The 57,671-nt window shown below is 57.8% G+C and carries 47 protein-coding genes (1 of these 47 running past the window's edge); 16 read left to right on the plus strand and 31 right to left on the minus strand.

The window, feature by feature from the left end:
• Positions 1-213: 213 nt before the first annotated feature.
• Positions 214-684 carry an alpha/beta fold hydrolase gene (locus tag AB1S50_RS00690; protein WP_367148439.1) on the plus strand — a complete coding sequence of 157 codons (471 nt, stop codon included), beginning with the start codon at positions 214-216 and terminating at the stop codon, positions 682-684.
• Between the two features lie 44 nt (positions 685-728).
• On the opposite strand, the gene AB1S50_RS00695 is transcribed toward AB1S50_RS00690, so the two are convergent.
• From AB1S50_RS00695 to AB1S50_RS00720, 6 genes are read right to left on the minus strand one after another with little or no spacing between them, the layout of a single operon-like run.
• Positions 729-1,487, minus strand: a complete 759-nt coding sequence (locus AB1S50_RS00695; RefSeq protein ID WP_367148440.1) for a heme ABC transporter ATP-binding protein — start codon at positions 1,485-1,487, stop codon at positions 729-731.
• 1 nt (position 1,488) lies between these two features.
• On the minus strand, positions 1,489-2,514 hold the full coding sequence (locus AB1S50_RS00700; RefSeq protein WP_455363726.1) for a FecCD family ABC transporter permease: 1,026 nt from the start codon (positions 2,512-2,514) through the stop codon (positions 1,489-1,491).
• Positions 2,514-3,365 carry a heme/hemin ABC transporter substrate-binding protein gene (locus AB1S50_RS00705; RefSeq protein ID WP_367148442.1) on the minus strand — a complete coding sequence of 284 codons (852 nt, stop codon included), beginning with the start codon at positions 3,363-3,365 and terminating at the stop codon, positions 2,514-2,516. The genes AB1S50_RS00700 and AB1S50_RS00705 overlap by 1 nt, the downstream gene beginning before the upstream one ends.
• Positions 3,358-3,789: an ExbD/TolR family protein gene (locus tag AB1S50_RS00710; RefSeq protein ID WP_367148443.1), complete on the minus strand. Its 432-nt coding sequence runs from the start codon at positions 3,787-3,789 to the stop codon at positions 3,358-3,360. The genes AB1S50_RS00705 and AB1S50_RS00710 overlap by 8 nt, the downstream gene beginning before the upstream one ends.
• The gene (locus tag AB1S50_RS00715) at positions 3,786-4,331 is read right to left on the minus strand and encodes a MotA/TolQ/ExbB proton channel family protein (RefSeq protein ID WP_367148444.1); all 546 of its coding nucleotides are present in this window, start codon (positions 4,329-4,331) and stop codon (positions 3,786-3,788) included. Before AB1S50_RS00715 ends, AB1S50_RS00710 begins: the two co-directional genes overlap by 4 nt.
• Positions 4,332-4,352: 21 nt before the next feature.
• Positions 4,353-5,123, minus strand: a complete 771-nt coding sequence (locus AB1S50_RS00720; protein ID WP_367148445.1) for an energy transducer TonB — start codon at positions 5,121-5,123, stop codon at positions 4,353-4,355.
• Positions 5,124-5,353: 230 nt separating this feature from the next.
• On the opposite strand from AB1S50_RS00720, the gene AB1S50_RS00725 reads away from it, so the two are divergent.
• The 4 genes from AB1S50_RS00725 to AB1S50_RS00740 all read left to right on the plus strand — a co-directional run bounded on the left by AB1S50_RS00725 (position 5,354) and on the right by AB1S50_RS00740 (position 10,391).
• Positions 5,354-7,342: a TonB-dependent hemoglobin/transferrin/lactoferrin family receptor gene (locus AB1S50_RS00725; protein WP_367148446.1), complete on the plus strand. Its 1,989-nt coding sequence runs from the start codon at positions 5,354-5,356 to the stop codon at positions 7,340-7,342.
• 11 nt (positions 7,343-7,353) lie between these two features.
• Entirely contained in the window at positions 7,354-7,779 is a 426-nt protein-coding gene (hutX, locus tag AB1S50_RS00730) for a heme utilization cystosolic carrier protein HutX (protein ID WP_367148447.1), read from the plus strand.
• The gene (locus tag AB1S50_RS00735) at positions 7,760-8,284 is read left to right on the plus strand and encodes a HugZ family pyridoxamine 5'-phosphate oxidase (protein ID WP_367148448.1); all 525 of its coding nucleotides are present in this window, start codon (positions 7,760-7,762) and stop codon (positions 8,282-8,284) included. The genes hutX and AB1S50_RS00735 overlap by 20 nt, the downstream gene beginning before the upstream one ends.
• A gap of 829 nt (positions 8,285-9,113) precedes the next feature.
• Positions 9,114-10,391, plus strand: coding sequence for an OprO/OprP family phosphate-selective porin (locus AB1S50_RS00740; protein WP_367148449.1), 1,278 nt, complete (start codon positions 9,114-9,116; stop codon positions 10,389-10,391).
• Positions 10,392-10,450: 59 nt separating this feature from the next.
• Here the strand turns inward: AB1S50_RS00740 and AB1S50_RS00745 are convergent, their stop codons facing one another.
• Positions 10,451-14,002: an indolepyruvate ferredoxin oxidoreductase family protein gene (locus tag AB1S50_RS00745; RefSeq protein WP_367148450.1), complete on the minus strand. Its 3,552-nt coding sequence runs from the start codon at positions 14,000-14,002 to the stop codon at positions 10,451-10,453.
• A gap of 213 nt (positions 14,003-14,215) precedes the next feature.
• Between AB1S50_RS00745 and AB1S50_RS00750 the strand changes: the two genes are divergently transcribed.
• Positions 14,216-14,686 (plus strand): Lrp/AsnC family transcriptional regulator, encoded by a 471-nt coding sequence (locus AB1S50_RS00750; RefSeq protein ID WP_367148451.1) that lies wholly within the window; start codon positions 14,216-14,218, stop codon positions 14,684-14,686.
• Positions 14,687-14,807: 121 nt separating this feature from the next.
• Here AB1S50_RS00750 and AB1S50_RS00755 read toward each other — a convergent pair whose 3' ends face one another.
• Positions 14,808-15,320 (minus strand): shikimate kinase, encoded by a 513-nt coding sequence (locus AB1S50_RS00755; RefSeq protein WP_367148452.1) that lies wholly within the window; start codon positions 15,318-15,320, stop codon positions 14,808-14,810.
• A 52-nt stretch (positions 15,321-15,372) separates the two neighbouring features.
• Positions 15,373-16,095, minus strand: coding sequence for an acyltransferase (locus tag AB1S50_RS00760; protein ID WP_367148453.1), 723 nt, complete (start codon positions 16,093-16,095; stop codon positions 15,373-15,375).
• 129 nt (positions 16,096-16,224) lie between these two features.
• Here AB1S50_RS00760 and AB1S50_RS00765 point away from each other — a divergent pair, with 129 nt between their 5' ends.
• The gene (locus AB1S50_RS00765) at positions 16,225-16,842 is read left to right on the plus strand and encodes a class I SAM-dependent methyltransferase (RefSeq protein ID WP_367148570.1); all 618 of its coding nucleotides are present in this window, start codon (positions 16,225-16,227) and stop codon (positions 16,840-16,842) included.
• A 54-nt stretch (positions 16,843-16,896) separates the two neighbouring features.
• On the opposite strand, the gene AB1S50_RS00770 is transcribed toward AB1S50_RS00765, so the two are convergent.
• From AB1S50_RS00770 to AB1S50_RS00810, 9 genes are all read right to left on the minus strand, one after another.
• Positions 16,897-17,907: a prenyltransferase gene (locus AB1S50_RS00770; protein ID WP_455363727.1), complete on the minus strand. Its 1,011-nt coding sequence runs from the start codon at positions 17,905-17,907 to the stop codon at positions 16,897-16,899.
• A 59-nt stretch (positions 17,908-17,966) separates the two neighbouring features.
• Complete coding sequence (locus tag AB1S50_RS00775) at positions 17,967-18,716, minus strand: class I SAM-dependent methyltransferase (protein WP_367148455.1); 750 nt, start codon at positions 18,714-18,716, stop codon at positions 17,967-17,969.
• The gene (locus tag AB1S50_RS00780) at positions 18,716-20,062 is read right to left on the minus strand and encodes a glycosyltransferase family 4 protein (protein ID WP_367148456.1); all 1,347 of its coding nucleotides are present in this window, start codon (positions 20,060-20,062) and stop codon (positions 18,716-18,718) included. The genes AB1S50_RS00775 and AB1S50_RS00780 overlap by 1 nt, the downstream gene beginning before the upstream one ends.
• 673 nt (positions 20,063-20,735) lie before the next feature.
• A complete protein-coding gene (locus AB1S50_RS00785) occupies positions 20,736-21,560 on the minus strand; it encodes an OmpW/AlkL family protein (RefSeq protein WP_367148457.1) in 825 nt (274 codons plus the stop codon).
• A gap of 355 nt (positions 21,561-21,915) precedes the next feature.
• Positions 21,916-23,241, minus strand: coding sequence for a glutamine synthetase family protein (locus AB1S50_RS00790; protein ID WP_367148458.1), 1,326 nt, complete (start codon positions 23,239-23,241; stop codon positions 21,916-21,918).
• Positions 23,242-23,368: 127 nt separating this feature from the next.
• Positions 23,369-24,718 carry an aspartate aminotransferase family protein gene (locus AB1S50_RS00795; protein ID WP_367148459.1) on the minus strand — a complete coding sequence of 450 codons (1,350 nt, stop codon included), beginning with the start codon at positions 24,716-24,718 and terminating at the stop codon, positions 23,369-23,371.
• A gap of 662 nt (positions 24,719-25,380) precedes the next feature.
• Positions 25,381-26,823: a DUF1254 domain-containing protein gene (locus AB1S50_RS00800; protein ID WP_367148460.1), complete on the minus strand. Its 1,443-nt coding sequence runs from the start codon at positions 26,821-26,823 to the stop codon at positions 25,381-25,383.
• A 106-nt stretch (positions 26,824-26,929) separates the two neighbouring features.
• A complete protein-coding gene (locus AB1S50_RS00805; protein WP_367148461.1) occupies positions 26,930-28,402 on the minus strand; it encodes an aminoacyl-histidine dipeptidase in 1,473 nt (490 codons plus the stop codon).
• A 66-nt stretch (positions 28,403-28,468) separates the two neighbouring features.
• On the minus strand, positions 28,469-30,469 hold the full coding sequence (locus tag AB1S50_RS00810) for a VacB/RNase II family 3'-5' exoribonuclease (protein ID WP_367148462.1): 2,001 nt from the start codon (positions 30,467-30,469) through the stop codon (positions 28,469-28,471).
• A 295-nt stretch (positions 30,470-30,764) separates the two neighbouring features.
• Between AB1S50_RS00810 and AB1S50_RS00815 the strand changes: the two genes are divergently transcribed.
• The gene (locus AB1S50_RS00815) at positions 30,765-31,841 is read left to right on the plus strand and encodes a Glu/Leu/Phe/Val dehydrogenase dimerization domain-containing protein (protein ID WP_367148463.1); all 1,077 of its coding nucleotides are present in this window, start codon (positions 30,765-30,767) and stop codon (positions 31,839-31,841) included.
• A 362-nt stretch (positions 31,842-32,203) separates the two neighbouring features.
• Complete coding sequence (locus tag AB1S50_RS00820; RefSeq protein WP_367148464.1) at positions 32,204-35,014, plus strand: M16 family metallopeptidase; 2,811 nt, start codon at positions 32,204-32,206, stop codon at positions 35,012-35,014.
• 184 nt (positions 35,015-35,198) lie between these two features.
• Here AB1S50_RS00820 and AB1S50_RS00825 read toward each other — a convergent pair whose 3' ends face one another.
• Positions 35,199-35,810: a glutathione S-transferase family protein gene (locus AB1S50_RS00825; protein WP_367148465.1), complete on the minus strand. Its 612-nt coding sequence runs from the start codon at positions 35,808-35,810 to the stop codon at positions 35,199-35,201.
• Between the two features lie 104 nt (positions 35,811-35,914).
• Here AB1S50_RS00825 and AB1S50_RS00830 point away from each other — a divergent pair, with 104 nt between their 5' ends.
• Positions 35,915-37,261, plus strand: coding sequence for a metal-dependent hydrolase family protein (locus AB1S50_RS00830; protein WP_367148466.1), 1,347 nt, complete (start codon positions 35,915-35,917; stop codon positions 37,259-37,261).
• Positions 37,262-37,440: 179 nt separating this feature from the next.
• On the opposite strand, the gene AB1S50_RS00835 is transcribed toward AB1S50_RS00830, so the two are convergent.
• Positions 37,441-38,154 carry an SIMPL domain-containing protein gene (locus tag AB1S50_RS00835; RefSeq protein WP_367148467.1) on the minus strand — a complete coding sequence of 238 codons (714 nt, stop codon included), beginning with the start codon at positions 38,152-38,154 and terminating at the stop codon, positions 37,441-37,443.
• A 69-nt stretch (positions 38,155-38,223) separates the two neighbouring features.
• A complete protein-coding gene (locus AB1S50_RS00840; RefSeq protein ID WP_367148468.1) occupies positions 38,224-39,399 on the minus strand; it encodes a hypothetical protein in 1,176 nt (391 codons plus the stop codon).
• A gap of 371 nt (positions 39,400-39,770) precedes the next feature.
• Between AB1S50_RS00840 and AB1S50_RS00845 the strand changes: the two genes are divergently transcribed.
• The 4 genes from AB1S50_RS00845 (at position 39,771) to AB1S50_RS00860 (ending at position 43,204) form a co-directional block, all read left to right on the plus strand.
• The gene (locus AB1S50_RS00845) at positions 39,771-40,211 is read left to right on the plus strand and encodes a VOC family protein (RefSeq protein WP_367148469.1); all 441 of its coding nucleotides are present in this window, start codon (positions 39,771-39,773) and stop codon (positions 40,209-40,211) included.
• 52 nt (positions 40,212-40,263) lie between these two features.
• Positions 40,264-41,370, plus strand: coding sequence for a hypothetical protein (locus AB1S50_RS00850; protein ID WP_367148470.1), 1,107 nt, complete (start codon positions 40,264-40,266; stop codon positions 41,368-41,370).
• Positions 41,367-42,038, plus strand: a complete 672-nt coding sequence (locus tag AB1S50_RS00855) for a GntR family transcriptional regulator (RefSeq protein ID WP_367148471.1) — start codon at positions 41,367-41,369, stop codon at positions 42,036-42,038. Before AB1S50_RS00850 ends, AB1S50_RS00855 begins: the two co-directional genes overlap by 4 nt.
• Before the next feature lie 344 nt (positions 42,039-42,382).
• Positions 42,383-43,204 (plus strand): alpha/beta hydrolase, encoded by an 822-nt coding sequence (locus tag AB1S50_RS00860; protein ID WP_367148472.1) that lies wholly within the window; start codon positions 42,383-42,385, stop codon positions 43,202-43,204.
• A gap of 138 nt (positions 43,205-43,342) precedes the next feature.
• On the opposite strand, the gene katG is transcribed toward AB1S50_RS00860, so the two are convergent.
• Positions 43,343-45,499 (minus strand): catalase/peroxidase HPI, encoded by a 2,157-nt coding sequence (katG, locus tag AB1S50_RS00865; protein ID WP_367148571.1) that lies wholly within the window; start codon positions 45,497-45,499, stop codon positions 43,343-43,345.
• Positions 45,500-45,927: 428 nt separating this feature from the next.
• Here katG and AB1S50_RS00870 point away from each other — a divergent pair, with 428 nt between their 5' ends.
• Positions 45,928-46,380 carry an SRPBCC family protein gene (locus AB1S50_RS00870; RefSeq protein ID WP_367148473.1) on the plus strand — a complete coding sequence of 151 codons (453 nt, stop codon included), beginning with the start codon at positions 45,928-45,930 and terminating at the stop codon, positions 46,378-46,380.
• An 807-nt stretch (positions 46,381-47,187) separates the two neighbouring features.
• Complete coding sequence (locus AB1S50_RS00875; protein ID WP_367148474.1) at positions 47,188-47,946, plus strand: hypothetical protein; 759 nt, start codon at positions 47,188-47,190, stop codon at positions 47,944-47,946.
• Positions 47,947-47,982: 36 nt separating this feature from the next.
• Here AB1S50_RS00875 and AB1S50_RS00880 read toward each other — a convergent pair whose 3' ends face one another.
• The 9 genes from AB1S50_RS00880 to relA all read right to left on the minus strand — a co-directional run.
• Entirely contained in the window at positions 47,983-49,074 is a 1,092-nt protein-coding gene (locus AB1S50_RS00880; protein ID WP_367148475.1) for a tRNA-queuosine alpha-mannosyltransferase domain-containing protein, read from the minus strand.
• A 14-nt stretch (positions 49,075-49,088) separates the two neighbouring features.
• The gene (locus tag AB1S50_RS00885; RefSeq protein WP_367148476.1) at positions 49,089-49,982 is read right to left on the minus strand and encodes an NAD(P)-dependent oxidoreductase; all 894 of its coding nucleotides are present in this window, start codon (positions 49,980-49,982) and stop codon (positions 49,089-49,091) included.
• A 6-nt stretch (positions 49,983-49,988) separates the two neighbouring features.
• Positions 49,989-50,786 (minus strand): undecaprenyl-diphosphate phosphatase, encoded by a 798-nt coding sequence (locus AB1S50_RS00890; protein ID WP_367148477.1) that lies wholly within the window; start codon positions 50,784-50,786, stop codon positions 49,989-49,991.
• Positions 50,787-50,803: 17 nt separating this feature from the next.
• Positions 50,804-51,502, minus strand: coding sequence for a tRNA (adenosine(37)-N6)-threonylcarbamoyltransferase complex dimerization subunit type 1 TsaB (gene tsaB / locus AB1S50_RS00895; RefSeq protein WP_367148478.1), 699 nt, complete (start codon positions 51,500-51,502; stop codon positions 50,804-50,806).
• A gap of 173 nt (positions 51,503-51,675) precedes the next feature.
• Positions 51,676-52,551 (minus strand): hypothetical protein, encoded by an 876-nt coding sequence (locus AB1S50_RS00900; protein ID WP_367148479.1) that lies wholly within the window; start codon positions 52,549-52,551, stop codon positions 51,676-51,678.
• Positions 52,552-52,845: 294 nt separating this feature from the next.
• On the minus strand, positions 52,846-53,850 hold the full coding sequence (gene hemH / locus AB1S50_RS00905) for a ferrochelatase (protein WP_367148480.1): 1,005 nt from the start codon (positions 53,848-53,850) through the stop codon (positions 52,846-52,848).
• A gap of 211 nt (positions 53,851-54,061) precedes the next feature.
• Positions 54,062-54,715: an adenylate kinase gene (adk, locus tag AB1S50_RS00910; protein WP_367148481.1), complete on the minus strand. Its 654-nt coding sequence runs from the start codon at positions 54,713-54,715 to the stop codon at positions 54,062-54,064.
• A 270-nt stretch (positions 54,716-54,985) separates the two neighbouring features.
• The gene (mazG, locus tag AB1S50_RS00915) at positions 54,986-55,804 is read right to left on the minus strand and encodes a nucleoside triphosphate pyrophosphohydrolase (protein ID WP_367148572.1); all 819 of its coding nucleotides are present in this window, start codon (positions 55,802-55,804) and stop codon (positions 54,986-54,988) included.
• A gap of 21 nt (positions 55,805-55,825) precedes the next feature.
• Positions 55,826-57,671: the 3' portion of a GTP diphosphokinase gene (gene relA / locus AB1S50_RS00920; RefSeq protein WP_367148482.1), read on the minus strand. 410 nt of this gene lie beyond the right edge of the window; 1,846 of the gene's 2,256 nt are visible here — the last part of the coding sequence; its start codon lies beyond the right edge, outside the window; the stop codon is at positions 55,826-55,828.

The raw sequence follows: 57,671 nt of genomic DNA on the forward strand, positions 1-57,671 counted from the left end.
AAGGCCGAGCTGCAGCGATTTATTCGTGTTCATAACCGCGATCTTGCCAAACCATTTAAATGGACAAAGAGCGCCGACACGATACTGGCTTCAGTGCGGCGAGCCAAAAATGTGTCACCTAATTAACCGCATGGCCCACTAGCGGGCTGGTCCTATGGAGTAACAGAACAACTAGCGTATTTAAATCAGTTCGGTACTGATAAGCTCAAAGCCATGATCATGATTGACACGGGCCCGGATATAGCAGGTGCAACCCGTGACGAATGGGTCTGGTATCTGAACGATGACTCTGACGGCTATTCGCGGAGCTTTACTGAAGGCATCATTGAAGACCGCGATAACGTGATTGCAGAATTTAGCAGGTGGATGCTTGAAAATCCAACACTGGAGAAGATCACGTGGTTATCAAAAATCGCCAGCCAAACGTCAAGCAGTGTCGCTTCAATTACAAATGCCACGGGATTTTATCTCGATTACAGCGAGGATCTTAGCGCCCTTGAAGGGAAACTGCCCTTGATGTATGTGGTTCGCGATGAGATGAAGCAAGCAGCAGGTAAATGGATTAAAGCCAACACCCCCTCTGCCACCGCTGTTTATATGGGAAAGCATATGATGTTCTGGGAACGGCCTAAGGAATTCAATAGGGCCCTCGATGAATTCCTTTCAAGTATTGATAGTAAATAAATATTACTCAGATTCAGCTTGTAAGTGCATATCTCATAAAATAATTATATAAAAATTACACGCCCGGTCGGATGTTCAATTTTTTGAGGACGATATTGCCAGTGGCGGGCAATGGTATCCTGGCTGATCACGGTCGAGGGCTCGCCTGTATTTACCAGGCAGCCCTGGTCAAGCTGTGCGCAGCGGTCGCAATAAAGTATGACCTGATTCAGGTCGTGCATAACAGTCAAAACGCCATATTCCCGCTGCCGGCAGAGTTCCTGGGCTAACAGCATTATCTGGTGTTGATGACCCAGGTCTTGGGCCGACGTAGGCTCATCCAGCAACAATAGTGGAGGTTCCTCAGCCTGGCTGAGTTGCAACAGTACTCTGGCCAACTGAACCCGCTGACGCTCGCCACCGGACAGGGAGGGATAGAGCTGTTCAGCCAAACCCAGACAGTCTGTCATACGCATATAGTGTTGTATCTGCAGATTGGCTGCCCGCTTGCTGATGGATAGGGGCGTCAAGCCAAGTGCCACGACTTCCTGTGCGGTAAAAGGAAAGGACAGCTGACTCGCCTGGGGCAGTACCGCCAGGTGGCGGGCCCTGTGTAGCGGCAACCAGCTTTTGAATGGCTTACCATGCAGTACCACATCACCGCTATAGGGAATTTCACCACTGACCAGTTTGAGGAGTGTGGATTTGCCCGCACCGTTGGGGCCGACAATGGCACACAGCTGCCCTTTTTGCACCGCAAAATCATCGATTGACAGACGCGTTTTGTCACGGACATTAACCTGTATGCCCTGCAACCTCAACATGCTATTCGCTCCAGTATCGGCGCTGCTGCACCAGCAGAGTGATAAAAAAGGGAGCGCCGAACAGCGCGGTCACCAAACCCACCGGCAGTTCAGCGGGTTGTACCACCAGTCGTGCAAGCAGGTCGGCAATCACCATCAAAGCGGCGCCGCAGAGTGCAGAGAGTGGCAGCAGTGATTTGTGATTGGGTCCTGTAGTAAGTCTTATCAAATGAGGCACAACCAAGCCCACAAATCCGATAATACCGGCGATAGATACGGCAAAGCCGACACCTATAGCCGTCACTACAATCAGCTGTAATTTTAATCTCTCAACATTGATACCCATATGCCGGGCTTCGGGCTCACCCAGGAGAAGCGCGTTCAAAGCCACTGACTTGCGCTGAAAAAACACAGCCAGCAGGATCATAACTGCGCCTGTGAGCAGTAGATTTTCCACCGACGCTCCTGTCAGGCTACCCATTTGCCAGAGGCTTAACGCGCGCAGATCCCGGTCGTCGGTAAAATAACTGATAAACCCTATAAGCGACTGCGCAAATGCTGCAATCGCAACACCGGCCAGTAATAAGAATATGACGGATGTGCCATTTTTTGATTTTGCCAGCCCATACACCAATAGCGTGGTCGCCAGGCCGGAGGCAAAGGCACTGAAAGGAATGGTCCAGTTTCCCAGGCTGTCGGCAAACCATACAATAGCAACAATGGCACCGACGGCTGCACCCGATGAGGTGCCGATAATACCGGGATCCGCCAGGGGGTTGCGAAACAGGCCCTGCAGTACTGCACCGGATTGGGCCAATATCGCACCGACGAAAATAGCCAACAGCATTCGCGGTAACCGCAGCTCAACCACCACCACCCGCTGGAATGCCTCCAGTTGGCTGTAGTGGGTACCCATCAGGGAGTCCAAGATACTTAGCAGGCCGTCAATGGCCGGCAACTGCATGGCCCCTTGCACCAGAGACAATATGGCGCCTGTCAGCAGTAGCAGCAATAATCCCAATAATACAGAGGGAACAGGCCAACGCATCATGGGGTGTCTGGCTGCAGCTCTTCGGCGAGTTTAATTGCCTGGTCCAGGGCGGCGACACTGAGCCCCGCAATAAGGGTGTTGCTATCTATGGCGAGAATATGCTTCTGCTTTCCGGCGGGGGTATTTTTCAGTATAGGATTGGCTGCCAGCAATTCATTGACCGCACTTTTTTGTACACGGCCGGCAACAATAATGATGTCCGGTTGCAGGGCCAGCAAAGACTCTGCAGACACATTGCGATAGTTGTCAAAGTTGGCGACATTGGCACCATCCAATAATGCGATCAATGCGGAGCCACTGGTGTTGGCGCCGGCGAGCCTGGGCTTATCGGGGTCGATAGCCAGCAAAAAGGCCGTGCGCATCCCACTCAGGCTGTTGGATTTAAGATGATTCAATTGCTCGTCGATACGGCGGATCAACTGTTCCCCTTCATCGCGGCGTGACAGCATACGGGCGAGCCGGTCAATATTGTTACGCAGCTGAGACAGATTCTGCGCGCTTGGCAACTGGACCAGTTCCACATCGGCTTTTTTAAGCGCAGATATCACATTAGCTGGCCCCATATGTTCATTGCCGATGACTGTGGTGGGGCGCAGGCTGAGCAGCCCTTCCGCAGACAAAGTGCGGTGATAGCCAATATTGCCCAATTCCCGGTAACCTTTTGGAAGTTGACTGGTCACATCGACGGCAACCAGATCCTGGTCGGCACCCAGCGCAAAAATGAGTTCGGTAGCAGAGGCATCGGTACTGATCAGACGCATCGGCTCTGATTGTGCAAATGCGTAGGGAAGGTAGACAATTATACTAATGCAGATGGCAACTGCGAGTTGCACTATTCTGTTACTCATGGTCTTGCTCTTTCATCAGGATTTGCGTGTTTTCCACCTGCTGTTCATTCAACAGTGACAACAGCTTTACTAACGGCTCCACTTCGGCATCACGGGCCGGTGCAACGTGAATTTTCGGTTCCCGAAGCGGTTTCATTTGTGAGAGTTTGGCTAACAACGCCGGCTTGAATTCCTGCCAGCTGTCAAACAATTGATCATTGATCGCCCAAATCGGGGGGGTCGGCTGCAGTGTGATCGTCAACACGGAAGCTGTCGCGGTAGCAGTTTCGGCGGGGCTGTCGCTACTGGGAATCTCTACCGGCAGGCTGAGCAGGCGTGTGTTTGCGCTCAACAGCAAAAACACCACCACAATAAACACAATATCAATCAGGGGAGTCAGTTCCAGCCCGGCAGCCGGTACCGGCGTAGTTTTTACGCGGATCATATTAATGCCCTGGTGCAAACGCCCTCGGTTTGCAGGCTGTGCATATTCATTACCTTCTCTGTCGCATAGGTCAGCTTTTCTACCCACAGTTGAAACAGATGCGCAAACAGCAGCGTCGGTACGGCGATAATCAGTCCGGCCGCCGTGGTTTTCATGGCGACGCCAAGGCCTCCGGCCAGAAGTGCCGGCTCGATGGGGCCAGAGTGTTGGCCGATACTGTTAAATGCATCAATCAAACCCACTACAGTACCCAACAGCCCCAGCAGGGGGGACAACAAGGCGATAATATGCAATAAGCGGATACCCGCCGACATGCGCCTTTGCCGCCCCTGCAACCACAGAGCGGCGATTTCATCGCGAATAGCCTTGTTTTCCCCGGCGTGGGACACCAGTAACTGCCGGCCATTCTCCTGCAACCTGCCGCTCAGCGTTATTATCGAGAGGGCCGCGAGCCGCTCCATGATAATGATGGATGCGACCAATGCGCACAGCAGTAGCGGATAGGTCAGTGGGCCCAGTTGTTGATAAAAATAAGTAATCATTGTTTCAGCGATTCATACTTCTTACCGCAACGCAAACTCGACAGGAATCCTGACCCTCGATTCTGCGCCGATGCCGTTTTCACGGCGGGGTTCGAACTGCCAATGGGAAACCGCCGCAATAGCGGCTTCATCCAATACCGCGACGCCGGAACTTTCCAACAGGGTCAGTTTGGTTTGCCGGCCCCGCTCATCCAGCCAAACCTCCACCAATACAATGCCTTCCTGTCCCCGTTTGCGGGCCAGCGGTGGATACCTGGGGGGCTCCGGGGGGCTGGTGAACACCGGCTCGGCGATCACTGGTTCGGCGTGAACACCCGGTTGCTGCCCGGCACTGGACGCGCTGGCAGTCGCCAGCGGTTCCTGCCGAGGCCCCTGTCTAGATTCAGCTGGGCGCTGCTTTTCCGTGAGCTGCCGGGTCTCAACCGGGTCTGCCGCAGCTTCAGGACTCGCCGGCCTGGGCACCGGCAAGGCGGCGCTGGCACTTGGCCCCTGTATCGGTTGAGCCGCATGTGGCCGGCCCGCCGGCCGCCGAGCCACAACCGGCTCAACCCCGGGGTCAGGCATCGGTGGCGCAGGCTCAGCCGCTGGTACCTGAGCACTGTCATCCTGTCGCAGCTGCTTTGCGGGTGCCACAAAGTTCAGTGCCACGGCCTTGTGGCGTTGAAAGCCACCCGCGGTGCTGGTGTCGTCCATGGACAAGGCGGAATTCGCCCTTGGCCCGAATAACCATAGGACCGCACCCAGCACATAGGCTGCGCGCCAGCTGAGTAGCTGCCAGTTTGCCCCGGACATCACCCGCTCTCACCTCATGGGCCGCCTTGGTTGCGCAGCACCATAGCGGAATCAAAAATAAATGTAAACAATAACAATTCCTATTTACAGTCGAAAAGTTAAATGTGTATGATTCGCGCCCTGAGTGTCAGTCAAGCCTGTCGATAAATGACCTGGGTCACAGAAACGGAAAAGGATTCGAGACAATGCAATCACGCCCTTCAGTTCAACGTCCTGTCCACCGGCGCCGGATGGACACCCCTGCCCTGACCTTGCTGGCATCCAGCATACTGCTGGCCACTTCGCCCGCTTTGGCCACTACTGTGAGTGAGATGAAAAGCGTAGTGGTCAGTGCTACCCGTGCGGAGGTGGGGATCGATGAAGTGCCACGGGCTGTGGCAGTGGTTGAAAGGGAGGCAATCCAGCCCCTGCAACCCAAATCCGCCGCGGAGGTGCTGCGCTTTCAGCCAAATGTTGCGGTATCCGGTGGTCCGCGCTCCGGATTGCAATCGGTCAATATCCGCGGATTGAGCGGCAACAAGGTGCTGCAGACAGTTGACGGCATCAGGCAGGACTTCAATTCGGGACACCGCGCGGACTACTTCCTCGACCCGGAGCTTCTGTCCAGCATCGAGGTGGTAAAAGGGCCCGCCAGCTCCCTGTGGGGATCCGGCGCCATCGGCGGTGTAGTGGCCCAATCGACCCTTTCCGCCCGCGATTTACTGGCACCCGATGAGACCCTGGGCGGCTTTGTTAAGAACGGGTTCAATGACAATAACGACCAGTCGACAACCAGCGCCGCTGTAGCAGGCCGCACCAGCAGCGTCGATTGGCTGCTGGGTGGCTATTACCGGGATAGCAATGATATAGAGCTGGGCGATGGCGCGAGTCTGGAAAACTCAGCCACCCGTAACAACGGCCTGCTGGCCAAGGCCGAGTGGCAGGTGGATGACAGCCAGTCCGTTTCAATCAACTATCGCTCAGCGGATGCCAGCGGTGCCATTCCCTCCAATGGCACGGCCCCCCTGGGCAGCAGCAATTTTCTGATCAATAGCGACCAGGATACCGATTCGCTGATATTGGGCTATGAACTGGATACCGCTTCCCCGCTGGTTGATGCCCATGCAAATGTATACTGGAATAGCGTTGCCATCGATGAGGAACGCCTTAGCGATGGGCGTGCCGACAATACTGAACTGGATGTGTATGGCTTTCAGTTGAGCAATCTGTCTACAGTGGCCGGGACAAACCTTTTGTATGGCGTCGATGGCTATCACGAAGATTTTAACGCTAATCGCAGTGGTATCGATCGGCCTGTTCCGCCCCAGGCCGAGACAGATGTTTGGGGCGCTTTTGTACAGGCCAGTATTCCTCTGGCGGAGCAGTGGGCCCTTGAATTGGGGGCACGCTATGATGATTTCTCCAGCGAATCCACCAACCTGAATGTGGACAACTCCGACAGTGAAGTATCCCCCTCCGCCGCCATCATCTGGCAGACAACCCAGTGGATGCAGCTGGCGTTGCGCCATGACCGGGCATTTCGGGCACCGGGCTCGGAAGAGCTTTACACCACGGGCACACACTTTTGCATCGGCCTTCCATTCGGCTGCAACAGGTTTGTTTCCAACCCCGACTTGAAACCGGAGAGTGCGGCCAACACTGAGCTGCTGGCTAAACTGCGCTTTAATCAGTTGTTTTCCGATGACGAACTGCGCATCGACATATCGGCATTTCAAAACAAGGTGGATGATTTTATCGAGCAGATTGTCACCCCGCCCTCGTTTGTGCCATTTCCCAATGCGGGGTCCACCACCTGGCGGAATGTGCAGGACGCCCAGCTGGAAGGTTTCGAAATTGCCGCGGATTATCAGCTCAATAAACTGCGTCTCAAGTTGTCCTATGGCCAGGTCCGCGGCGAAGACGACCAGACCGGGCGCGATCTCAGTAATATTCCCGCGGATACCATCACCGCCGACCTGAATTACGCCTTCCTGAATGACCGGTTAATTGCGGGGATTCGAGCCATCGATGCCGCCACACAAAGCAGAACCCCCGATGGCCGAAGCTTTGAGGGCTATACCGTCGGCGATCTCTATGCCTCCTGGCAGCCCAGTTCCCTGCAGGGAGTAAAGTTTGGATTGACCGTCAACAATCTGACCGACAGACAGTATCAGCGCGCCTTTGAAGAGCTGCCGGAGGCGGGCCGGGAAATTATTGCCTCTGTGCGGTTTGACTTGTAAGGGGGAACCAGATGACACCAACAGGGAGTAATTTAGCACCGGGGCTTCCAGGAAGCGAAGCTGAAGGTTTGATGCGCGAACTATCCAGCTGGGCCAATACCGCCACCATCATTTTGCATGCTGGCTGTGTGTTTGAGTTCAAGGGTGTGTTTCCCCCGGGTGAAGTGGCCCAGGGTTACTACAACCTGACATCCGACGGAAGTGGATTTGAAGGGCACATCAAACTGGCGGCGATTCATCGCATCACCTTTCAAACCAAGCCCCATAGGGGCAGGGAAAGTTGTGCATTCGTATTTGAAGACCGGGATAATAGCGCCATTTTCAAGGTTTTTCTGGGCCGCGATAAAAACGGTGATTTATTAACCGAGCAGGTAAAATTTTTCAAAGCGTTGTATGAAAAAGTATCGGGAGACAACCATGAAAAACAAGAAACTTGAAAGCCGCTTGAGTGGTGAAATAGAGGAGTTTATCGCAAGCAGAAAAAGCCTCAATTTAGCTACAACGAAAGAAGATGGCTCCGCTTATGCCTCCTATGCGCCTTTTGCGATAGGGGATGAGTGCCTTTACGTGTTGCTGAGCGAGATAGCGGTTCACGCCGTAAACCTGCAGCACAACCCCCAGGCCTCAGTATTGATTATCGAGGATGAGGATGACTGCGGGGAACTGTTTGCCCGTATAAGGGTTAATTATACCGTCAATGCCACACTGCTGGATTGGGATACCCCTTCATGGAAGCAGGGTATCGAAATTCTGGCTGCACGTCACGGCGAGCGCATCCATAACCTCAGTCAGCATGAGGATTTTAAATTGTTCAGGCTGACACCGACCAGGGGGCGCTATGTCAAAGGTTTTGGCAGGGCCTACGAATTGGCGGGAGAGACCCTGACTGGCGAAGCCATTGATCATATGCGGGATGGACACAAGCCGCGCTCGGTGGCTTAGATTGGCACAAGACTAGGAAACACAAGGCAGATTTTATGGGAAAAACAGGGTTTACTGGTTTGATAGAGGCACCTAAACCTGAAATCAAAAAAACCAGGTAAATCCTGTAACGCTTGTTAACTATCGTTTCGTTAACCACAAGGCCAGATTGCTCTATCCGAGGATAGCTGCTCGGCAAAGAGTCGAGCTGCTGCGAGTTAGGAAAATGGGCTATTGAGAATACACCGGAAGCTTCCGGTGCATTCAATATATATTTCCAACTGCCTTCTAAGTCTGGTACAGAGTAAGGTACTGAGTCCGCCCTGAAAACCATCCACTTGCACTGCGCTGCTCAGGGAACACGCCTCATTGTCTGCGACGGGCCCACCAGAGTCATTCACTGACACCTCTCGAATCGCTGCTCGCGAACAGTTCTACCGGGCCTGATGGAAGCAGTCAGCTGTGACACAATCAGCTTCGCATCGACAGCTCACCACAACCTGTAACAATCGCATAAGAGATAAGGCAATTTCTTGTATAAGAATTGCCGTGGCCAATAGATCCGCGAGGTAATTGATTCACACTCGGGGGGATCTCTTTTCACGCCATCAACTCGGGACGAGCTACCTGCACAGGCAGTTTAATCCCATTGAGGCTATCGAACAGCGGGCGTGTGGTTTCGCGGGGTAATGCAAAGAGAAACACCTCCATAGCGCCAATCGGTCAGCAGATACCGAATCGATGTAGCGACAGGGGAAAACCATCCAGGACGTATCTACTTGCACAGCCTGCTAGACTCGATCAGAGGTCAGGATTCATCCGGGAAAACCTGACATACAGGGAGGTTTCGATGCTTCGCAATGGATTGGCATGGATAATTACCGGCGCCATTTATATAAGCCCCACCTGGGCGGATACGGCAAAAACCGGGGGCGGCCTGGAAATCATTTCCAGTGACGGCCGCTTCTCCGCCGCCTTGGGAGGCCGTATTCACTTTGACACCTATTTGTTTAACGACGACATAGATGACACTGTGAGCACCACCGAGTTTCGCCGCACCCGTATCACCCTGTCCGGCAAGGTCTACAACTGGAAATACAAGCTGCAACAGGATTTTTCGTCAGGCGACACCCGCGACGGTTTTCGGGATGTCTATCTCGCCTATGATTTTTGGGGCGGCTCCATTTCCATCGGGCAGTTCAAACCCTACCGTTCAATGGAGGAACTCACCAGCTCCAATAACATCACCATGCTGGAGCGCCCTTTTACCAGCGCCACGGGCATTTTCGATCGGCGTCAATTTCAGCAGGGCATCGGCTGGAGAAACCACTGGGACTGCTATACCGCCGGTATAGTAGCGTTTAACCTGCGCAACGCCGGCGAACTGCGCAATGAAGGGGTTGGCGCGGCCGGCCGTTTCACCTGGGCTCCGGTGGATGTCGCCCTGGAAACAATCCACCTGGGTGTCTCCTACAGCTATGAGGATGCAGGCAGGCAGTCGCCGCCGCTGGAAGCGGACGCGCCCTACGCCGGCCGACGCGGACCGCGTCAGCTGATGGCGCTGACCCCCGGTGACCGCATCTTTTTCTTTGGCGACTTTGGCGATGAAGAATTCTTTTTGGGGGATGCGGGCGGCAGGGTCAATGTGGGCGGCCTGGAGCTGGCGGCCACCCGAGGTCCTCTGTACGCCCAGGCGGAATACACCTACGGCAACTACGACGGTGACTTTTATCTCTCAGAACAATCCTTTGAGGATTTTTTCGGCGCTCCCCCCACCTTTGGCTGCGACCCGGAATTCGGCTGTTTTATCGGCGATCAGACAGTGCGCGCCTGGTATGTGATGGGCAGCTGGATGATTACCGGTGAACACAAACCCTACGATGCCCGCAAAGGGGTGTTCAAATCCGCCAAACCCGAAAGCGGCTGGGGCGCCTGGGAGCTGACCGCCCGCTATGAAAGAATCAGCAACGATGACATCCCCGATCTGGAGGCGGACAGCATTATTTTAGGGGTAAACTTTTACGCCAATCCGCGGGTGCGTTTTATGTTCAACCTGCGTTTTGGCCACGACGATTTAACGGACAACGGGACCGATCAATTGGGAGTGAGAGCGCAGGTCAACTGGTAACCGCACCCCAACAAGCATAACGGCGCCGGGGGCCCGGCGCCCTGCCGTTAACCCTGGACTCAACCCACTTGCTGGGCAGTCGCCGGGTCGAACACCTCAGCGGTCGGGGCCTGCGCAGCCGTGGCGGGATTGTCGAAACGCCACTGCGCTGCATCGCGCAGTCGATACGCCTCGGCAACACTCGCCTCCTTTACCGGGCCATAGCCGCGGATCCGGTCCGGGTAGCGCAACAGTTCCACCGCGGCCTCGTGATTTTCACCGTTCAACTGCCCCAGAACCCGATTGACCAGGGTTTCGTACTCGCCGATCAGGGCGCGCTCCATACGCCGCTCGGCAGTATAGCCAAACAGGTCCAGCACTGTGCCGCGCAGGAACTTGAGCCGGGCCAGCAGCCCAAAGGCGCGATACATCCAGCCGCCAAATTTCAGCTTGCGCGGACGGCCGAGCACCCGGTCGAATCCGGCGATCAGCGGCGGCGAGAGATTAAACTCCAAGGTGTATTCGCCATCAAAGTTCTCTTTTAGCGCCTGGCTAAAGCGACCGTCCGTATACAGGCGCGCCACTTCATATTCGTCCTTATAAGCCAGCAGCTTGGCGTAATTGCGCGCTACAGCTTCCGCCAGCCGGTCACTGCCCGGCACTTTGAGTATTTCCGCGCGGCGCACCTGTTCAACCAGTTCCCTGTAGCGCTCCGCCAGTTCGGCATTCTGATAACCGGTCAGATGTTCGGCCCTATGGGCCACTATCTCTTCCAGGGTCCGGGGCAGAGGCGCCTCGCGCACACCACCATCCAGCAATCCGTCCAGCAGTTTCGCATCCGCAGCGGCGATACGACCGGCGGCAAACCCCTGCAGGTTTGCCTTCACCGCCACGCCGTTGAGTTCGATCGCCCGCAACAGTGATTCCTCCTGCAGCGGCAACAGGCCCATCTGCCAGCTGTAGCCGAGCATAAATATGTTGGCGGCCAGGGTGTCGCCCAGCGCCGCGGTAGTCAGCTTGTGGGCTTCGACGGTGCGCATTTCCAGCACCGCCTCGGAAACCGTATCCAGCACCGCCTGGGGGGAGTGGGTATCCTCCCGGCCCAGCACCGAGGCGGCGGTGGGCGCCAGATGGGTGTTGACCACCGCACGGGTGTGGGTGTCATCCAGCTTTGCCAGGCAGGCGGCCAGATTGCCCGCGGCGATAAGGTCACAGGCCATCAATCCGTCCGCGCGCCCGTCGGAAATACGCACCGCCTGCAGCAGCGCCGGCCGCTCGGCGAAGCGCACATGGGAATAGACGGCGCCGCCCTTCTGGGCCAGGCCGGTCTGATCCAGGGTGCTGGCAGCCCTGCCTTCAATGTGCGCCGCCATTGCCAACAGTGCGCCGATGGTGACCACGCCGGTTCCGCCGACGCCGGTGACCAGCAGGCTGTAGGGTGCCTGCAGCGAGGGCAGCTGGGGGGATGGCAGTTTGGCCGCCTCGGTGCAGAGGCTGTCGCCAACTCCGGCGCGCTTGTACAGGTTGCCACCCTTGATGGTCACAAATGACGGGCAGAAACCGTTGACGCAGGACATGTCCTGGTTACAGCTGGTCTGGTTGATACGGCGCTTGTCGCCCTGGGCGGTCTCCACCTTTTCCACCGCGATACAGCTGGACTGCTGCACACAGTCACCGCAGCCTTCACAGACCAGTTCGTTGATAAAGGGTCGCCCTGCCGCTTTCGGCAGCAGGCCGCGCTTGCGTTTGCGTCGAAGCTCGGTGGCACAGGTCTGGTCGTAGACGATGACGGTACAGCCCTCTTCCTCTCGCAGCGTTCTCATCACCGCGGGCATATGGTCGCGGGGGCGGATTTCCACCTCCGGGGGAAACTGCAGTAGACCCCGGTATTTGTTCACATCGTCCATCACCAGCACGACTTTGCGCACGCCTTCCGCCAGTACCTGGCGGCAGATCATGTCCGGGTGCAGTTCGCCGTCGTGGGGCTGGCCGCCGGTCATGGCCACGGCGTCGTTAAACAGGATCTTGTAGGTGATATTTACTTTCGCGGCTACGGCGGTGCGGATCGCCAGGATGCCGGAATGGAAGTAGGTGCCATCGCCTAGATTCACGAATACATGCTTTTCCCGGGTGAACGGCGCCTGCCCCACCCAATTGACACCTTCCCCGCCCATCTGGGTAAAGGTGTAGGTATCCCTATCGAGCCACTGGGCCATATAGTGGCAGCCAATGCCCGCCAGCGCCCGGCTGCCCTCGGGTACCTTGGTGGAGCGGTTGTGCGGGCAGCCGGCGCAAAACATCGGCAGGCGGGCCACGTTCGAACTCGTTTGCCGGGAAATACGCTCCGCCAGGGTGCCCAGGCGCGAGAGCCGGCGCCGGGCCGGCTCACTGAGACACTTGGGGGGCAACAGGCGCCCCAGCACCTGGGCCACCACCGCCGGTGACAGTTCGCCGTACATGGGCATCAGGGGCTTGTCGTGCTCGTCCACCTTGCCGACGATACGGGGGAAATTGGGGTCCTGCAGATGGACGTTGTACAGCTCCTCTTTGAGCTGTACCTCCATCAGGCTGCGCTTTTCCTCCAGCACCAGCAGATAGTCGAGTCCGCGGGCAAATTCTTGGATACCGGGCACATCCAATGGGTAGGTCATACCCACCTTGAGGATGCGGATGCCCAGATCCCGGGCCTGCCCCTCGTCTACTCCCATATCCTCCAGCGCCTGCATCAGGTCCAGATGAGCCTTGCCGGCGGTGACGATACCCAGAGTGGCATCGGGGTTGTCCAGCACCACCCTGTTGAGGTGATTGGCGCGCGCGAAAGCCAAGGCGGCCGGGCGCTTGTAACGCCACAGACGCTCTTCCTGCTCCAGGGGGTTATCCTGCTTGCGGATATTCAGGCCGCCGGCCGGCATTTCTATGTCCGGATAGCTGAACCGCATCCGCTCGGGGTCCACCGCCACGGTGGCGGAGCTGTCCATGTTCTCGGTGAGGGTGATCATGGCCACCCAGCAGCCGCTAAAACGCGAGAGTTCAAAACCGTAGTGACCATAGTCCAGCACTTCCTGCACCGTGGCCGGGTTGAGCACTGGAATCTGCATGTCCACAAACGCGAACTCGGACTGGCCGGGATAGGAAGAGGATTTGCAACCGTGGTCATCGCCGGCGATGATCAGGGCTCCGCCCCGGGGTGAGGACCCGGCGGCGTTGGCGTGGCGGAAGGCGTCGCCGGAGCGATCCACCCCGGGGGTCTTGCCGTACCAAATACCGCAAACGCCATCCACCTCGGCACCTTCAAACAGGCCCACCTGCTGGGAACCCCAGACCGAGGTGGCAGCAAGTTCCTCATTGACGCCCGGGACAAAGCGAATATTCTGTGCATCCAGGTGTTGTTTGGCGCGCATCAGCTGTTGATCGTAGCCGCCCAGCGGAGAACCGCGGTAGCCGGAAATAAAGGTAGCGGTATTGAGCCCTCTACCCCTGTCCATGCGCATCTGGTCCATGGGCAGGCGCACCAGTGCCTGGATGCCGGACAGGAGTACGCGCCCCTTCAGGACGGTGTAGCGGTCGTCCAGGGAGACCTGCCTGACGGGGGGGATGGCCGCGCTCTGCGGGCTGTTCGACTGCTCACTCATACGCCTGTTTTCCGGTTGCCTGTCCAGTTCGAAACCGAGACCGGACGGTTGGTCATTTGTTGTTTTTCGGTCTCACCACCGGTGTTCCACGGTAGACTGGTGAGCTCATACTAGTGCGTTAAGCGCAATAGAACATTGCTTTATTTACATTTTTGCGCTTAAAATTATGATAAGAATATCGATATTACCAAATTTTATAGGATGGGGGTATATATGAAGCGTTCGACAGACCTGGACGATTTTGACCGCAAGATCCTGCGGGCTCTGCAGGAAAACGCCGATTATTCCATGGCCGAACTGGGGGACAAGGTCGGTCTGTCCCACACGCCCTGCTGGCGCCGCATCAAGCGCCTGGAGGCGGAGGGGATCATCCGCGGACGGGTGACCCTGCTGGATCCGCGCAAGCTGGATCTGGGCGTCACAGTATACTGCTATGTCACCATTCAAAACCATGACGAGGACTCCCTGAACAGTTTTGAATCCGCAGTTCAGGGCGTGCAGGAGGTGGTCGAGTGCTACTCCACCAGTGGCGACAAGGACTATGTGCTGCGCGTGGTGGTGGACAGTGTGGAGCACTATGAGCAGCTGCTGAAGCGCACTCTGGTGCACCTGCCCAACGTGGCCTCTGTCAACTCCACCTTTGCCCTCAAGCAGGTGAAGTACACCACCCAGCTGCCGCTCTGACCGCCTCCTCGGGGGACGGGTGTTGCGCAACCCCCCGGACGCGGGCGATCCCGTGTAATTGCCCAGAGGATTAGGGGCGACAACCTTATCGGTGAGGGATTATCTCTATTGGGTTGTCGGGTTAATAAGCGGCCTGAAGGGCAGCCAGCACCCGCTCCAGAACCTGCTGCAAATCTCCATCGTCGCAGCGAACAGTGATATCCGCGTACTGGCGGTACAGGGCCTGCCGCTCTTTATACAGGTCGGCGAAGCTCTGCCCCGGTGCCTTGGCGATACCGCGGTCGTCATAGTTGTGAATCCGCCGCCGCAGCTCTGCGGCGGAACAGTCGAGGAAAACGATCGGACCAAGGCGAGCCAGGTTTTTCATCCCCTCCGGACTGTAAACCGCACTGCCCCCCGTGGCTATCACATGATTGGGCAGATCCGCCCCCGCCAATACCTCGCCTTCGATTGCGCGCAAATGGCTATAGTCGGAGGCGTCGATAATTTCCTGCAGCGTTTTTTTCTCGCGCAGCTGGATCAGCACGTCCGTATCGACGAAATCCAGGGCCAACTCCTTGGCCAGCAGCACCCCCAGCGTGCTCTTCCCCGCACCCGGCATACCAATCAGAACGACACTTCTACTTTTTCCCATCGCGCTTACCCGGCACGTCAACAACAAACTCCCAGGATCCCGGCCGCGGCGCTCAGTCACCGCGGCGCGGCAGCAGTCGTGCCCGCAGCCACCCCCACAGAGTGTTTCCACCCAGCAGCATCCTATCCAACTGCTCCATATTGTGCGCCTGCCGGGAAGCGGTGGCAAACAGCGCCTCCCGCGTGAGCATCCGACGCCCCGGCTGGATCTGCTTGACCGGCCGCGCGGGGTTTCCGGCCACCACCGTGTTGGCCGGCACCTCGTGCGTCACTACGGCGCCTGCTCCCACCACCGAGTTATCGCCGATCTTCACCCCCTTACAGATAATCGCGCTGTCTCCGATCCACACATTGTTTCCCAGTGTGACCGGTAAGGTGCAGCGAAAAGGGCGGGTGCGATTGTAAAGCCCGTGCCAGTCGGAGTCGGAGATATACACATTGGCGGCGATCATACAGGCGTTGCCGATAATGATGGACTGGCCGGCGGAGATGCGCACACCGGGGGAAATCAGCACATAGTCTCCGATTGTTATGCACGCCTCGCCGCCGCGGTGTCCGAAAGTGGTGAAACGAATCGGTTTGTCAGGGGTGGAGATCAAATGCGGGTAGTGGCCCAGACAAATATTGCCGCCGAACACCTGGACCGAACCCGGGTCCATGATCTCCGGCTCCTGCCCGATACACTCGAATTGCGGCAGCAGAAAGTGCCGGGCCTTCCAGTGGCGAAACCAAAGTTGTAATTTCTTCAGCCAGTATGGCCGGTGATCCCTGCGCATCTTTTCCCAGTGTCAACTGCTCTGTTGCGACACCCGCTGTAGCGGTGCCGAAATTTGTCTGGCAGACAATTGCTTTTGTCCCTGGGGCGCTTTAGTGTCTGCGCTACCGGCAGTAGCGAGCGCGCACCCATGAACCTTGAATTCCCCACCGACATCCACTCAATCAAGGGTTTTCTCGCCCCCAGTGAAGGCGAAGCACTTTATCGACTGGCGGCAAAGGCCAGTGCACTCGGTCCCTGCCTGGAGGTGGGCAGCTATTGTGGCAAGTCCACGATTTATCTGGCAACGGCCTGCAAGCAAAAGAATAGCCTTCTGTTCGCAGTGGACCATCACCGCGGCTCGGAAGAGCACCAGCGGGGAGAGGAGTATCACGACCCGGATCTTTTCGACGCAGCCGCGCAGCTGGTGGATAGCTTTGGCGTATTTCGCACCAATATCAGGGCCGCGCAACTGGAAAACTGGGTTGTGCCCCTGGTCGCGCCCTCCGCGGTCGCCGCCCGCCACTGGAGTACGCCACTGGGAATGGTGTTTATCGACGGCGGCCACTCGTCCGAGGCAGCCATGACCGACTACCGCTGCTGGTCCCGCCACATAGTGACCGGTGGAATTCTGGCCATTCACGATATCTTTCCAAACCCCGCTGATGGTGGCCAGGCACCCTACGAAATTTACCGGCTAGCCCTGGCTTCCGCTCAATTCGAGCCCCTGGAGATGGTCGATACGCTCGGGGTGCTGCGCAGGCTGTAAGGCTATTAACCTGGCGCCGGCCTTTGCTCTGCGACAGCACATCCCTGTACCGCATTAACCCGGCAACTTAGTTAGTTGCCGGGTTAACAGTTGCACGCCGGTAAACAGGCCACTGGCGCGTGTCAGCCCCGCCAGCGCGTCCGCGGCCAGCAACATTGCGCCGAGCGTCCAGGTGGTTTTTTCCTCCGGCCAGACCGCCTTATCCCGGTACACATAACCGGTCCAGTAGCCACCGTCCGCGTCCTGCCAACGGTGCAGACTCCGGTAAAGCTTTTCCGCACGCCCCCGTTCCCCTACCGCTAGCAATGCCATGGTCAGCTCGCAGGATTCCGCTACCGTCACCCAGGGCTCGTCGTCCACACAGCGGCAGCCCAGGTCCGGAACCACGAATCTGTCCCATTTTTGTCCCAGCCGGGCAAGTGCATCTCCCCCCTGAACCACTCCGGTCAGGACCGGATAGAACCAGTCCATGGAAAAGCGGGCCTTGCTCTCCCAGGTGCGGTCAAAACGGTGCGGCAGTTCCCGCAGCGCGTATCCCAGGCTCTCCCGCGCCGCCATCCAGGGCGCCGCCGGCCGGGCCAGTGCGTGGGCAATATTGATGGCGCATTCCAGGCTTTTGTAAATTGAGCAGCAGCCCGTCACCAAGGCGTCCTCTCTGGGCCGCCCCTCGCCATCGACAGCCCAGTGAATATCGCCGTGGGGCGTCTGCAGCCCCAAGACAAAATCCACCGCCCGCGCCACAGTGGGCCAGTAGCTGTTCAGGAAATCCCGGTCGCCAGTGACCAGAAAATGGTGCCAGATACCAGTGGCAAAATAGGCCACAAAATTGCTTTCGCGCCGCTCGCCGTTCTCCACCCCACCATCTTTGTAAGCGGCCCACCAGCTGCCATCCGGCAACTGTATATCCGCCAACCAGGCATAGGCACGCTCGGCCGCGATCCATTCGCCACAGATACTCAACCCCATGGCGGCCTCCACATGGTCCCAGGGGTCGGCATAACCCCCGTCGAACCAGGGAATAGAGCCATCGACCTGCTGCCGCTGGAGGATATACTGCGCCGACATGCGCAAAAATCCCTCGGGAAATACGGCGCGGTCTGCGGCCGGCTGCAACAGGGACTCACTCAAGACACGGCTCCGGCGGCAGTTGGCAATCCAGTCTCAGCCTTTGCTGGCTTGACAAAATACAGCACGATACTTTTTCCCAGAATCGGATTCAGCAGTTTTTCCAGCCAGCGGGTGAGCAGCGGCTTTTGCATCAGGTCCCACACCAGCAGTCGGTGATAGGCATTGAGGAGACGCGATGCGGGCCGCTTCCACAACAGACATTTGAGCCACCAATAGGGAGCGTGCAGAGCGTGGGCCCTGTGCCCGGCGAAATAGCGATGGCCCTGTTGCTCGATGGCGTTGCGCAATTCGCTCTCGCGAAAGATACGGATATGTCCACCCTCCACCTGATGGTACTCCTCCCGCAGCTGCCAGCAAATCCACTCGGGGAAAAAAGCCGGGACGCTGGCTGCAAAAATGCCCGCGGGTTTCAGTACGCGGTCGATCTCCCCCAACAACCCCGTGCAATCCTCGACGTGTTCCAATACCTCGGAACAGATCACCACATCGAAAGCGCCATCGGCAAACGGTAACTGCAGGCCATCGGCCACCCCCAGCAACAGACGTCCCGGCACAGAGCCCTGCTGGCGAAAGGCTTCTGCCCGGTCCTGGGCCGTTTCAATATCACTCTGACTGAGATCGATTCCCACCACTTCCAGCGGTTCGGAAATCAGCAAATGAATCGCGTGTCGACCCTCACCACAACCCAGGTCCAGCACCCGCTGCCCCAGCTGCAGATTCAATTTACCTGGATCTACGGTGATCATCAGGCCGCCTCCACACTGGTATCCGCCGCTACGGAGGCGCTGTCATCGCTTTCCATCGCCCCATTCTCCTGCCCCAGCACCTGGCGGTAGTATCGCACCAACCGCTCAGCGGCGCGGTGCCAGGAAAAGTGACGCTCGATACGTTTGCGCCCCTTAGCGCCCAGTTCCCCGCGAAGCCGCTCATCGCCCAGCAGCCGCCGTATCGCTTCGGCCAGTGCTGCACTATCGCCCGCGGGAACCACCAGGCCAGCGTCGCCAACCACCTCCGGCAGCGCGCCGCCATCACTGGATATCACCGGCACCCCACAGGCCATCGCCTCCCCCGCAGGCAGGCCAAAGCCCTCGTAGAGTGAAGGGCACACCACCATACTGGCACTGGCGTAGTGCTCTACCAGTTCTTCGGTGGAAATCTCAGAGACAAAGCGCACCGACTGGTGCAAGTGCAATTCGTCGAGAAGCTTTTCCGTGCTGCCACCCTCCTGCAAGCGCCCCACTACCAGCAATTCCAGCTCCGGATACTGTTGGCGGAGATCCGCCAGCGCCCGCAACAGGAATCGCAACCCCTTTAGGGGCTGGTCTGCAGAGGCAGTGGTCATTATCCGCAGGGGTTGTCGGGATACGTTTGGCTGTGGCTGGAACACCTGAGTGTCGATACCGTTGTAGATCAGCTGGAGCTGTCCGGGCTCGACACCGAACTGCTGCACAAGGTCGTGCAGGGATTGACTAGAAACTGTAACGATATGGCGCAACCGTCGCGCCACTTTCATCTGCATCTTTACGAAACCGTACCAGCGGCGCACCAGCAGCCGGTGACCCAAGTTAGGGGCCGCATCCAGGGCCAGTTGCCGGTCGCGGCTGATGGGGTGGTGGATGGTGGCCACCACCGGCAGTCCCCGGCGCTCTATTTCCAGCAGGCCATAACAGAGAGACTGGTTGTCGTGCACAATGTCATAGCGATGGCCGTGCCGGCGCAGGTACCTGGCCGCCCGGCGACCGAAGCTGTAGGGTTCGGCAAAACCACCACTGAGTTTGCCCCACCACTCGGAGAAGTCCGCCCAGGATCGCAGGTGCCTCCAGCGCAGTGCGCGGGTGGGGTGCCTTTCCTCATACAGATTCAGGCCCGGCATCTTGATCAAGCGCACGCGCGGATCCAGGTGCGGATAGGGCTGACCGGAAATAACGTCCACCGAATGACCGGCCTCCACCAAAGCCTTGCTCAGATAGTGCAGATAGACTCCCTGACCGCCGCAGAATGGATGGCTTCGAAAACCGAGCAGGCAGATGTTCAATGGCCGAGACACGGCGGTGGCTGACGGACCGTCGGCAAAATTCCCCAAGGCGGTCATAGATTCCCCGTACGACTGCAGTTACCAACCGGGCAAATAAGACAGGTCTTCCCGACCCTATTCATTGTCGCGCGGTCAATGGCGGCACCTGTGCCGCGTTTTTCTCAGCCCGGCATCAAACAACTGTGCCGCGCCCAATTTGAATAGCTGTCGCCAAAACACCAGGACTGTTTCGCGGCGCCGGCTATCCGTAACCGGCGACACCCGCTGCCCGGCAACAACCTAGGGCCTGCTGACACTAACTGAGATAGCCCTGCTGCCACTGGTTTTGTGGCCTGCAAGGCAGGAATTGCGCTGTGTGGTGGGTCCACATAAGCAATTTCTAACGCCGCAGGGCGCGAAACCAGGGGCAGCCCCTCGGGTTGTGCCGGAAAAGGCGCCACTCTTCGTTGCTCGTCGCTCAATTGGAACAACCAAACCGCGCTCCTCTTGCCTCGATTGGCACCTTTTCTGTCACAACAGGGCCAACTCCGTTAGTGTCAACAGGCCCCAGGCCGGACCAGGTGTATCACTGGCTGGCGGGGGGCAAGAATACACCGGCATGGGAATGACTGCCAGACAGAATCCATCCACTTTCACTAGCGGATTCCGACAGCGAAGAAATGAATGACGCCCGGCGAGAGGGGGCCGCACCCAGTCGATGCGCCCCACTCCAAGGGAAAAAAAACCGGACTTAAAAGGAGAACTTGTAGCCGAATCCGAGGTTGAAAACCCACGAATCCATGTCGACCTCATCCCGGGTCCGCACGGAAACGATAGCCGGGTCATCAAACCCCGGCACAAAGGCCTCGGCATCAAAGCCGATATGGACGTCGGGCGAGGCGTCGATGTACATAACCGAGGCGCTCACCACCCAGTTGCTGTGGTGCCCCAGCACCAAGTCTACACCCGCCTGGGCGGTCCAGCTGAAATCACTGCCAAAACTGACATTGCCGGCTCCGAAGCGATTGTTGGTGGGGAAAACCGGCCGCACAAAGTCATTGGAAATATCCGTGTAATTGACTCCCAGCCCCACATAGGGTTGCCACAGGCAGGTGGGATCGAGAAAGTACCAATCCACGAACAGGCTAGTGAAATAGGTATCGAAATCACCCAGGCGCTCTCGAAGCTCACCGATAAACTCGCGCTCGAAGAAGGCTTCAGAGGTAAGGTGCGCCGAAAAGTTGAGATCGTTGGCGTGATAGAGTTCTACCGCCCAGTGATCCATAAATACCCAGGTGGCGTTGACGAACCAGTTGGTGTCGTCATTCAGATCGACTCGATTAACTACATCCAGTCGCCCTTCCACCGGATCGTCGATGAAGGTGGTGGTTCTCTCACGGAAGTCGTCGTCGGGATCGGCATAGGTGGCCCCGATGCGCACTACAAAGGTACCGGCTCCCCATACCGGGGGCGGCTGCTGCATGGGGTAACCAGAGGGGCCCGCCATCGCGGATTCAGCCGCTAAACCGGCAAAACCCACCGCGGCCAGAGGAATGAGGAGAGACTTCAATGTCATGGGTAACTCCTTGTAACGCTAAAAAGCTCCTTCGCCGCAGTTGCGGTTACACACAGTATAGGCAGGCTTTTCCCGCGTACGACAAGAGTTACCCAAAAGACAATGCCTCGAGGGAAAAAAAACCGTCAAGGTAATTATAGGAAAAAAAATGCCCGCCATTGGCGGGCCAGGTTTCTCGAACACACTTTCAGGAGGAGAGTTTAAGCGTTAAACGCTCACCTATAGGTATAGCAAATTATCGCCACCCCCAAGGGGCCCCGACCTGATCAATTCAAATTGCGGGTCTATTGCGTGACAGCGGCCGTCTGCAACCCTGCCAAACAAGGAAGCCGGTGCCGGCAGCTACACCCCAGGCTCATACCCGGTACAGATAGCTCTGATATTCGATATCCGTAACCCGCGCACCGATTTCCGCCAATTCCTGCCGCTTGAGCAACAGAAACAATTCGACAAAACGCGGATCCAGAGCTTTTTGCCACAGGGCACTGCGCTCGAAACGCTGAAGGGCGGCACTCCAGCTGTTGATCAGCTGTTCGCTCTCCACCTGATAGGCATCCCCCTCCACCGGCGCCGGCGCCTCCAGGCGGTTTTCCAAACCCTGGCAGACGCCGGCCAGAATGGCCGCCAGCACCAGGTAGGGATTGGCGTCCGCACCGGCGATACGGTGCTCGATACGGCGGGCCGCCGGTTCGCTGGCGGGCACCCGCAGTGTGGTGGTGCGGTTGTCATAGCCCCAGCACAAATTCAGCGGCGCGTGGGAGCTTTCCTGAAAACGCCGGTAGGAATTGGCGTGTGGCGCAAAAAGCGCCATAGCGTCATTGGCGGTGGCCAGCATACCAGCCACTGCATGGCGCAGGTAGTCGGACCCCAGCTCGGTGCCGTCGTCGAACACATTGCGACCGGAAGCGTCCACCAGACTCATATGTACGTGCATACCGTTGCCGGCGCGGTCGCCAAAGGGCTTGGCCATGGTGGTCACCCGCAAGCCGTGGCGGCGCGCGACGCCCTTGAGCAAGCGCTTGAACAGCAGTGTCTGATCGGCGACCTGTACCGGGTCGGCGCTGTGCAACAGATTTATTTCGAACTGCCCCGGCGCACACTCGGAAAGCACCGAGTCGGCGGGAATACCCTGCTGTTCACAGGCTGCGCGGACATCGGTGAAAAAACTCTGTCGGGCTTCCAGTTCCGACAGGCTGTAGACATCCGTAGAGGGGACCAGCTCAGCGCAGTTGTCGCTGACCGGCTCCGGCCGCCCCAGCGCATCCACCTCCTCTCTGAGCAGGTAGAATTCCAGCTCGGTGGCCACGGTGGCAACCAGCCCCAGCTCCGCCAGGCGCGCAACCACCCGCTGCAGCTGGGTGCGTGGGTCGGCATAGAGAGGGCAGCCATCCGCCTCGTGCAACTGCATATGCAACTGTGCGGTCTGCTCCCGATGCCAGGGGGCCGCAGCGATGGGCGATACGGGGACACAGATGCCATCGCTATCGCCACTGGCAAAGACCAGCGGACTGTTTTCCACATCCCGCCCCCAGACGTCCAGGCTCGCGGCGCTGCGGGGCATCTGCAGGCTCCCTTTGAGCAGTTTGCCGGCCGCCTCGGCCGGCAGCCACTTACCCCGGGGAATACCGTTGATATCGAACATGAATCCCTCAATCCGCTTGAGGTCAGGGTGTTCATGCAAAAATTTCTGCGACGTGCCAAGCAATTCTTGGGAAGGGGAAAACTCTTCTTTTGACGACATATTAAGCCTGGAAAGCAAGGTTCGGAAAATGGTTAACGGGCACCCGGGTGCCCGTTTTAACCACAGTTTACGCCAGAGCTTCGGCGGTATCATCCAGTGCGCGGCGCGCCTTTTCCACCAGCTCATCCACCTGTTGGTTGGTGATGATCAGCGGTGGCGCAATAATCATCGTATCGCCGGTGGCGCGCATTACCAGACCATTTTTGATGCTCATATCGCGACAGACACCGCCGGCTGTACAGTCGTCGTCAAACCGCGCGCGACTGCCTTTGTCCCTGACCAGCTCCAGCGCTCCCACCATACCCAGGGAGCGCGCCTCGCCCACTATGGGGTGGTCCGCCAGTTCGGCCCAACGCTTGGCCAGGTAGGGTCCGGTATTGTCCCGCACATTTTCAATAATGTTCTCGCTGCGCAGGATATTGATAGTTGCCAGCCCCGCCATACAGGCCGCCGGGTGGGCCGAGTAGGTGTATCCGTGGGTGAATTCACCCCCTTTGCCTTTGATCACATCCGCCAATCGGTCGCTCACCATGGTACCGCCCAGCGGGAAGTAGCCGTTGGTCACCGCCTTGGCGAAAGTCATCAGGTCCGGCTGCATGCCGTAGTAGTCGGCACCAAACCACTCCCCGGTGCGACCGAAGCCAAAAATCACCTCATCCATCACCAGCAGTATGTCGTACTGATCCAGCACCTTCTTCACTTCCGGCCAGTAGGTTTGCGGCGGAATAATCACACCACCGGCACCCTGAATCGGCTCGGCGATGAACGCCGCCACCTTGTCCGGGCCAAGTTGCTGGATTTTCTCATCGAGGCAGCGCGCTGCGTAGACACCGAACTCCTCCGGAGACATTTCGCCGCCTTCACCGAACCAGTAGGGTTGCTGGATATGCTCGATATAGTCCAGGGCCTGGAACTGCTTGTGCATACCGCTCATACCACCCAGGCTGGCACCCCCAATAGTGGATCCGTGATAGGCGTTCTTGCGCGAGATAATGATGCGTTTGTCGGGCTGCTGTTGCAGATCCCAGTAGCGACGGATCAGGCGCAGGTTGGTGTCGTTGGCCTCGGAGCCTGAACCGGTAAAAAACACATTATTCATGTCGCCGGGAGCGACTTCCGCCAGCGCATTGGCCAGTTCAATGGAAGGCACTGTAGTGCACTGGAAGAAGCTGTTGTAAAACGGCAGGGTTTTCAACTGCTCATAAATGGCGTCGGCAATCTCATTGCGGCTGTAACCCAGATTGCAACACCAAAGGCCGGACATGCCGTCGAGCATGCGGTGGCCGTCTATATCGATGATATAGGCACCCTCCGCATGGGTGATTACCCGGGTGCCTTGCTTGCCAAGGTCATGGAAATCGGTGAAAGGGTGCAGGAAGTGCTCCCGATCCCGCTGTTGCAGCTGGCTCTTGTTCATAGCGCTCACTCCGGTCAGTTGTTCTAGCGGGGCAGAATCCGGCCGCAATGGTGTCTCGCGGCATCTGCGCTCCAATTTGTGATCACATTTTAGAGCGAGCCTTGGCGGGAGCGCAAGATCTAAAAAACTACCAGGGCCTGTTCACACAATTGAGTTAGCCCTGTTGCAACTCTAACGTCGGCGCCCCTCCTCACCCATAGCCCCGCATCGCCGCTACAGCCGGCACTATTAACCCCGCAACTGGACAAGTTGCCGGGTCAGTGCGGTACGGAATGTGCCGCCGCCGGGCGGATACCAGAATAAAAATTGTGACGCCGGCGATTGGGAGGCCTCATCCATTCCCGGGCCCGATAATTTTGACCAAGCAGTCACGGACCTGTCAGTCGCAAAAAGAGGAAACTGGCCGCTCGTTGAGGGAAGTACCGTGACCATCTTGCCTGGAAGGTTCAGGCCAGCCGCCAATTGCTCTGGTTGGCGGCAAACTGCCCGACGAAGAGGACCTACAGGAGCAGGTGTGGCAAGTTCGAATCGCCATCACAAGAGGCACTGATAGCCGCACCGCACAGTGTCTTGCAGGTGGAAAGGGCGCTAACAATAACAAGCCGAACCGGTGAACAGACTGCTCCAGCGGTTGGCGGGTCTTATGCGCCCAGTTCCGATGGTTACTCCACCGGCTTTACTTTCGGTGGTTTCCAGGAACCGCTGAGCGCGTCGATTTCCGGCCAGTAAAGGCGCAGGTTCATACTGAAGTCGCCGGACTCGGGCGCCGGGAGCCAATTACTTTCCCTGTCCTTACCGGGGGAGTCGCGCTGTATGTACAGCGTGAGCGAACCATCCGCACCGTACTTCAGCTCGTCTCTGTCACCGAGCGCATAGCGGTTCAGGGGGTTATCGGCAAAGAACTGCTTGTCGTTATACATGGTCAGCGACCAGAATGCCCGCACCGGAGGGATCTGATCCTTACGGAAGTGCAGCACATATTTTTTGCTGGAATCGAATGGCTGGCCATCGGCATCCATGGCCGCGAAGGGATAAATAGCATCCCGGACCACGTTGGCCCCCAGCCCGGCGTAGGCAATTTCCGCCCGCCGCAGATAGGCGGTACCGTAGGTGCCGATGGGTGGCATCACCATCGACCAGTTATTGACCTGGTTGGCCGCAGTGGTAATGCCTGCGGCGATCCACTTTTGTGCCATGGGCACCGCTTTTCGGAGCGCCTGTTGCAGCTGCGGCGATGCCTTGTCGAAGTCAAAGGGCACACCGGCTTCCAGGCCTATCCGCTTCATTCTTGCCAGCACCGGATAATCGTTGGCGTGGGGGGGATTGTGTTTGGTCAGCTGCGCAAACCGGGTGAAAAACGCAGCCGCATCCATCTCTGCCACCTGATCGACCGGTGGTGTCGCCGATATCCCCGCATTCACCTCACCCTTGGGCGGAGTGTAGGCCCTGCCCCATGAGGAAAGAGGAACGGCCTTCAGGCCGGCTTGAAACCTGTTGACGCTGGCGAAATCCGCCGGGCCATTGGTCTGTGTCCGGCCAATCATCCAGCCCACCGCAGTCGGTGACCGGATCATCCCCATGTCCTGCGGAAGCTCCCCGTCCCAGCTGGGGCCGACTATGGCAAAAGTCTGCGCGGCGGTACCTGTGGTGCGCTTGCCGGGCGAAGCGAACACGTCGGTCCACAGGTCCAGCATGGGCAGCAAATAGTAGCGACCCCCGGAATCCGGCACTTGGATAACCAGCGGCTCCTCAGCGACGTCAAACCAAAGGCTGGAGTAGAGGGTATCGGCATTGGGACGCACCACATCGGTGAAAGTCGCATCCGGAAATGTGGCGGCGTGAACGAATTGGTTCATCGGCGCGCACAGTTTTTCGACAACGGGCGACTCGCAGTTTGTCCCCAGCTGCCGGGTAATCTCCATAAGAACCGCAGGGTAAGCGTAGAGGTAGGCTTCCACCGCTATGTTGACCAGTTCATCCCGGTCCACCTTTTGCGCCACCAGCGGCGGACACACAAACAGGGTGAGCAACAGGGAAACAAGTGCTGCCACCCAGGGGGGGACAAACCCTTGACGTGAATTAGTGCAGCCGTTGCGCGCAGTCATGGGGGTAATTCCTTTTACGGGTGCCGGTCCCGGCCAAATGGTGCCTCCGTCTACAACTGAGGAGTATAGACACTGCCGCCGCCGGCCCCGCGCCGGGAAACCGTAATCAGGCGCGGGACGGGACTGCCTGCACCACGCGCACAAGATAATCCCAGAAATTGGCCACACTGCGGATATGCACCCGCTCTTCCGGTGAATGGGCGCGGCGGATGGTGGGGCCAAATGAGACCATATCCCAGTTGGGATAGGGTTTGGCCAGCAGACCGCACTCCAACCCCGCGTGAATCACCTTGACCTCGGGTTCCTCGCCACTCATATCCTTGTAGACCCTCTTCATCAGTGCCAGCAGAGGGGACTGAATATTTGGCGTCCAGCCGGGATAGGCATTGTCCAGCACCACCTGTGCGCCGGCCAGTTCGAAGGCGGCGGCTACATTGAGCCCATGGTCATCGCGGGCAGTGTCGGACAAGCTGCGCACCAGGCATTGAATACGCACCTGATTTCGGCCCGCCTCTTGCTCGATCACTACCCGCGCCAGGTTGTTGGATGTTTCAGCGACACCTTCCAGGGAATCGCTCATGCGCTCTACCCCATTGGGGCAGCAGCGGATCGCCTCTATCAGTTTTCCCTGGCTGGCCTTGTCCATAACGCTAACTGGCGCGGAGGTTGCTTCGAGGGAGATTTCCAAACCGGTTTCGCTGTCCAGCTCAGCGGCGATGACTTGAGTCTCCGCTGCCAATACTTCTCTCAATCGCGCTTCGTCACTGTCCGGCACTGTCAGGACGGTGAAGGATTCCCGCGGGATAGCATTGCGCAGACTGCCGCCATCCAGGCTGGCGATACGCAGATCCACCGATGCGCGCCGGACCCTGTCTATGATCCGATTGGCAATTTTGTTGGCATTACCGCGGCCCTTGTCGATGTCCAGGCCAGAGTGCCCGCCGCGCAAGCCGCGCACGCTGAGCCTGAATGCCTTGTGACCAGCCGGCAAGGCTTCCGCCCGATGGGACAGAATGGCGTTGACATCGACACCACCAGCGCAACCCACATAGAGTTCCCCTTCATCCTCGGTATCCAGGTTGAGCAGAAGATCCGCATCGAAGTAACCGGGTTGCAGCTGCTTGGCGCCGGTCATACCCGCTTCCTCGTCGATGGTCAGGAGCGCTTCCAGCGGTGGGTGGGGAATATCGGTACTTTCAAACAGTGCCAGAATGGCAGCCACGCCTATGCCGTTGTCGGCGCCGAGGGTGGTCCCTTCGGCCGTAACCCAATCGCCGTCGATATAGGGCCTGATGGGATCGGTGAGAAAGTCGTGGTCGGTATCGGCATTTTTCTGCGGCACCATATCCACATGGCTCTGCATAGCGAGAACCTTGCGATCCTCCATCCCCGGAGTCGCAGGCTTTTTGAGAATGGCGTTGCCGACCCGATCCAGCTGCACATCCAGGTTGCAGCTGTTGGCGAATTCGACAATGTATTCCACCACCTTGTGTTCGTGTTTGGAGGGGCGGGGAATCTCACACAGTTTGGCGAAGTGCTTCCACAGGGGTTTCGGTTTCAGTTCCGCGACGGCACTCATCGACAGCCTCTTATTGCCGGTTGATTTGTCCTATGGGGTTTGCGGCCCTACGCCGCAAACCCGCAGTTACTGAGCCTTGCCGGTCTCGGCCAGGGGCTCCTCTCCCGCGGCCTGGGCCGCTGCGCTGTCTTCGCTGACCAGATTCAACGCTATGCGGCGCCGGTCCACATCCACCGATGCGATTTTTACTTTCACCGGCTGCTCCAGGTGATATTTACGCCCGCCGTGGGTGAGGAGCAGGTGTTTGCCATCGAACTCCGGCAGCTTCTTTTTATTGCCGTTCAGGCGCACAAAACCATCCACACCATTTTCGTCCAGGCGCACACCGAGCCCGACACCGTTCACCAGCGTAATGACGCCGGCGAACTCGCGACCCACCTGATCCTGCAGAAACTGACAGTAGAGCCACTGCTCCAGGGCCCGGTTGGCCTGGCGGCCGCGGACGAGGTTTTCCTGCAGTGTATCGATTTCCTCGTCGGTGAGCGTCTTCGCGGCTGCCCCTTCAGCTGCGGCACGCAATACTCGGTGATTGTGCAGGTCGTTGTACTTGCGGATCGGCGAGGTGACCGTAGCGTAAGCGGCCAGTCCCAGTCCCAGGTGAACACCGGGCTGGTTATGCAGTTGGCCGGGGCGCAGCATGCGCTTGAGCACCGCTAGCAGGTTGCGCATTTCCGCGGCGTCACTGGCCTCCAGTTGTTTCACCAGCGCCAGATAGTTCGGCAACTGGTGCAGGTCCTGCTCCGCATACTGCGGCAACAATTCCCGCAGCAGACTCTTCACCTCCCCCATGCGCTCTTCGCGAAAGCCCAGGTGTACCGAGAAACAGCCCTGTTGCATTTCTGCCAGCTTGGTGCCAACGGCGATGTTTCCCGCCAGCATAGCCTCCTCCACCATACGCTGGGCGACATTGCGCTCCTGGCGCTCGATACGGGCAATCTTGCGCTGCTCGTCGAGGTGGATTTCATAGTCCGGGCGGTCTTCCATGACAAGCGAATGGCTGGCGCGAAATACGCTGCGAGCCTCACTCAGCAGAGCCAGGCCATGCAGGCCGGCCCGCGCTTCCTCCGGTACCGCCTCCTGGTCTCCCCCGATAAAGCTGCTCACGCTGTCATAGCTCAGCTTGTGCTGTGCGCGGATGGCAACGAAGTCGAAACTGCTCTCACCCAGGCTGCCGTCCTCACTGACCTCAATCTGGAGTAGCAACACCGGGCGCAGTTGGCCCGCCAGCAGGGAAAAGGTGTTTTCACACAGATCGGCGGGCAGCATGGGCAGGGTCTCGCCGGGCAGATACTGGCTGTGTGCGCGGGCGAAAGCCTCCCTGTCCAGCGGGCTGCCGGGCTCTATCAGGCTGGACGGATCGGCCACGGCAATGTGCAGGGTCCAGCCCCCACCGTCGCGTTGAGACACGGCGATAGCATCGTCCATGTCGCGGGTGGTTTCGGCATCGATAGTGACGAAGCCCAGCTGCGACAGGTCCTTGCGCTCCGCCAGCAAAGCGTCCAGCTTGCCCTGTATCTCCCCCACCTGTTTGAGTGCGGCATCGCTGAACTTTTCCGGCAGGCGGTGCTGGGCAACCACCAGGGCGTGCTCGATACCGGCGGTCTCCGGCCGGCCGATCACGGACTCCACCCTGGCCTGGGCCTTGCCGTCCTTGAACGGGTGGCGGCTCACTACACAGGCGATGTACTCGCCGGGCCGGGCCTTGCCCCTGGCTCGTGGCGGCAGAAAGATCCAACGGTCCAGGTTGTTGTGACTGGGCTGAATAAAATGACCCTGTCCACGCTGTACATAGGTCCCCACCAGAAACTTGAACTCCGATTCCAGCAGCTGGTCCAGTTCCGCCGACAGCCTGCCCTTATCGTCTTCGGTGACGCTGGCCCTGACACGGTCACCCGGAAAAACGCGCTCCATTTCCGCGGGTGGCAAAAAGGCCTCGCGCCCGTCGTCGAGGGTAACAAAGCCAAATTTTCCATTGCTGCCGCGCACGCGGCCGTCGACGAAGTCCTTGTTGGAGCGGATGTCGGTTTTCAGTTTGGATAATTGTTTTAGCGCATCGGCGTTGAGCATCGTGGGTCCCAAAGAATCGGTTTGGGCGCGGATTCTACCAGACCAAAGCGGCGGGATCAGCGCACTGGAGAGGGAACCCGAAACTTTTATGACTAGCTGACACCCGCTGTTCCTCGACAATCAGCCATCCTAAAATGAGACAAAATGCGTGATAAATCGGCCGAGTTTTCGTCTCATTGTGCAAAATTTGCAAACCAATGATCCATTTGCAGGATATAATCTGCCGTGCGATAAAAACGGAAAGGGCTGTGGTTGCCGTCCAGCTGTGAAATCGGCCTCCAGAGAGGAACATAAAATGAGTATTTTTTCCCACCCCGCCTACGACAAACACGAACAGGTGGCCTTCTACCAGGACGCCAGCAGCGGTCTGAAGGCGATTATTGCGGTGCACAATACCAATTTGGGACCCTCGTTGGGGGGCTGCCGCATGTGGCCCTATGCCGACGACGGCGAAGCGCTGAACGACGTGTTGCGGCTGTCCCGCGGCATGACCTACAAATCCGCCATGGCAGGCCTCAGGCTGGGCGGCGGCAAGTCAGTGATTATCGGCGATCCGCGGAAGCAGAAAACACCGGAGCTGCTGCGGGCCATGGGCGATTTCATCAACACCCTGGGCGGCCGCTATATCACCGCGGAAGACTCCGGCACCAGTGTCGAGGATATGCACATCATCGGCGAGCACACCGAATATGTGTCCGGCCTGATCGAGGGTTCCGAACACGGTGGCGACCCCTCCCCTTCCACCGCCTACGGTGTTTTTGTGGGCCTGAAAGCCGCAGTGGAGCACCGCTGGGGCAAGTCCGACCTGAACGGCCTCAAAGTGTCCGTGCAGGGTGTCGGCAATGTGGGTTTCCGCCTGGCCAAACTGTTGAGGGAGGCCGGCGCTGAACTCTATGTGACGGACATCTTTCAGGACAATGTCGACCGCGCCGTAAATGAATTGGACGCCAGAGCGGTGAATGCAGAGGAGATTTTCGATCTGGACGTTGATCTCTTCGCCCCCTGCGCCATGGGCGCCATTCTGAATGACGACACCATTGCCCGCCTGCGGGCAGGTGCCATTGCCGGTGCCGCCAACAACCAGCTGGCGGAAGAGCGCCACGCCGAGGTGTTGCGCGAAAAAGGCATCCTCTACTCCCCCGACTATGTGATTAACGCCGGGGGTATCATCGATGTCTACTATCAGCAGCAGGCCGGCTACGACCCGCGGCGGGTGCAGGAACATATCGAGACCATCGGTGTCACCATGCAGGAGGTCTTTCAGCGCGCCGAGGAAACCGGACAGACCACGGCACATGTGGCGGATCGGGTGGCGGAAGAGCGCTTCGGCCACGAGGACGCTGTAAAAAAAACTGATTCAGCCGCAGCGTGATTGCCGAGCGGGCGCCGTTCCCGGTGCCCGCAAAGCCCGTCCCTTCAGGCACCAGCTAAAGACTCTCCCTCCCGGTGATACATCCACCGCGCCATATGGCTTTTGACGCGGCAGTTGCCGGACCAGAAGCGATATACTAGTCAGACTATGGGGAAAACCTTCCGTGGGCTCTTCCCTATTCGGGCTTGCGGTCATTTCCACGAGCCCTTTACTTCAAGTCAAGCTGCTACAGGTTTGATTTGCACCCCGGACATTCCTCTCCGGGACAGCAGGCTGCCGGCAATATCTTCTTCGGCGGTCTGCCAGTTGTGTACGCGGCCCCGGCGCCGGGTTGATCCAGCAAACGAAAGGCGGAAACACCAATGGATTTACGCACTCCCCTCTTTTTTCTCCTATTGTCGTCACTGGCCCTGAGTGCCTGTGTCGAGAAAGATGCGCATCCGGCCCTCACCGTGGATCGCGAGGCCGCGGCGAGCAGCAAGGCGGCGGCCGCCAACGATGCCGCCTATGTGGAAGCGCCCAAGATCGAGATCCCGTTTCACAAGGAACGCCTGGACAACGGGCTTACGGTGATAGTGCACGAGGATCACAAGGCGCCGGTGGTCGCCATCAATATCTGGTACAAGGTGGGCTCCAAGGATGAGAAGCCGGGCAAAACCGGGTTTGCCCACCTGTTTGAGCACCTGATGTTCAACGGCTCTGAAAACTATCCGGGGGAATTTTTTGAGCCCTTCCAGCGCTCCGGTGCCACCGATATGAACGGCACCACCAACAATGACCGCACCAACTACTTCGAAACAGTGCCCAAGGGCGCTGTGGATATGGCGCTGTGGATGGAGTCGGACCGTATGGGCCACTTCGCCGGCGCCATTACCCAGGAGGTATTGGATGAACAGCGCGGAGTGGTCAAAAATGAGAAACGCCAGGGTGAGAACGCACCCTACGGCAAAGCATTCGACACCATTGCCAGCGGTACCTTCCCCCCAAACCATCCCTATTCCTGGACCCCCATAGGTTCCATGGAAGACCTGGACCGGGCCAGCCTCGAGGACGTGAAACAGTGGTTCGCGGATTACTATCAGCCCGCCAACGCCATACTGGTTATCGCGGGCGACATCACCGTGGACCAGGCCATGGCCAAGGCGCGCGAGTATTTCGGCGATATACCCAGCACCTCGGTCCCGCCGCGGATTAACAACTGGCAGCTGCCGGGACAGGTGAGCAAGCGTGAAATACTGTACGACAAGGTACCCCAGACACGTATTTACCGGGTGTGGAATGTACCCGGGGTCGCCGGCGAGGAGGAAAACGCCCTGGAACTGATGGCCTCACTGCTGGCCAACCGCAAGAATTCCCTGCTCTACCGCCGCCTGGTTCGCGACGAAAAGGTCGCCACCAGTGTCAGTGCCTTTTACTATGGCCGCCAGTTGGCCGGTCAGTTCATCATTACCGTGGATGTCAAACCAGGCCAGCCGCTGGAAAAAGTCGAAACTCTGCTGCAAGAGGAGCTGCGGAAATTTGTCAAAGGCGGAGTCAGCGCCGAAGAGATCCGCCGTATCAAGCAAAGTGAATTCGCCGGCCTGGTGAAGGGACTGGAGAAAATCGGCGGTTTTGGCGGCAAGACCGATATCCTCGCCCGCTCCGAGTTTTACTACGGCGACCCGGGTGCGCTGGTGGCGGGACTGGAGGACTATGCCAAAGTCGACGCGGCGCAGGTACAACAAGCCGCGGAGCAATGGTTGACTGAAAACAGTTACACCTTGATCATCCAGCCCAAAGAAGAATATACCGCCAGCGAGCAGGGCGCCGACCGCTCCAAACTGCCGCCGGTAGACAAAACGGTGGAGCTGGAGCTGCCGCAACAGCAGAGCTTTACCCTGGACAACGGACTCAAAGTCATACTGGCGGAGCGGCACGACACCCCGGCCGTATTCATGAACCTCCAATTCCGCAGTGGCGCCGTTGCCGACGGCGACAAGCCGGGACTGGCCTCCATTGCGGCGAGGATGCTGAGCGAGGGTGCCGGCAAATATGACAGCCTCGAATTCAGCTCCCGCCAGGAGGAACTGGGTGCGACCATCGGTGCCGGCAGCGGACTCGATTACAACAGCATCACTTTCAGCGCCCTGAAAACCCAGTTGAAGCCGTCGCTGGAATTGTTCGCCGATGTGGTCACCCAACCGCTGTTTCCCGAGCAGGACCTGACCCGCGTGGTTTCCAACCGCATCGACGCCATCTCCCAGGAAAAGGCCCAGCCCCAGGGGTTGGCCCTGCGCGAACTGCCGCCGCTCCTATACGGTGAGAATCATCCCTACGGTACCCCACTAACCGGATCCGGAACCGTCGAGGGTGTGCGCTCCATCACCCGCGATGACCTGGTGAAGTTTCACAATACCTGGCTGAGACCGGACAATGCCATGCTGACCATCGTCGGCGATGTCACCCGCGACGAAATCGAACCCCTGCTGAATGACGTGTTCCGCAACTGGCGCTCCCCCAAAACTCCGCTGGCCTCCGCCGACATACCTGCAGTAGAGCGCCCGTCGGGTACCAGGGTCTTTCTGCTGGACCGCCCCGGAGCCCAGCAGACCTACATCATGGCAGGCCTGGTGATGCCGCCCTGGACACCGGATGGTGCCGAGGCGTTTGACGCCATGGCCAAGGTGATCGCCGGCAAATTTACCTCGCGGGTCAACATGAACCTGCGCGAGGACAAGCACTGGTCCTATGGTGCCAGAGCCGTGTCTCTGGATACGGAGGGCCAAAGGCCTTACCTGCTCTTCGCGCCGGTACAGACGGACAAGACGGGCCCCGCCATTCAGGAGCTGCTGAAGGAATATCGCGAATTCCTGTCCAGCCGACCCATCAGCGAACAGGAACTGGCGGACTTCCGCGACGACGAAATCCTCAAGCAGAGCGGGGCCTTCCAGACCAAGGGGCAACTGCTGTCCAGTATCACCTGGCAGAACGAGAAGGGACTGCCGCCGGAGTATATCGCCGACTATCCCCAGCGCGTGGCGGCGCTGACCAAACCGGAAGTGGAGGCTGCGGCCAGGGAATTCCTGGCTCCGGAGCAGTTCACCTGGGTGATCGTAGGGGATCTAGCGCGCATCCAGCCGGAAATCGAGGCGCTGGACCTGGGCCCGGTTACCGTACTGCCGGCCGCCGAATGACCAATTGACCGGATCGCCCGCCAGGGCCTGTTGAAAAAGTCCTCCCCGACTTTCCTCAACCCGGGTTTGCGGCGCATGTCCGCAAACCCTCCACGACAAATCAGGCAGTTATATGCTTGATTCGCGGCCCGAACATGCCTGTTCGGGACAGCAGGCTGCTGAAAAACACTTTTTCAACAGATTGCTAGGCGCGGGCACTTGGGCGCTGGCTTACCGCAGTATGCCAGCGCACCAGATTGGGATGCTCGCTGGTATCGGGGCGGATTTTGACCACTTTGCCAAAATCCAGGGCACACAACATGCTGATATCGGCCACTGAGTAGTATTCGTCCACCAGATAAGGGCTGGAGGCCAGATGCTGGTCCAGTGTGGAAAGAAACTGCATTGCCTTGCGGCCGCATTCGCGGCCGAATTCCGGAAACAGCTCCATACGATCGGCGAAAAAGCCGCTGCTGTGCTGGAAGTTCATACCGATATTGAACATCAGGTTGAAGTCGGCGCGGCGGTTCCACATTTCCACCAGTGCCCGCTCCCGGGGGTCGCGTCCAAAAAGTGCCGGCTCCGGGTGCAACTCCTCCAGGTAGCGCTGTATCGCGACTGACTCGGCGATACAGGTACCGTCACTCAGTTCCAGCACCGGCACCTTGGCATTGGCATCCCGCGCCCGGTATTCCGGGGTGAGGTTCTCTCCGCTGGCGATATCCACCTGCACAAATTCCATATCCAGGCCTTTCTCAGCCAGGAACACCCGCACCCGCCGGCAATTGGGGGCCTTCGTATATTCGTAGATTCTCATGTTCGGACTTCCTCTCCGCTCTGTCATTGGGGTAGATTGTGCAGCACGCAAAACTCAACGGATTTACAACCAGCGACTCTAAGTCAGACGCAAAAGGGGTCACAATGACAACAAGTACCAACCGGGGAAACCTCCGCAGCCGAATGACCGCCGCCGCACTGGCACTGTGCGCGGCCTTAACCTTCAACCAGGCAGTGGCGGAGGGGATCGCCATCTATGCCGGCAGCCTGTTCGATAGCGAAAAGGGCAACCTGCTCAAAAATCGCACAATCCATATTGTCGATGGCCGTATCGAATCGGTGCAAAAGGGTTTCGCCAAGCGCGATAGCGAAAGGCTGGTGGACCTTCGGGAGTACACGGTACTGCCGGGACTGATGGATATGCACACCCACCTGTCCACTGAATTCGGCCCACGCACCTATATGGAGGCCTTCACCTGGAACCCCGCGGATTTCGCCCTGCGCGGCGTGGATACCGCCCACCGCACCCTGCAGGCCGGATTTACCACCGTGCGGGACCTGGGGGACACCGCCAATGTCACCATCAGTCTGCGCAACGCCATTGAGCGCGGGATTATCGATGGCCCCAGGGTATTTACCGCCGGCAAGTCCATCGCCACTACCGGCGGCCATGCGGATCCCACCAACGGTCGCCGCCGGGACCTGATGGGCCAGCCGGGGCCGGTTGACGGGGTTGTCAATGGCGTCGCCAGCGCCCGTGAAGCCGTGCGGCAGCGCTACAAAGACGGCGCCGACCTGATCAAGATTACCGCTACCGGCGGGGTGCTAAGCGTGGCCAAGAGCGGCCAGAACCCACAGTTCATGGAGGATGAACTGGAGGCGATTGTCTCCACGGCCAAAGATTACGGTTTCACCGTGGCGGTGCATGCCCATGGCAAGGAAGGTATGGAGCGCGCCATCCGCGCCGGCGTCGACTCCATTGAGCACGGCACCTATATGGATGGCGAAACCATGGAGTTGATGCGACGCTACGACACCTGGTATGTGCCAACCCTGCTGGCGGGCGAGTGGGTGACGGAAAAATCGAAACTGGAGGGTTTCTTCCCGGACATGGTGCGGGTCAAGGCCGCCACCATAGGTCCGCGCATCAAGCAAACCTTTGCCAACGCCTACAAGCGCGGCGTTAAAATCGCATTTGGTACCGACAGTGGCGTCAGTCGCCATGGGGATAACGGCCGCGAGTTCGCACTGATGGTGGACGCGGGAATGACGCCGGCAGATGCGATTCGCAGCGCCACCTGGAATGCCGCTCAACTCCTCCAGGCGGAAGATGAACTCGGCAGCATCAGTGCGGGCAAGCACGCCGATATTGTGGCCGTCGCCGGCAATCCGCTGGAGGATATCAACCAGCTGCAACAGGTGCGCTTTGTCATGAAAGGGGGCGAGATCTACAAGGAGCCCACCGACACCATGAACCCGGCAACTGAATAAATTGCCGGGCCTGCGTCAACAGTGCGCCACAGGGAAGTGCCGCTACCGGGCAGGGGCCGGCGCAGGCCCCTGAAAAGCAATTGACCCAGTGTCAATGCACTGGTTTTCAAGGGAGACAATCCAGCCGATAAGGGGTTGTCTACCGGCCCGGGGGTGCAAGGTGGACCTTCGTCTTTCCCTCAGTCCCGCAGCTCAAATACCAAGTCCAGATCCACGGTCACTTTGGTCTCGCCCAGTGCAATCGGTACCCGGGCATCCGCCGACGCCATTTCTGCACGCATCATGGGGAGGGGAATCCCCCTGCCCGCACCCTCGGATATGCTGACGATACGCCCGACTCTCATACCCAGAGCCTCGGCAAAAGACTGTGCCCGCGCGCGGGCCTTTTCCACTGCCTGCTTGCGGGCTTCCGCCATCAGTGGTTCCGGCTCACCGATGGAAAAGCTGGGACCGTGGATATTGGTGGCTCCGGCCTCGGTGAGGACGTCGAGAATCCCACCCAGGTCTTCGATTTTGCGCACCTTTATCTGCACCGTATTGCGCGCCATGTAACCCGTGATCTGCGGCCGTTTGACACCGGAGGAGCTGGTGACCGGCCCGTAGCGGGGCGACAGACTGATACCGCTGGTCTGCACATCCTTCTGCTCGATACCGGCTTTTTCCACCGCCTTGATAAGCTTGTCCATCTGCTCCGCGTTGGCCTGCATCACCGCCTTGCTGTCTTTACCTTCCGTGGTCACGCCGGCGGAGATCTCTGCAACATCCGGCGCCTTGCTCACTTCCCCCTGCGCAGAGATATTTACCAGCGTTCCCTCCGCCTCGCCACCGCGACTGCCACAACCGGTTGCGAGCACCACCAGGCCGGCCAACAAGGTGCCGGCCACCAATTTCATTCCATTCTCCATGGCATTGTCCTCGAAATTTCCACAGTGTTTGTTTTGGGGCGGAAACTGTCGCTCATGCTACCTGAACACCTGCTGAAAGTCCTCTTCCCCATCGTGGTAGATGGCGAATCCGAGCCGCAACATCTGCTTGCGGCGATCACACTGAACACCGCGGGATTGCAACTCGCGCTGTAGTTCCAGTGATCGCTCCGGAGTGGCGCAATCAAAGGTAAAGAAATGGCCGTGGCCGCTATCCAGATCGTGGTAAACCAGATTGTCGCGATTCAACAGTGGGTGGTGGGCCGCATCCATGGAGTGCAGGAAACGCCGCTGGGCAGCCAGCACAAACTGGTGAATCTTTGCCACGGTCACACCATCGCGTTCATACATCTGCAGAACCGCCAGCGCCTTGTACAGCGTCGAGTAATCCATGGTGGAACCGGCAAAACGCAGCCAGTTATCGGCAAAGCCCACCCGGTCTGCGCGGTTCTCCAGTTCCGCCATATCGGCGAACCAGCCGGTATACAGGGGCCGCAGCCGACAGCCCTCGGGCAGGCTCATAAAACACAGGCCCTCGCCAGCTCCCTGGTACTTGTAGGAACCGGCGGTGTAATAAACCTTGTCAGCCACACGGCTGAGATCCGTCGGCAGCGCAAAATAAGCGTGGTAGCCGTCAACCACAAACTCGGTTCCCTCCGGCTTGCGCGCCACAATATCCAGCAGGTGCGGAAACACCACCCCCGACTCAAAAAACACCTGGCTGGCGTACGCCAGGTGATACCCTCCCCGGTGCAGCTCCCTTTCAAAGCGCTCCGCCAGAGTGTCGTAGGGCAGCTTATCGATACGGGTTACCTCTACCCCCGACTTCTCCTCCAGACGCTGAAGCTGGCGGGCGAAACTATAGAATTCACCGTCGGTAGTGAGAATCCGCAGTGGCCGCGTCAGATCAAAAGCGCTGATCAGGCGAAACACCAATTCGTGGGTATTGGGCGCCAAAGCGATGTGATCCGGCCTGGGCAGGCCCAAAGTGTGGGCCACAGCCGTCTGCCAGGCGGGAATCTTGTCGGCGAAGATAGGTTCCCACTTGGCGTCGGCCAGGCTGGCGGAATCCCGCCAGTACTGCTGTACTGCCTCGAAGGTGACATCCGGCCAGTAGTGATGCGAGTGGCAGGCCATATGCAGAGGCGGATAGGCATGGGCAGTACTCGCCTCGGCGGCACCCTGCAAAAATCTGCGAAAATATTGCTGATACATAGGATTCAGACACCCCTTAATCAGAGGTTCCCTTGTAGTTTGTGGCCGATTGTAGCCGGTTTGCCCCAACGCAGACATCGCCGGCGGGCACAGGCAGGGAAACTGGTTATAAAATAAATAGGCCGGACTTCATTCATCTGGCAGGCCGCTGTCCTCAACAGGAATAAGCGGATCGCAAGTCGAACCTGTGGCTGCATGATTTGTCCGAAGGGTTTGCGGACATGCGCCGCGAACCCGGGTGTTGGATTGGCGGGTTGATAGTGTGTTCCCGGCAACACCCGGCCGTCGCGCCCGGTGGCGCCGTACAGTGCGGATGAAGATTAGCTGTCGGGCTGATAACCTGTAACCGGATAAGCAGAGGAGTAAACAGCGTGGAATATTTACACACCATGGTCCGGGTAGCAGACCTGGAAGAGTCGCTCAAGTTTTACTGTGAAAAGCTGGGTCTGCAGCAGATCAGCCGCCAGGACCACGACCAGGGGCGTTTTACCCTGGTATTTCTGGCCGCACCGGGAGACGCGGATGCCGCGCGCGAGCACAAGGCGCCGTGCCTGGAACTGACCCACAACTGGGATCCCGAAACCTATGACGGCGGCCGTAACTTTGGCCATCTGGCCTACCGTGTGGATAATATTTACACCGTCTGCCAGCGGCTGATGGACCAGGGCGTCACCATCAATCGTCCACCCCGGGACGGCTATATGGCTTTTGTGCGCTCCCCTGACGGCATTTCTATCGAGCTGCTGCAGAGAGGCGAGCCGCTCGAACCGCAGGAGCCCTGGGCTTCCATGCAGAATACCGGTGAGTGGTAGGCAGTGGGCTAAAGAGGGGGCGGCTCAGTGAATTTGAACACCAGGTGATTGAGTGAAAAATTCTTCCTGTGTAATGCTGGCGGGAGCCGGCGCGGCAAAGCGGATTCGCGCAGAGGGCCTGCAACCGGATCAGGTCTCGGTGCTGCTTGGCGCCTCCGGTGGCGCCAAGTGGCTGGTTATCAGCCAGCTGGACCGGGTGCTGATGGGCGAGTTCTTCAGGGGGCGGCAAAAGCCCATCACCACCCTGGGATCCTCCATCGGCAGCTTTCGCGGCCTCTGCTACGCCATGGACGACCAGCTGTCGGCGCTGGAAACCCTCGAACACGATTATATCAATCAGACCTACGCTTCCGACAAACCCACACCAGAAGAAATAACTGCCAAAGGCCAGGAGATTATACAGGGCGTGCTGGGCACCCATGGGGCGCGACAGGTGGTGGAGAACCCCGTCTGGCAAAGTCATTTTGTGGCTGTGCGCGGACGCGGGCCCCTGGCCAGTGAACGCAGGGCCATACTGGCGCCGGCACTGCTGACATCCGCACTGGCCAATGCGGTATCGCGCCGCACCCTGGCGGCCTTCTGGGAGCGGGCGGTGTTTCACGCGGGTGCGGAATCGTCTGTACATTTTAGCAATCTCCGCACGGTCAACGTTCAGCTCAGCACCGGCAATGTGCAAACCTCCGTGCTGGCCAGTGGTTCCATCCCACTGGTGATGGCCGGCGTGCGCAATCCCGAAGGCGCGCCGCCGGGCAATTATCGCGATGGCGGCATCACCGACTATCACTTCGACCTGGAGTTCCAGCACCCTGAAGGGCTGGTGCTCTACCCCCACTTCTTCCCCACCATGGTGCCCGGCTGGTTCGACAAGGGCCTCGCTTGGCGCTGGGTCCGGGGTGGCGCACTCAACAATACCCTGCTGGTGGCACCATCGCCGGAATTTGTAGCTCGATTACCTTTCGGCAAGATTCCGGATCGCAACGACTTTTATAAATTCAGCAACGAAGACAGGGTGAAATACTGGCGTCAGGTGGTCGATGCCAGCAAGCGCGTGGCCGATGACTTTTATCATCTGTGGCAGAGCGACCGGATCGCCGAATGCCTGGTACAGGTGGGACCCGACGACCTGCTGCACAAGCTGGGCGGGAGGACTGCGGCATGACCGCTGCACAGGAATTCAAACTGCCCCAGGAGTCCTACCGCACCACCCAGGAGCGGGTCTATTTCCAGGTGCGCGATGCCATACTGCGGGGTAAGTTTCTGCCCGGCTGCGCCATCACCATCCGGGGTCTGGCGGCGGAACTGAATTGCAGCCCCATGCCGGTGCGCGAAGCGCTGCGCCGGCTCACCTCGGAACGCGCGCTGGAAGTTTCCGATACCCGCCGGGTAAAAGTGCCCACCATGACCCCGGACAAACTCTCCGAGATCTGTGCCGCACGGGTGGCTCTCGAATGCCAGGCGGCGGAACAGGCGCTGCCATTCGTAGGGGACGAGGAATTGCAGCAACTGCGCCGGCTGGACGAAGATGTCACCGCGGCACTGACAGAGGGGGATATCGAGGCCTATGTCACCGCCAACCTGGAATTTCACTTTACCCTCTACCGGCTGGGGCAGCCGCATATTATCCTGTCTTTGATCGAGAGCCTGTGGCTTCAGACAGCCCCACTGCAACACCTGGTATTTCAGCGCTTTGGCATGCAGGAGCTGCCAGACCGGCATCAGGACCTGCTCGAAGCCATCGGCGCAGGGGATGCCGGCCGGGTGCGCACCGCCATTCGTCAGGATATCGAAGAAGGTCTGGGTTCCATCTCCGCCGAGGAGTTGTTGTAATCCGGGCGAGTATGGTGGGCTGAGTTCGGTTTTATCCCCCTGTCACCACCACAAAGCTGTGAAGCTTTTGGCAAATACCCACCGCGAGACACCCTAACCCCTCCCCTGGCATTGTCGGTGCACAATCCTATAGCCCCACGCTTATTTACCCGGCAATCCAGCAGATGATTCCCCATCCATTGGATTAGCACCGTTGAAAAACTGCACAATTACTCGGAATCGCTTGCTATTCGAGGGACTTCGCCGGCCACCCGCCGCAGTGGTATTATCCGCGCGCGCTGTACAGCGTTGCGACAAGAAGCGCACTGTCAGCCAATTGCTTATTACAAAATAATGGTATCTTGATGCAGAAATTAGCCCTTTTAGCCGTTTTCATAACTTTCTGTGGTTTGGCGCAGGCAGAAGAGTTTGAGATCTCCCCGCTGTCCATCGGGGAGACCATTCGTTTCCCATCCAAAATCTTGAAGGAGGAGCGCCGTTTAAACATTTACCTTCCAGCCAGCTATCACAAGAACCAGGATAAAACCTATCCGGTTATCTATCTTCTGGATGGTTCCGTGGAGGAGGACTTTTTGCACATTGCCGGTTTGATGCAATTTGGCGCTTTTTCCTGGATCAACATGCTCCCGGAAAGCATACTTGTCGGTGTGGAGAACGTCGACCGAAAGCGGGATTTTACCTATGCGTCGCAGGATACCAGAGACAGGAAAGAGTTCCCCACGTCCGGGGGTTCAGGCAAATTTATAGCGTCGCTCAAAAAAGAAATTCTCCCAGCGATAAAACAGAATTACAGGGTGAATGGAGAGTCCACCTTGATTGGACAATCCCTGGGCGGATTATTGGCGACCGAGATCCTGATCAAACATACGAGTTTGTTCGACAACTATATTATTATCAGCCCCAGCCTCTGGTGGGACCGGGAGTCCTTATTGCAGTCAATACCAGCGGACTGCTGTGGCGCCGGTACTATTTACGTCGGCGTTGGCAAAGAGGGGGAGGTGATGGAGCGACTGGCCAGGAATCTCTATCAAAAACTGGACCCGGAAAGCAGCACCGAAACAGTTCACTTCGGCTACTTCGACCAGCTCAACCACGGCGACACACTGCATCTGGCAGTGTACGATGCTTTCAACAAGCTTTTTTCAGACCGGGAAAATCAAGAATAAGACAGCCTGCTGGCCCTGCGAGCAGCTTATTAACCCGGCAACGCAATAGGTTGCCGGATTGGTAATTTCCCCGGGGCCCTGCCTTGCAGGCCACAAAAACAGTAGCAGCAGGGCTATCTCAGTTAGTGTAAACAGGCCCTAGTCAAAGCGATCGAGGTTCATCACCTTGGCCCAGGCACTGGCAAAGTCCTGCACAAACTTCTCCCCTCCGTCATTCGCGGCATAGACCTCCGCTACCGCGCGCAACTCGGAATTGGAGCCGAAAATCAGGTCTACCGGTGTCGCTGTCCACTTGACCTCACCGGTTTTGCGATCTTTGCCTTCGTATACACCCTCCGCGGAGGATTTCTGCCATTCCGTAGACATGTCCAGCAGATTGACGAAGAAGTCGTTACTCAACCTTCCGGGGCTGTCGGTGAATACCCCGTGCCTGGAGTTGTCGGCATTGGCCCCAAGCACTCGCATGCCCCCCAACAAAACCGTCATTTCCGGGACGGTCAAGGTGAGCAGGCTGGCCCGGTCGACCAACATATCCGGTGGCGAACGGCTGTTGTCCGGATCGAAGTAATTGCGAAAGCCGTCGGCGCTGGGCTCCAGCACCGCAAAGGCCTGCACATCCGTCTGCGCCTGAGAGGCATCGGTCCTGCCCGGCTTAAAGGGCACCTCAATATCGTACCCCGCTTGACTGGCCGCCTGCTCCACCGCCGCTGTGCCACCCAGCACGATGACATCGGCCAGGGACACCTGCTTGCCTCCGGATTGGGCCCCATTGAAATCCTGTTGCACCTGCTCCAGCTTTTGCAGTGCCTGCGCCAGCTCCTCGGGATCATTCACCGGCCAGTCCTTTTGCGGCTCAAGCCTGATACGCGCGCCATTGGCGCCACCGCGCAGATCGGTCCCGCGGAAAGTGGATGCCGATGCCCAGGCGGTGCGCACCAGTTGGGGCACCGTCAGGCCGGAGGCCAGGATATCGGACTTGAGCTGGGATATATCCCCGTCGTCGATCAGCGGGTGGTCCACCGCCGGAACCGGGTCCTGCCAAATCAGCTGTTCTTCCGGCACCTCGGCTCCGAGATAGCGCCCCCTGGGGCCCATATCCCGGTGGGTGAGCTTGTACCAGGCCTTAGCGAACGCGGTTTTCAGTTCGTCCGGGTTTTTCATAAACCGCTGTGCGATTTTGCGGTATTCCGGGTCCATTTTCAGTGACAAATCGGTAGTCAGCATCACCGGTGCATGGCGCTTGTTGGGGTCGTGGGCATCCGGCACCAGGCTGGCGGCACGGGGGTCAGTGGGGATCCACTGCACAGCCCCGGCGGGACTCTTGGTTTTTTTCCACTCGTAGGTGAACAGATTGGTAAGATAGTTATTGCTCCATTGAATGGGCGTAACAGTCCAGGCACCTTCCAGGCCACTGGTAATGGTATCGGCGCCATCCCCCTCCCCACACCGGTTCTTCCAGCCCAGCCCCTGCTGGTCGATGGGCGCTGCTGCCGGTTCAGGTCCGACACAGTCCGGCTTCACCGCGCCGTGGTTTTTGCCAAAGGTATGGCCGCCCACGATCAAGGCTACTGTCTCCTCGTCATTCATGGCCATGCGCCCGAAGGTATCGCGAATGTCCTTGGCGGCGGCCACCGGATCGGGATTGCCATTCGGCCCCTCCGGGTTTACGTAGATCAGTCCCATCTGCACGGCGGCGAGTGGCTTTTCCAGTTCCCGCCCCGCCTTATAGCGCTTGTCCGCCAGCATTTGGATTTCGGGGCCCCAGTACACCAGATCCGGTTCCCAGTCGTCCTCCCGACCACCGGCGAAGCCGTAAGTTTCGAAACCCATGGACTCAAGCGCCACGTTGCCCGTCAGTATCATCAGGTCCGCCCAGGAGAGCTTGCGCCCATACTTCTGCTTTATGGGCCACAAAAGTCTTCGCGCCTTGTCCAGGTTGGCATTATCGGGCCAGCTGTTGAGTGGGTCGAAGCGCTGCTGGCCGCCACCGGCGCCGCCGCGGCCATCCCCGATGCGGTAAGTACCCGCACTGTGCCAGGCCATGCGGATCATCAGGGGGCCATAGTGTCCAAAATCCGCCGGCCACCAATCCTGGGAGGTTTTCAGCAGTGTTTCTATATCCTTTTTGACTGCGCCGAGATCCAGCGACTTGAACTCCGCACCATAATCGAAATCCTCACCCATCGGATTGGATTTGGGGCTATGCTGGCGCAGAGGCGTTAAATTCAACTGATTTGGCCACCAGAACGAATTCGGCTTTGGCTGCCCCTGGGCGACGGTCGAGCCACTTGGCATCAAAGCCCCCACAAGAACGATGGAAAGGCTGGCACACAGCCAGTTAGCGCGCTTGGACATGGGTGCTGACTCCTTGGGGTGAAAAATAGCGGACACTCTCGCGCTTAATATAGAAAACTTTTTTCCCATCGGCCGTCACAGGTTGATTCAGCCGCCCCGCCCCTGTCATGTTTGAATATTTTTTCTAATCCATACTTGCCCTTTATCGGGTATCCAGCGCTGGCGGGAAACCTGTATGCCATCGTATAAAAGGTGGTTTCCGCGCCAACATAGACTGACATCACTTTTATTAAACACTGATCTCTCTCCGGACTTGGCGAATCCACGGATTTTCGACAGAATTGGAGCCAGCGATAACCCAATAAGAAAAATCCAGCCGATTCACGCTGCCGGGCCGAACCCGGCCGGAATCGAGGAGATCACCGCGAATGGACAAGATCATTCACTGCACTATCGATTTACCCTGCGACGCTAAAATGGCCTTCCAATTGTTCACCGACAACCAGCACTTGGAATCCTGGCTTACGGTAGAAGCCGATGTCACAACGGAGGTTGGAGGCAAATATGAATTGTTCTGGGACCCACAGGGCAGGGAAAATAACAGCACCATCGGCTGTAAAATTACGGTCATAGAGCAAAATGAACTGATCGCATTTGAGTGGCGCAGCCCGGTTCAATTTAAACGCTTCGCCAATAGCGCCGATCCACTCACCCACGTGGTCGTCTGTTTTATTCCCGACGGGTCAGGAACCACTGTGCACCTGCTGCATTCCGGCTGGCGATCCACGGACGAGTGGGAGCAGGCGAGGTTATGGCAAGAGCGATCCTGGCGCTTCGCCTTTACCCGCTTATCGGAAAATATCAGTTCCATGCTGGTCTGATAAGATTATCCAGCAGTATTGGAAGTTAAACTGCATAAGGCAGTGTCACCCCACTATCGCTGGCAATAAAGCCAAGATCTGTGAGAATCTACCTTCTCAATATGGATACTACGCCAGGGCACAACATTAGAACGGGGCGTCCAGCAGCAACGGCAGTCTCCGGGATTGTAAGAATCTCCATCAAGCGGACAATTCAACAGTAAAACCTTCCACCCGCTGGTAAAATTTGGCAGGTGTGAGCCCAGCGAGTGAATCCAGCCCACGCTCTCTATTAACCATGCTCTATTTATCAATACTTTATTTAGTGCAACCAACTCTAATATAGTTTTAAATTCCTGCTGTTTGAAACTAGACAATATTAGATTTTCTTGCACACAGTCCCTCGTGGACGTCGAGGAGTCGTTCTGCTATAACTTCAGAAATCAGTAATATTGCTAAATCCACTTAGCGTAAAAATCTACCACACTCAATCAAACGAATTAATCAGAAAAATAATTTTTCGCGCCGAAAATTGCGCGAGATAGATCTATAAAAAAATACCTGAATTAAAAATGGCACATAAAAATACTGGCATATGATTTACAATTTAAATTACATGGTATTGTATCGAAGGATTTGAATTAGAATTTTATTATCAAAAAAATTACATGAAAAATTAATTTTTAAAATAAAACGATTCACCAAAAATAAAAGACTAATCATTTCCACAAAAAATATTGACTAATTATAAATAAATCCATGAGGCGCCTATAAGATTTAAAATATGCCAAATCAAATAAATCAATTATTTTTTATTGGAGAAAAATCATGAATAAATCAATTTATAATTTTAAAATAAGCAGACTTAACTGGATACTTTTATCAAGTTTATTTTTTGTTTTTTTAAGCGCATATGCCCAATCTTCTGCAATAAAGGCTAATGAAGTTATCGCAACCATTGATCTGGAAAATGGTAATCAATACGTATTTTTGTCATCCAAAAATAAACACGGAACCGTGGACGATATTATTATATTACAAGGAGAAAAAATCGGAAATGGATCTTTAGAGTCCCTATATACGGAAAACCTGAATCCTTTGAATATTTTCAATGGTTTAAATATGGCGCAAGAGGAAATACCAGCCATTCTCAGGGATTTATATACTGAAGACTTTATGCCCCCCGGATGGCTTGCCGATCAGATCTTAACAAGCCATACAAGCAGGTTACTTGTTACTTGTGATGACCTTTGGTGGAAATCCCGATTTGGAGATTTACAGTCAGGCCATCAGTACCATGACGGTCCAAATGATGGCGTATGGTTGAACACCCGATGGATTACATTCACCTGGGGAAGAACCGGCCTGGACGGATACAATGTAGGCGTTTGCCTGCAGGACGTAGATAAAAATGTCCTTGTAAGATTCAACACCTGGAACGGTTCTAATTGGGTTAATTTTTTTGAAAGGCTCACGGTAGAAGGAACTTGGTGGTACGCGAGGCATAGTAGTGGATCTTCAATACAGATCCAGCTAATAGGGTCTGAGGCCAATACCTTCGATATAGGTTTTGACTATAACCGGTAATTTTTGCCATCAAAGGCAAAACGCTTGAGATAGAATTTATATTTTTCCGCCACCTGTTATGCTGACCAGCAGGTGGCGATATTTTTCACCGAGAAGCTTCCAACGATAGCGACTAAAGTCCGCAAGGGGCAGTTCCTTCCCCATTTGATGGCGCTCGGCCAGGGCACATAGTTTTGCGATGGCGTCGGGCACATCTGCAAACCGCATCTCCCGGGGATAGTAATCCGGGTAGGCCTGCTCATCGGGCACCAGCGGGCTGCAGCCGAGTGCGCTCGCCTCCATGGCCGCCAGCCCCTGAAATTCATGGGCGGCGGTGGAGAGAAAGACATGACTCTGCCGGAGTATCCCCTGGTACTGGTTTTTGTCTTCAATAAAACCCACCGACAACAGCCGATGGGCAAAATCACGGCGAATCAGCGCAAACTCCTCCGGGCTATTACGGAAGGTCTGACCCAGCATATTCAGCCGGAAGTCGACCCCCGCAGCTTCCAGGCCCTGCAGTATATGCAACAGGCGATCCGGTCTCTTGTCATACTCCCAGCGCGCCGCCCAACTGAGGGTGAAGGGTCGGTCCTTCAGTTGCTGCGTTTCGGCCTCGAATAATGCGTCCTCTAACGGTACAGGCAACAGGTGTGACTTGGCCGCTATCTCTTCACAAATGCCGGCGGGTACGCAGTCGGGCAGCCTCCGCAGCAGCCGCTCTGCCCCTTCCAGTAGCGTGCGCCGATTGAACTCGGAGTTGAACAGCAACATATCGCCGCAGAGGGCGGTGTAGATATTCAGCATCTGGGGTTCTATCGAGTGGGCGGCCTTCTCGCTGCGCGGGTAGGCAAACTGATTTTCGTGAAAATAGACTGCAGTGGGAACAAGGCCGATCCGCGGCACCAGGCCACGCAGGGCGGCCAGGTCGGTCATGGAGGTGGCGACCACAAGGTCCCAGGGCCGGGCCATCAATTCAGCCGCTTTCCCCCGGCCCCAGCTCAGGCTGTTGCCGCGTACCCGCCAGCTGAAGTTGCGCGGGGGCAGGGTCAGCTGGGTCCAGTGCCAGTCCGGCATCGCCGCCACCAGGCCGCGCCGCCATTGCCGATGGCTGGCGGCATCGTAAGCCGAAAGCAGCAGCACATGCATTGTGCCGACCCGCCTTAGTCGGCTTCCCCGGCAAAAGAGCGTAGATTCATAAGGCGGGCAAACAGACTGGAGGTATCCCAGCGGCCGCCCCCGAGCGCCTGGACCTCGCTGTAAAATTGATCCACCAGCGCTGTCACGGGCAACAGGGCACCGTTGTGTTGCGCCTCATCGAGGACGATCGCAAGATCCTTGCGCATCCAGTCCACGGCAAAGCCGTGCTGGTATTCCCCGGCAAGCATGGTCTTGTAACGGTTTTCCATCTGCCAGCTCTGGGCAGCGCCCTTGGAAATCACCTGGATCACCTGCTCCGCATCCAGGCCCGCCGCCTTGGCGAAGTGCAAGCCTTCGGCAAGCCCCTGCACCACCCCGGCGATGCATATCTGGTTGACCATTTTACACAACTGACCACTGCCGGCAGGGCCCAACAGGCTGCTGGCGCGGGCGTAACACTGTAGAAGCGGCTGTGCGCGCTGGAAATCCGCCTCATCACCACCCACCATGATAGTCAGCGCGCCATTTTCCGCGCCGGCCTGGCCCCCGGATACAGGTGCGTCCAGGAAACCGATTCCACGCTCCCGGCCCGCCGCCTGCAATTCCCGGGCAATGCCGGCAGAGGCAGTGGTGTGGTCGACAAACAGCGACCCCTCCCCCATCGCCGCGAAAGCGCCCTGCCGCCCCAGCACAACCTGGCGCAGATCCCTGTCGTTGCCGACACAGGCAAAGACCATATCGGCCCCGCGCGCGGCCTCGGCCGGAGTCGCAAAAGATTCGCCGGCATAGTCCCGCAGCCACTGTTCGGCACGGCTTGCAGTGCGGTTGTATACCCGCAGCTTATACCCGGCCCCGGCGAGATGGCCGGCCATGGGATAGCCCATGACACCGAGGCCCAGAAAAGCGATTTTCGTCATTGGCGGTTACCCCCAGACCATCCAAAGCAGTACCGCACCCAACAACAGGCGATAAATGGCGAATGGGGCCATACCGATGCGGTTGATGAATTGTAAGAACAAATGGATACACAGATAGGCGGTGACCCCGGACAGCAGCATACCCAGAAATATCGCGCCCCAGGGCACCTGCTCCAGGGACAGTAAATCAAACACCAGCAGCAAGGCGCTTAGGGCGGTTACCGGAACCGACATCAGAAAGGAAAAGCGCGCGGCGTCCTCGCGCTTCATACCCAGCATCAGACCTGCTGTTATGGTAATGCCCGAGCGCGAAGTGCCCGGAATCAGCGCCAGTGCCTGCGCCACGCCGATACCCAGTGCTTTCTTCCAGTTGAGCTGGACCAGCGTCTCCTGCCGTTTGCCCACCGCATCCGCCCACCACAGCAACACGCCGAACCCGATAGAGGCAAAGGCTATGACCGTTGCGGAGCGAAAGTGCACCTCGATGAACCCCTTGAACAGAAGCCCGATCAACCCCGCGGGGATTGTCGCCAGTACCAGCAGCCACGCCAACCGCCCGTCATCGGTGAATTGCCTGTCCACCAGCCCCCCCAGGCCATCCCTGAGCAGCGCCCAAAGTTCGTTGCGAAAGTAAATGACCACGGCCAACAGGGAGCCGAAGTGCACCGCGACATCGAAAGCCAGCCCCTGGTCGGGCCACCCGAGCACTTCTGCGGGCAGGATCAGGTGCGCCGAGCTGGAGATGGGTAGAAATTCAGTGAGCCCCTGTATCACTGCCAGAACTGCAATTTGGAAGGTATCCATAAAAAACCCGAAATAGCTTAGGAACGGATTCTCTGTCGTTTTTGCCAGGCTACTTGATCCCGCAGATAGAGCGGTTCCAGCTCTTCCGCGCTGACGGCTACGCCATTTCGCCACAAGAGTAGGGCCAACTCCGCGATATCCGCCGCATGGATGCTTATGTCCGTGTCGATGGCTTTGAGCGGCACGGATGAAAACTGCGGATACTGCCAGCCCGGCCCGGCGCCATAGCAGTCCCGCGGCAGGTCTGACTGGCTCAAAACCTCGAGCACCTGTTGCGGGTCCTGTACCGCCTCCGGCAACAGGCTGCAGTTGGGGGCTTTGACACTGTAAACACCCCAATAGACCTGCTGCATCCGCGCATCCAGGGCCGCGACTACAGGCAGGTCCCGCCAGTCCGGGTGCCTGCGCCGGGCACCCGCGGCCAGGGCAGCCAGACTGGAAACCGGCACTACCGGTTTGTCAGCGGCGAAGGCCAGTCCCTGGGCACAGCTGATGGCGATACGCAATCCGGTAAAAGAGCCGGGGCCGCGGCTGACCGCCAGTGCATCGAGATCCTTGAGGCCCATTTCAGCCTCCGCGAGTACCTGGTCCACCATCGGCAGCAGACGCCGGGTATGGTCCCGTTCCGCTTCAACAAACCGCTCTGTGGTGTGCCCATGACAGTACAGGGCCACGGAACAGGCTCCGGAGGTGGTATCGAGGGCAAGGATCTTCACGGTGACTCAGGCAACAACTTCTTGGGGCCAATTGTCGCACGGTCGCGGAGGGGAGTCATGCGCTTACATCCAAATTCCCGGCTCGGCGGAATCCGGCAGGCTGTAAATACAAAAGCCCCGGGGTTCCCGGGGCTTGTGGAAGCTTGGGGCTCAGCCCCTTACGGCGATCCGCCCTACTTCTTCTTGGGCGGGCGACCGCGACGAGTCGCCTTCTTCTTGGCCGTGGCGGCCTTCTTCGGCGGACGCCCGCGACGGGCTGCCGTCTTTTTGCCCGCGGCGGCCTTGGGTGGGCGACCCCTGCGAGTCGCTTTCTTTTTGACCGCCGTTTTCTTGGCTACGGTTTTCTTGGCGGTAGTTTTCTTAGCCGCCTTTTTCTTGACCGCCGTCTTCCTGGCTACCTTTTTCCTGGCTGGCGCTTTCCTGGCTGCCGCCTTCTTTGGACGCCCCGCCTTTTTGGCGGCCTTCTTCGCCGCCGTCTTCTTGGTTTTCTTGGCCGCTTTTTTCGCTTCGGCCTTGGCCTTGGCTGCCGCCTTCCTCTCTAAAGCCTTGACGGCTGAAGTGGCTTTTTTAGCCGCAGCCTTGACTTTGGCTTCGACTTTTTTCTCCGCCACTTTCAACTTTCTAGCGGCGACTTTCGCCCTGGCCTTCCTCCAGCGCGCCTCGAAAGCCGCTATGGCTTTAGATAGCTCTTTGTCGTGCTGAGCCTGCAACTTGTCAGCCATTTCATTGAGCTTTTGCTTGGCCGTCTGCTCGGCCTGGCGCACTGCATCCATCGCCTTGGCCTTGGCCATATCAACTTTTGCTAAAGCAACTTTGGCGCGTAAATCTCGAACTTTGGCATTGGCTCTGGACAGCGAGTCCTTCGCAGCTGCAGTGCTTTTCTTCTGTACTCTCGCCCGTGCCTTTGCCACCCGATCCAGTTGCGCATCCAAGGACTTTGCTGCCCTGTCTACTGCTTTTTCCGCTCTGGCGACCGCCGGAGAAGCCATCACTGCTTTCGCGCGTGAGGCTTTTCTGGTGCGCGCTTTCTTTCTCTTTACACGTGCCATTCCTTGTCTCCTCTCTGAGTAGAAAGTTTTACCCCTACTAACTCAAAAGTGTGCCGGCAATATCGCCAATTTGCTATCCCGGTAAGGCGAATGCAAAATGGCAGTTGCCGGGTCCAATGCAAGCCACACGGTTTGAAACCGATGCAGCTCTATCAAAGTTAATAAAAAAAGGGGGCTTTGCAAGAAAATTTGGCAAAAAAAGATGGTTTTTTTGTAAAAAAATGCCGTTTTTCGATTAATTGGCTGGCAAAACACTGTATTGCCACCAATTTCGGTAAAAAAATCAGCTCGCCGCTATCCGCCACTGGAAGACGGGAATCGCTCCTGGACAATTGCCGCCAGCGCCCGAATATGATCGGGGCGAGCGTTCAGTGCCGGAATATATCGATATTCTCCGCCGCCGGCCTCGACAAATTTAGCGCGATTCTCCTCCGAAATTTCCATTAAAGTCTCCAGGCAATCCGCTGAAAACGCCGGACAAATCACATCCACACTGGCCAGTTTCTGCCTGCCCCATTCCACCAGGGTCTTGTCCGTGTAGGGCTGCAGCCATTCCGCTTTACCGAAGCGTGACTGGTAACTGAGCGTCCACTCGCCTTCGGTCAGCCCCAGCTCAGCTGCGAGCTGCACGGCCGTTTCGCCGCATTGGCGCTCATAGGGATCGCCTTTGCTGACGTTGGCTTTGGGTATGCCGTGAAACGACAACAGCAACTTTTCCGCTTTGCCGTGTTCTTTCCAATGCTCCCGCACTGAATCTGCCAGGGCGCGGATATACAGTGGATGGCGATAGTAATCATGTACCAACTGAATATCCGGCACATCGCGGTTTTCACAAAAGATTCGCGCCACCTGATCGTAAATAGCGCCGGTTGTGGTGCCCGAGTACTGCGGATACATTGGAAGCAGTAAAAACGATTCACAGCCGTCACTGCGCAGCCGGTCAACTACTGACGCCAGACCGGGCTCACCATAGGTGACCGCGTGCGCGACGGTAATGTCCCCACGGGTGGCGGCCAGCTGTAGCTGCAACATTTCCGCCTGCCGCCTGGTGTAATACAGCAAGGGAGATCCCTCCACCGGCTCGCCGTCCGCTCCGCGGTTCCAAATGCCGGCGTACTCGGGCGCTATGCGACGCGCGCGAAACGGCAGGATGAAGCCGTGAAGAATAGGCAGCCATATGGGGCCGGGTATCTCCACTACCCGTGAATCAGAAAGAAACTCGCGCAAAAAACGGCGGACTGAGGCCGGGGTGGGGTCAGCTGGGGTACCCAGGTTTATCAGAATGACGGCAGTGGACATAGATGGGCCTGCTGGTTTTGGAAGTGCACCATGGTAACGGCAATTGTGAGGCAGTAATACCGATGGCCAGCACAGAATAGGGCCATCTATTTGGTCGCCGGGCGAGAGTTTGTTTGGACCCACGGCTGCGCACACTGTGCCTAACCGAGTCCCGAACAAAATAAGCCCCCGACAGTCGGGGGCTTATTTACGTATTCCGATCCGGTGTGGATCACGTCAGAGCAGAGGACACCTGTTGGCAGATCTCGTCCACGGAACCAATCCCCACTACCTTGCTGTATTTCGGCGCTGTCTCCGGTTGCCTTTGGGTCAGTTCCCGGTAGAAACCCACGAGTGGTTCTGTCTGCTCGTGATAGACGGACAGCCGGCTGCGCACGGTTTCCTCACAGTCATCGTTGCGCTGAACCAGTGGTTCGCCGGTGACATCATCCAATCCCTCCTGTTTGGGGGGGTTATAGGCGATGTGATAGACGCGACCCGAATCCTCGTGAACCCGGCGTCCGGACAGCCGTTTGACGATCTCCTCGTCGTCGACCTCCAGCTCCAGCACATGGTCTATCGCCACATCAGCATCCAGTAGCGCCTGTGCCTGGGGAATGGTGCGCGGAAAGCCGTCAAACAGGAAACCATTGGCGCAATCCTGTTGCGCTATGCGCTCTTTGACCAAGGCGATAATCAGATCGTCGGAAACCAGTTTTCCCGCTGCCATCACATCTTTGGCCTGCAGCCCCAGAGGAGTCCCCTCTCTCACCGCCGCGCGTAGCATGTCGCCAGTGGAGATCTGCGGAATAGCGAATTTCTCGGTAATGAACCTTGCCTGAGTACCTTTGCCGGCCCCCGGTGCCCCCAAGAGAATAATCCTCATAGTGAGATTGCCCTTATGATCCGTACGTGCCGATGCCCGTTGGGTAAAAAGAGCGCTACCTTACACTCAGGTTCCGGGCAGGGCAAGGTGAGGCACCCTCTGCGCACCCGGGACCACAGGGGTATCGAGAAGATACATGGATATTCAGTCACGACTGCAATGAAAGGAACATCAGACCGCGCAGGTGCAGTCTTTCTGTATGAAATTTGATCCAATTTACCCGGACATGACCGGGCTTGGGTTCCGCCACCGGGGCCATTGGACAGCGGGCTACTTTTCGCCCGCCTTGGCCTGAACCCACAAGGCTTCCAATTGATCTGCGGACAGGTCCGACAAGCGCCGCCCGCCTCTGCTGGCGGTATCTTCCATGGCCCTGAATCGCCGCTCGAACTTCCGGTTGCAACCCCGCAACAACCCTTCCGGCTCCGCCTGCAAGTGGCGGGCCGCGTTGACACAGGAAAACAGCAGGTCCCCCAGTTCCTCCCGCGCATGCTCGCAATCACCGGCGGCAACTGCCTGCCGCAACTCCGAGAGTTCCTCTTCAACCTTGTCCAGCACACCATCCAGGTCAGGCCAGTCAAACCCAACCCTGGCGGCGCGCTTCTGCAACTTGTCGGCCCTGGTCAGCGCCGGCAAGCCTGTCGCCACACCATCCAGTGCACCGCCCTGGCCTCTTGCATCCCGTTCGGCGGCCTTGATGGATTCCCAGTTTTGCCTGACGGTGGACTGGTCGACGCTATTCCCGGGGCTGTCTGCATAGAGACTGCCCCCAGGAAATACGTGCGGGTGGCGCCGCAGGAGCTTGGCAGCCAGGGAGTCGACTATGCGCGAAAAATCAAAACGCCCCTGCTCACGCCCCAACTGCGCGTAAAAGACGACCTGAAACAAAAGGTCACCCAGCTCTTCGCGCAGATGCTCGAAATCGGCGGTTTCGATTGCCTCCGCCACCTCATATGCCTCCTCGATGGTCGAGGGGGCTATGCTGGTAAAATCCTGTTTCCGATCCCAGGGGCAGCCACTTTCCGGGTCGCGCAATCGCTCCATCAGGAACAGCAGGTCGTCGAGGGTGTACTTTTCCCGGTCTTCCATGGCGCTCACACAAGTTTTCGGTTAATGCAAAATTCGCCGCTTGGCGGACATGACATTTGGCAGCCGGTTGATCCGGTGCAACACCCGGCTCAACTCTTCGAAATTGCGGATTTCAGCGGTCAACACTATCTCTACCGTGTGTTTGTTCCTGTTGGAGCGGGTTTGCATGGCGGTGACATTGATCCGCTGACTGTCCAACATCGCAGTAATATCCCGCAACAGGCCGTGCCGGTCATAGGCTTCAATTATGATCTCCACCGCATACAGTTGTGAGGGCTTCTCCGACCACTCCACCTGCAGTACCCGCTCGCGCTCTTCAGACTGCATGCGCAGCATGTTGGCGCAATCCTTGCGGTGGATGGAAACCCCGCGACCCAGGGTGATATAACCCATGATGTCATCCCCCGGTACCGGATTGCAGCACCTGGCAATATGCGTCATCAGGTTGCCCACGCCATCGATATAGACATCCGCCTTGCCCTCGCCCCGAGCCACGGGAGCGGTGAGGGAGGGCGCCGGCTCAACGTGATCGACGTTGATCATGCGCTGGGCCCGATTCAGCACCTGGCCCACGCCGATGTCACCGGCACCAACAGCGGCATAGAGGTCATCCAGGGAATGCATGTTTAGCTTTGTGGCCAGCTGTTCGAAGTCAAAGTTGGTCAGCGCCAGCTGTTTGAACTCACCGTCGAGAATAGTGCGGCCATCGGCGATATTCTGGTCTCTCGCCTGCTGCTTGAACCAGTGAATCACTTTGGCGCGGGCACGGGAAGTGGTGATGTACCCCATCCCCGCCGACAGCCAGTCGCGACTGGGTGACTCGCGCTTGCCGGTGAGGATTTCCACCTGATTGGCCGTCTGCAACGCGTGGTTTAGCGGCACTATGCGCCCATCCACTTTGGCACCACGGCAACAGTGGCCGATTTCAGTGTGAATCCTGTAGGCGAAATCCAGTGGTGTGGCGCCCCGGGGGAGATCCATCACATGGCCGTCGGGGGTAAACACATAGATGCGCGTGTCGACGTCACTGGTCTGCAAATCGTCCTGCAGGGGATTGCCGCCCACCTCTTCGTGCCAGTCGAGTACCTGGCGCAACCAGGAAATTTTCTGCTCATAACCGTCCCGCCCCTCGGCCTGACTCTGGCTCTTGTCAGTGCCCTTGTATCGCCAGTGGGCGCAGACACCATACTCCGCCTCTTCGTTCATGGCATAGGTGCGAATCTGCACCTCCAGTACCTTCTGATCCGGACCTATCACCGCGGTGTGCAGGGAGCGGTAGCCGTTTTCCTTCGGCGAGGCGATGTAATCGTCAAACTCATTGGGAATATTGCGCCACAGATTGTGCACTATACCGAGTACTGCATAACAGTCCCGCACCGTAGGCACCAGGATTCTCACTGCGCGAATATCGTAAACCTGGGAAAAACCGATATCTTTCCGACGCATTTTGCGCCAAATACTGTAGATGTGCTTGGCACGCCCGTACACTTCACCGTCGATATCCGCGTGCTTGAGTTGCCCGCGCAACAGTTTCAGCACTTCGTCGATATAGTTTTGCCGCACCAGCCGCTTCTCGTCCAGCAGTCTGGCGATTTGCATATAGTCATCCGGTTCCAGGTAACGGAATGACAGATCCTCCAGCTCCCATTTGATATGACCTATGCCCAGGCGATGTGCCAGTGGGGCATAAACATCGGCAACTTCCCGCGCAATGCGGCGGCGCTTGTCCGGCTCGGAGTTTTTGGCAGCGCGAATTGCACAGGTGCGCTCGGCGAGCTTGATGAGCGCGACCCGCACATCGTCCACCAGTGCCACCAGCATACGGCGGATATTCTCTGAGTGCTCTTCGACAGCCCCGCCTCTGCTC

Source organism: Microbulbifer discodermiae, from assembly GCF_040742695.1.
Lineage (GTDB): Bacteria > Pseudomonadota > Gammaproteobacteria > Pseudomonadales > Cellvibrionaceae > Microbulbifer.

What these genes read in the sequence shown, in the direction of transcription:
- AB1S50_RS00690 (WP_367148439.1), top strand. Translation starts at nt 214, where the DNA reads ATGATCATGATTGACACGGGCCCGGATATAGCAGGTGCAACCCGTGAC.
- AB1S50_RS00695 (WP_367148440.1), bottom strand. Translation starts at nt 1,487, where the DNA reads ATGTTGAGGTTGCAGGGCATACAGGTTAATGTCCGTGACAAAACGCGT.
- AB1S50_RS00700 (WP_455363726.1), bottom strand. Translation starts at nt 2,514, where the DNA reads ATGCGTTGGCCTGTTCCCTCTGTATTATTGGGATTATTGCTGCTACTG.
- AB1S50_RS00705 (WP_367148442.1), bottom strand. Translation starts at nt 3,365, where the DNA reads ATGAGTAACAGAATAGTGCAACTCGCAGTTGCCATCTGCATTAGTATA.
- AB1S50_RS00710 (WP_367148443.1), bottom strand. Translation starts at nt 3,789, where the DNA reads ATGATCCGCGTAAAAACTACGCCGGTACCGGCTGCCGGGCTGGAACTG.
- AB1S50_RS00715 (WP_367148444.1), bottom strand. Translation starts at nt 4,331, where the DNA reads ATGATTACTTATTTTTATCAACAACTGGGCCCACTGACCTATCCGCTA.
- AB1S50_RS00720 (WP_367148445.1), bottom strand. Translation starts at nt 5,123, where the DNA reads ATGTCCGGGGCAAACTGGCAGCTACTCAGCTGGCGCGCAGCCTATGTG.
- AB1S50_RS00725 (WP_367148446.1), top strand. Translation starts at nt 5,354, where the DNA reads ATGGACACCCCTGCCCTGACCTTGCTGGCATCCAGCATACTGCTGGCC.
- hutX (WP_367148447.1), top strand. Translation starts at nt 7,354, where the DNA reads ATGACACCAACAGGGAGTAATTTAGCACCGGGGCTTCCAGGAAGCGAA.
- AB1S50_RS00735 (WP_367148448.1), top strand. Translation starts at nt 7,760, where the DNA reads ATGAAAAACAAGAAACTTGAAAGCCGCTTGAGTGGTGAAATAGAGGAG.
- AB1S50_RS00740 (WP_367148449.1), top strand. Translation starts at nt 9,114, where the DNA reads ATGCTTCGCAATGGATTGGCATGGATAATTACCGGCGCCATTTATATA.
- AB1S50_RS00745 (WP_367148450.1), bottom strand. Translation starts at nt 14,002, where the DNA reads ATGAGTGAGCAGTCGAACAGCCCGCAGAGCGCGGCCATCCCCCCCGTC.
- AB1S50_RS00750 (WP_367148451.1), top strand. Translation starts at nt 14,216, where the DNA reads ATGAAGCGTTCGACAGACCTGGACGATTTTGACCGCAAGATCCTGCGG.
- AB1S50_RS00755 (WP_367148452.1), bottom strand. Translation starts at nt 15,320, where the DNA reads ATGGGAAAAAGTAGAAGTGTCGTTCTGATTGGTATGCCGGGTGCGGGG.
- AB1S50_RS00760 (WP_367148453.1), bottom strand. Translation starts at nt 16,095, where the DNA reads ATGCGCAGGGATCACCGGCCATACTGGCTGAAGAAATTACAACTTTGG.
- AB1S50_RS00765 (WP_367148570.1), top strand. Translation starts at nt 16,225, where the DNA reads ATGAACCTTGAATTCCCCACCGACATCCACTCAATCAAGGGTTTTCTC.
- AB1S50_RS00770 (WP_455363727.1), bottom strand. Translation starts at nt 17,907, where the DNA reads ATGTCGGCGCAGTATATCCTCCAGCGGCAGCAGGTCGATGGCTCTATT.
- AB1S50_RS00775 (WP_367148455.1), bottom strand. Translation starts at nt 18,716, where the DNA reads ATGATCACCGTAGATCCAGGTAAATTGAATCTGCAGCTGGGGCAGCGG.
- AB1S50_RS00780 (WP_367148456.1), bottom strand. Translation starts at nt 20,062, where the DNA reads ATGACCGCCTTGGGGAATTTTGCCGACGGTCCGTCAGCCACCGCCGTG.
- AB1S50_RS00785 (WP_367148457.1), bottom strand. Translation starts at nt 21,560, where the DNA reads ATGACATTGAAGTCTCTCCTCATTCCTCTGGCCGCGGTGGGTTTTGCC.
- AB1S50_RS00795 (WP_367148459.1), bottom strand. Translation starts at nt 24,718, where the DNA reads ATGAACAAGAGCCAGCTGCAACAGCGGGATCGGGAGCACTTCCTGCAC.
- AB1S50_RS00800 (WP_367148460.1), bottom strand. Translation starts at nt 26,823, where the DNA reads ATGACTGCGCGCAACGGCTGCACTAATTCACGTCAAGGGTTTGTCCCC.
- AB1S50_RS00805 (WP_367148461.1), bottom strand. Translation starts at nt 28,402, where the DNA reads ATGAGTGCCGTCGCGGAACTGAAACCGAAACCCCTGTGGAAGCACTTC.
- AB1S50_RS00810 (WP_367148462.1), bottom strand. Translation starts at nt 30,469, where the DNA reads ATGCTCAACGCCGATGCGCTAAAACAATTATCCAAACTGAAAACCGAC.
- AB1S50_RS00815 (WP_367148463.1), top strand. Translation starts at nt 30,765, where the DNA reads ATGAGTATTTTTTCCCACCCCGCCTACGACAAACACGAACAGGTGGCC.
- AB1S50_RS00820 (WP_367148464.1), top strand. Translation starts at nt 32,204, where the DNA reads ATGGATTTACGCACTCCCCTCTTTTTTCTCCTATTGTCGTCACTGGCC.
- AB1S50_RS00825 (WP_367148465.1), bottom strand. Translation starts at nt 35,810, where the DNA reads ATGAGAATCTACGAATATACGAAGGCCCCCAATTGCCGGCGGGTGCGG.
- AB1S50_RS00830 (WP_367148466.1), top strand. Translation starts at nt 35,915, where the DNA reads ATGACAACAAGTACCAACCGGGGAAACCTCCGCAGCCGAATGACCGCC.
- AB1S50_RS00835 (WP_367148467.1), bottom strand. Translation starts at nt 38,154, where the DNA reads ATGAAATTGGTGGCCGGCACCTTGTTGGCCGGCCTGGTGGTGCTCGCA.
- AB1S50_RS00840 (WP_367148468.1), bottom strand. Translation starts at nt 39,399, where the DNA reads ATGTATCAGCAATATTTTCGCAGATTTTTGCAGGGTGCCGCCGAGGCG.
- AB1S50_RS00855 (WP_367148471.1), top strand. Translation starts at nt 41,367, where the DNA reads ATGACCGCTGCACAGGAATTCAAACTGCCCCAGGAGTCCTACCGCACC.
- AB1S50_RS00860 (WP_367148472.1), top strand. Translation starts at nt 42,383, where the DNA reads ATGCAGAAATTAGCCCTTTTAGCCGTTTTCATAACTTTCTGTGGTTTG.
- katG (WP_367148571.1), bottom strand. Translation starts at nt 45,499, where the DNA reads ATGCCAAGTGGCTCGACCGTCGCCCAGGGGCAGCCAAAGCCGAATTCG.
- AB1S50_RS00870 (WP_367148473.1), top strand. Translation starts at nt 45,928, where the DNA reads ATGGACAAGATCATTCACTGCACTATCGATTTACCCTGCGACGCTAAA.
- AB1S50_RS00875 (WP_367148474.1), top strand. Translation starts at nt 47,188, where the DNA reads ATGAATAAATCAATTTATAATTTTAAAATAAGCAGACTTAACTGGATA.
- AB1S50_RS00880 (WP_367148475.1), bottom strand. Translation starts at nt 49,074, where the DNA reads ATGCATGTGCTGCTGCTTTCGGCTTACGATGCCGCCAGCCATCGGCAA.
- AB1S50_RS00885 (WP_367148476.1), bottom strand. Translation starts at nt 49,982, where the DNA reads ATGACGAAAATCGCTTTTCTGGGCCTCGGTGTCATGGGCTATCCCATG.
- AB1S50_RS00890 (WP_367148477.1), bottom strand. Translation starts at nt 50,786, where the DNA reads ATGGATACCTTCCAAATTGCAGTTCTGGCAGTGATACAGGGGCTCACT.
- AB1S50_RS00900 (WP_367148479.1), bottom strand. Translation starts at nt 52,551, where the DNA reads ATGGCACGTGTAAAGAGAAAGAAAGCGCGCACCAGAAAAGCCTCACGC.
- hemH (WP_367148480.1), bottom strand. Translation starts at nt 53,850, where the DNA reads ATGTCCACTGCCGTCATTCTGATAAACCTGGGTACCCCAGCTGACCCC.
- adk (WP_367148481.1), bottom strand. Translation starts at nt 54,715, where the DNA reads ATGAGGATTATTCTCTTGGGGGCACCGGGGGCCGGCAAAGGTACTCAG.
- mazG (WP_367148572.1), bottom strand. Translation starts at nt 55,804, where the DNA reads ATGGAAGACCGGGAAAAGTACACCCTCGACGACCTGCTGTTCCTGATG.